Origin of the sequence: Vibrio sp. ZF 223 (assembly GCF_003050585.1) — a bacterium.
GTDB classification, from domain to species: Bacteria; Pseudomonadota; Gammaproteobacteria; order Enterobacterales; family Vibrionaceae; genus Vibrio; species Vibrio crassostreae.
In genome coordinates this window covers 115,344-173,014 of sequence record NZ_PIGB01000007.1, presented here as the reverse complement: position 1 = coordinate 173,014, position 57,671 = coordinate 115,344, and the positions used below count along the sequence as shown (strand labels likewise).

The following is a 57,671-nucleotide window of genomic DNA, read 5'->3' as shown; positions in this document are numbered from 1 at the left end:
AACTGGTGGGTATGATCACCAGAACCGATGTTTTGAGAGCAATCGGCAAGAACTTGGAAGAATGCTTCAAACATCAGGTATAGTAGCGTGTTAAGAACGATTATTTTTCTCAATACCCTCAATTGAAAAAAGGCGCACTAGCGCCTTTTTTATGTATAGCACTTTTCTTGGTCGATCCTTTCTTTGTGGATTCCTAGCCTGTTGATTAGTTGATTAGTTGATTAGTTGATTAGTTGATTAGTTGATAGGGCTTTAGCTCTTGGGTATTCCAACTTTTGGAGGTTTCATGTCAAATCAAACGGCAAAGTTTGTTGAAGGTTCAACGATGCGCCACATATTGGTGATGTCGGGGGCTGGCTCTGTCGGTTTGATGGCGTTATTTGTGGTTGATTTACTCGACATGTTGTTTATCAGTATGCTCGGGCAGGTCGAATTGGCTGCTGCGGTAGGCTTTGCAGGTACGCTGACTTTTTTCTCTACCTCTGTTTCGATTGGTACTTCCATTGCCATGGGCGCATTAGTGTCCAAAGCCATCGGCTCAAAGAATCAAGAACACGCTCGAAACCTAAGCACCAGTATCATGTTGACTGCGTTTGTTATCAGTTCCACCGTAACGGCAATCATGTTCGCTTATATTCCAGAGCTGCTAGCCGCGATAGGCGCCAAAGGCATTGCAGCCGAGCGTGCTCAAGCTTACCTACAGATTTTGTTGCCAAGTGGTCCATTTTTGGCGTTGGCGATGGCCGCGGGTGCGGGCTTGAGAGCGGCGGGCGATGCGAAACGTTCGATGTGGGCGACTTTGTCAGGCGGTATTGTTAACGCGATTCTCGATCCTCTGTTTATTTTTGGTTTTGGTTGGAACATCGAAGGGGCAGCTATAGCTTCGGTTGTTGCTCGCTTCTCGGTGCTGTTCTTCTCGCTTTATCCTCTGATTCGCAGCCATCAGCTGGTGGCTCCACCTTCGTTTGTGCAATGGCGCCTTAATATTCGACCAATATTGGCGATTGCGCTGCCTGCGATTATCACCAATACCGCAACGCCTATCGGTAATGCGATTGTGACGACAGGTATCGCACAATATGGTGAGGATTTTGTCGCGGGCTTTGCCGTGATCGGTCGTCTAACACCGGTTTGTTTTGCGGTTATCTTTGCCTTGTCTGGCGCTGTGGGACCAATCATTGGTCAGAACTTTGGTGCAGAACGCATGGACAGAGTTAAAGAAACACTCAATAACTCATTGCTGGTGACGACACTTTATACCATTGCCGTTTGTATTCTGTTGTACTTCGTTCAAGGTTATGTCGTTCAAGGCTTTAGCTTACAAGGTGATGCGGCCGTTATTGTTGCTGCGTTTTGTACTTATGTAGCGCTGACCTTCACCTTTAACGGCGCACTGTTTGTTGCCAATACCTCCTTTAATAATCTAGGTAAGCCTCTTTATTCAACGGCGTTGAACTTAGGCAAAGCGACGTTAGGTACTCTGCCGTTCGTTTATCTAGGTTCACAATGGTATGGCGCTTTGGGTGTTCTCTATGGTCAAGCCTTTGGTAATGTTCTGTTCGGGATTTTAGGTATTTTGGTACTTCGACATCATATTGCTGAGTTAATGCAGGGCTCTCAAGTTGATCCAGTGGAAGATGATGTGTCGATTGTCAGCTTGAACACTCAGCCATTCTGTTCACACGATGCGGTTCTTATTGATGATGTATCGGCGAACCGTGAAGAGTGTGCGGAGCTTAAATCTCAGTAAGCCATCGGCGCTGGCATAATATTTTTGTTTTCTTGATAACTTCTTCTTGACCTTGGAGTAGCCTCCAAGGTTTATACTTTTGATGAACTTAAGGTTCTGTTGCTCGTGAGTCAGCAACAACCTCAAGGCTTTTGAGTATTAAGGAGATACATTATGTGCGCAAAACATGCAGCGTGCCGCTCAACAAAAGTGGACGTTCAACCTCAAGCGGTGGGAGCTGGTTGCTCTAGCCCTAAAATTTCCAGCATTACGGCAGCAGGTACTTCATCTGGCTGTTGTAGTTCTTCTTCTGCGGCTCCTTCATCGTCAGGGGATGATTGTTGTAGTTCGGACAGTGGAGAAGAGGACAGTCAGTCCTTACCCTCATCTTTCGACGCTCAATTTTCGAAAAGTTGGTTGGTTGCCGGAATGGACTGCCCAGCTTGTGCAAGAAAAATAGAAAACGCGATCAGCAATATTGACGGTGTTATTCAAGCGAAGGTTCTCTTTGCTACCGAAAAGCTGGTTGTGAAATTCGATAATGAAAGCCTTGCCGACACCATTGAACAGGTCTCTATTAAAACGGGTTTCCCTCTTACGGAAGTCGGTTCAAAGAAAGAAAAACAACAACCTGAGACTTTTTGGCAAGCTCATATCCAACCTAATTTACAGATTATCGCGATTGCAGCGGCAATGCTGTTTGCTGCGCTTCTGAAAAGTACCTCTCCTCAATTAAGTGAAGGCTTGTTTACGGTAACTTGTTTGCTTGGTTTATATCCGGTGGCGAAGAAAGCGGTTCAGTTGGCACGCTCAGGTACACCGTTTGCTATTGAAACCTTAATGAGTGTTGCCGCACTGGGTGCTTTGTACCTGGGTGAAACCGCGGAAGCGGCGATGGTTCTATTATTGTTCTTGATTGGTGAGCGCTTAGAAGCGTTTGCTTCATCTAGAGCAAGAAGTGGCGTTCAAGCGTTAATGGCATTGGTACCAGAAAATGCAACTAAGATTATCAACGGTGAACGTGTTGAAGTAGCAGTCAGTGAACTGGTTCCTGGTGATGTGATTGAAGTGGCTGCGGGTTCTCGTTTACCTGCTGACGGTCAATTGATTACAGACGCGGCGAGCTTTGATGAAAGTGCGTTAACCGGTGAATCTGTTCCTGTTGAACACACCGAAGGTAACAGCATTATGGCTGGTGCCGTCGTCGTGGACAAAGTGGTTCGTATAACCATCACTTCAAAACAAGGTGAAAACGCAATCGACCGTATTCTTCACTTGATTGAAGAAGCAGAGTCTCGTAAAGCACCGCTGGAACGTTTCCTTGATAAGTTCAGTCGTTGGTACACGCCATTGATGATGGTGGTGGCTTTACTCGTTATTATCACGCCACCACTGTTGTTCGCTCAACCTTGGGAAACATGGGTATACCGTGGCCTAGCGTTATTATTGATTGCTTGTCCGTGTGCGTTAGTTATCTCGACGCCAGCAGCGATTACTTCTGGTTTAGCGGCAGCAGCGAAACGTGGTGCACTAATTAAAGGCGGTGCAGCACTGGAGCAGCTTGGTAAAATCCAAACTATCGCCTTCGATAAGACGGGCACACTGACCGAAGGTAAGCCTCAGGTTACGGATATTCAGCCTCTTTCGGGTTGGCAACAAGATGCGATGCTGCGTGTGGTTGGTGCAATTGAAGTTGGCTCTACTCACCCATTGGCGCAATCACTTGTCGCTAAAGTAAAAGATCTGAATATTGAGATTCCTGAATCACACAACAAGATCGCACTTATCGGTAGTGGTGTTGAAGGTGATGTTGATGGCGTTAAGTATCAGGTTCTGTCACCGTCTAAAATAGCGTTCGATCTTGGTGCCGATGTGGTTTCTCAGGTAGAAGCATTGGAAGGCGAGGGCAAGACGGTTGTGGTTGCTCTTGAGCTTAAAGATCAAGAAGAATCAAAAGAGCAAAATACGACAGTGATTGGTCTGATTGCTTGGCAAGATACGTTACGCAGTGACGCTAAGCTTGCGATTGAACGACTCAATGATTTGGGTATTCAATCTATCATGCTGACTGGCGATAACCCGCGCAGTGCAGCAGCGATCAGTAGCAAGATTGGTATGCAGTACAAGGCAAGCCTATTGCCAAGCGACAAGGTATCTTACGTTGAAGAGCTGTCTCAACAGTCGCACGTGGCGATGGTCGGTGATGGCATCAATGATGCGCCAGCAATGAAAACGGCGAATGTCGGCATCGCGATGGGTGGTGGTACGGATGTCGCTTTGGAAACGGCGGATTCAGCGCTGACTCATAACCGTTTAACTGAGCTGCCAGCGATGATTGAACTGTCGCAAGCGACCATGAATAACATCCGTCAAAACGTAGCCCTTGCGCTTGGTTTGAAGGGCGTATTCTTGGTGACAAGCTTGTTAGGTATTACTGGCTTATGGGTTGCAGTGTTAGCGGATAGTGGTGCAACTGCATTGGTGACATTGAACGCATTGCGTCTGCTTCGATTCAAGTCTAAGGCGGATTAAGTTCAGATCTCTGACATAGATTATGTCTTATTCAAAGCGACGAATATAGAAAGCGTCTAATCTAAAAAGCGCCTTTAGCGGTAATACGTTAAAGGCGCTTTTTGTCTCATTAGTATGCAACATAGGTATACGGATTACTTATTTTTGTGATGCCAATCGGTTTTTTGTGAAACTTGAATTCTTGTTGCGATCATTCGTGTGACATGCGTCACTTCATTTTGTAATGAGCTTGGTTAGAGTGTGTTCGTACCCCACGAATTTACTATGAGCTTAAATAAGGGTAAAAAGCCCAATAAGCCAAAAGGAGCGAACTATGTCTCAAGCTGTTTTCCACTTAGGTGTTACTGAAGCAGATCTTAACGGTGCTACTCTTGCGATCATCCCTGGTGATCCTGCTCGTGTGCAAAAAATTGCAGAAGAGATGGAGAACCCAGTATTTCTTGCTAGTCACCGTGAATACACGCTTTATCGCGCAGAGCTAGACGGCAAGCCAGTTGTTGTATGTTCAACAGGTATCGGTGGCCCATCTACTTCTATCGCTGTAGAAGAGCTTGCTCAACTTGGTGTTCGTACTTTCCTACGTGTTGGTACTACTGGTGCTATCCAACCTCACGTAAACGTGGGTGACATGATTGTTTCTACAGGTTCTGTTCGCCTAGACGGCGCTAGCCTGCACTTTGCTCCAATGGAATTCCCAGCAGTTGCTGACTTCGAAGTGGCAACAGCGATGAAAGCAGCGGTTGAAGAATCAGGCGCAGCAGTTCACATGGGCGTAACGGCTTCAAGTGACACTTTCTACCCAGGTCAAGAGCGTTACGATACGTTCTCTGGTCGTGTTGTTAAGCGTTTCCAAGGTTCTATGCAAGAATGGCAAGACATGGGCGTTCTAAACTTCGAGATGGAATCTGCAACGCTGCTAACTATGTGTGCAAGTTCTGGTCTGAAAGCAGGTTGTGTTGCGGGTGTAATCATCAACCGTACTCAAAAAGAGACGCCTGATCACGACACACTAAAAGTAACAGAAGCGCGTTCAATCAAAGTAGTTGTAGAAGCTGCTCGTAAAATGCTTTAAGTTGCAAAAAAGATTTAAGTCTTAAACTGACTGCAAATTTTGAAAATGGCCGTATCGAATGATGTGGCCATTTTTTATGTGGCAGAGAAAGTGGACAAGAAAAAGTATCAGATACAAAAAAGGCGAGTGACTTAATCGTCATTCGCCTTTTTAACAATCTGCTTAAGAGCATTTAGCTCTCATGAGTTTATTTGTTTTTAGTACTCTAGATCTTCACTACCACCCGCAGCCGTAAACCATGCCGTTAGGTGTGTTTTAAGATCTTTCAATTCGTCAGGGCCAATCAATGCAAGGCCAAGATCTTCTGCTCGTGTGATGTCGTTATGGCGAAGAGGGCGGAAGCTCACTAACATTGCACGTGCTTGTAGGCCACCCAATAGGTCTCTAAGCGATTCCAGTTTGTACAAGGTGTCATCACCATCGTCACGCATACCTTTGGTCTTACATTCGATGATGTGCAGCTTATTGTTCACCACTGAGGCAACATCAAGCTCGTTACGAACTTCTCGTTCACCCAGTTGACGGTATACCTGAACATTCAAAGAACGATCTTGAATGGTCGGCATGTCATCTTGGATTTGTTTCACTGTGCTGTGAACCAGAGTCTCCAGCCATTCACCGTTTGAGAAGCGGCGTGCGTCTTCATTAGCAAAAGTTAAAATACCATTGTCGTAAGTCGCAATCTTCGCTTCAACTAAATCGCTCAACAGCATGTTCAGTTCACGGTAACCTTGTTGCTTCTCAGAGAGACCAACATCAAGCTTCTGTTCTTTACGGCAGGTCGTTGCAAGGTAGTTTAATGTCGCAAGGCCTGGGCCCAATTCTAACGCGTTACTTGCCCAACGTTCACCCAGTTCATAAAGTTTCTGATCAAGTTGCGGAGATAGCTGAACATCGCTGAACTCGCCACGAGCCCCAAATACCGTTAGGTAGTCGTCGATAGTAATGCGGTCTTGAACTTGTGCGTCTTCTTTTCCGTTCGGGTACAACCAGCACAGCTTGTCACTGTTTGGTTCAACCACGAAGATTGGCCAGTGGTAAGTACGGAATACTTCGTACACCGAAAGTAGGCGGTGACGCAGGCCACAACTAGCGTTGAGCTTCACTTCTTGACCGCGAGCTTTGAGGTCTTCGGCAAGAGTTTGGATAGATTCTTTGATTACAGATGTGTTTACGATGGTCGGAATTTCGAAAAACTCACTGGTAATGTCGCGCTTCTGTAAAACGCTGTCTAAACGTTTGTACATACTGACTTGATTCTTGTCGCCGATAAACACGATGTGAGTGCTGACCGTTCGGTTATCAAGTAAAGGGGTGAGCAAGCGAATAGGGTCTTGATCGATAATGCCAACATGAACAGCCATATAAATTCCTTAATAGCGGCTCGCTCATAAAGGTGAAAGAAAAAACGGGAAGCAGCAAGCCTTAATAATCATATAATGACAAAGCTCATAAAAAACAAGGGCAACCCTTGATAAAAGTTGCCCTAGCTCAATTAGTTACCACTATTGGGTATGAAGTCTCAACAATCTCACTAAATATCTATCGATTCTTCATTTATCTATAGTTTGAATTGATGTACTAAATCACCTTGCTGATTTGCCAGAATCGTTAGGTTTTGGCTGGCTTCTGCAATTGATGACATCGCTTGGTAACTCTTATCTGCGATGTGGTTGATGTCTTCGATATTACGCGCGATATCGCCAGACGTTTCACTCTGCTCTGCGGCTGCTTGAGAGATATGTGTGCTCATGTGGCTAATCTCTAGAATCAAGGCTTGGATCTCTTCCATCGCACTGTTTGCACTTGAAGCTTGTTGGACTGACATGTCCATGTCGCTCATACAACTTTCAATCACGTTACTTGCTGTTTTCGAGCTTGATTGCAGGTTGCTGATCATGGTTTCGATTTCTGACGTTGATTGAGTGGTCTTTTGCGCTAGCACTCGTACTTCATCGGCAACAACTGCAAAACCACGACCTTGCTCGCCAGCACGCGCTGCTTCGATTGCCGCATTAAGTGCAAGTAGGTTGGTCTGTTCAGCAATGCCACGAATAACGTCAAGGATTGAACCAATCTGACTACTCATTTGTTGTAGCTCGCCCACAGCACCCACAGACTCAGTAAGGCGAACCTCAAGCTGATTGATAGTGCTAATGTTGGTGTTCATGATCTGACGACCAGACTCAGAAGCCGATTCTACTTGTTGAACCATGGTGAGTGAGCTTTGCGCGCTGTTTGCTACTTCTTGTACAGAATGAGACATCTCTGTCATTGCGGTCGCGACAGTTGCCGTTTGTTCACGTTGGCTGTTCAGCTGAGCTTGCGTTTCAGAAGAAGTCTTTTGGTTTACGCTTGCTGTCTTGGTTAAGTCATCTGAAGCATCATTCAGCTTCACAAGGATATTGTGCAAGTTGTCCGCCAAGGTGTTGATGTGGCGACTCACACGGCTGAATTCGTTGTCGTAGCGAATATCGATACGTTGAGTCATATCGCCTTGAGTCAGGCCTTCTAATGTCCCGAGAATGCGAGTTAATGGCTCTCTTACGCTATGTGCTATGTGGTAACCAATCGCTGCAGCGAATACGGTCACAATGATGCCAATTGCGATCGCATTGAATAGGCCTTTGTCGTAGATGCTGCTTGCGTCAGCTAACGACGAGTTCAGTTGCTCTTCAGCGGTCACGTTGAATGAATCTAGCACTGCCATTGCTTGGTCTACTTCTACGGCTAGGTTTGCAATGTTGATATACAGAGCTTCTTTCGCTTTCAAGTAGTTGTTGTGTTTGTCCAAGACACCGCCTTTCTGACCAACATCTTTGGTGAACTTTTGAACTGATTCATCAAAGACATTTTTAAGTGCTGGTAGTTGTGTTGATAGGCCACGATAAGCGTAGTTAAGGTGAGTAACGGCCTTTTTATTTTGGTTAACGGCTTTTTGAACGAAGGCTACATCAGAGCTAGCAAGTGCATCAGAGGTAATGACTTCTGCGTCTTGCAGTTTAATGAAGTAGCTTTTTGCCATTACTTTTACAGAGATGCTTTTTTGGTCGGCTACGTACTCTTTCATGCCAACGGTTAATTCTGAATGTAAGCGTTGGAAATCGCGAGACGCTTTTTGTACTTGTTCTTGTGCTTCAAACATAGCGACGTAGTTGTTCATCGCTTCGTCTGCTTCGGCGAAGTAGCGCTCTTCCATCGCTCTTAATTGGGCGATACGTTCGGTGAGCGAAACATTGTTTTGGCTTGCTGCTTCTAAGTTACCTAGCACTTCAGAAAACGAGTTTTGTGATGCAGCAAACTCTGTACGCATTGCAGACATGCGTTCAGCGTTTTGTGTGGTTAAGAAATCTTTGAATGACTTATCAGCAGAGAGCAATTGCACACTTGTTTGATTTGAAAGCGCGACAAGTGGTAATGAGGTTTCTGAGACACTCTCAAAATTGCTGTGTATCTGATTCATGCTGTTCATCATGATGGTTATCGTGACTGCGAACATGATGATGATCAGTGCGAAACCAGCGTACATACGCTTGATCACAGATCCCTTCATGGCTTTCTCCCTAAATAAAAATGCTGACCTAATGTCAGGTCAAAGTAAAACTAACAAAATTATCAGCATTCTATTGAGCTCCGCTTGCGCATTTTATGACGCACACGTCAAAAATAACCCTCAGTTATAACCAACATGCCATTCTTGAGAGCTGAGGCTCGTTTTCTTTGATTTGAACGGTGTTTTTTATTATGCTTTAAAGCAGATTTATTGTGGTTTGATGCGGCATAGCGCATACTCAAAGCATTAAAAAATAAATGTTTTATCGGAGAGAAACATGGCTGAAGAAACCATTTTTAGTAAGATCATCAATAAAGAAATCCCTGCAGATCTACTATACCAAGACGATTTAGTAACCGCATTTCGTGATATTAACCCTCGCGCGCCAAGCCATATCCTAATAATCCCTAACAAGTTGATTCCAACAACTAACGATGTTGAAGTCGAAGATGAAGCGATGATGGGCCGCATGTTTACCGTTGCTCGGAAGTTAGCAAAAGAAGAAGGCATCGCAGAAGATGGCTATCGTCTTATCGTGAACTGCAACTCTCACGGTGGCCAAGAGGTTTATCATATTCACATGCACTTGGTTGGTGGCCGTCCACTTGGTCCGCTATTAATGAGCTAATAAAAAGTTAATGAGCTAATGAAAAGCTAACGAGTTACTGAAAGTTAATGAGCTAGTTTAAACGAGATCATTAGCGGGTTAACACTAGTAGTTAGTTGGAAAATTTGTAGTTTGTATGCCAACTTTAAGTTCTATCTGTTGTCTGAATATCGGCATCGCCTAGGCAGAGGCTAAATCAGTAGGGTTTCAACTGGCTTGAGATCCTTTTTACAATACGTTTCGTTTTGATAATGAGACCACGAAAGGTCAGCAGACCCTAACAAAGTTGGCATTTTAAACATGCACGGAGACGATAAGTGAAGCAACAGTTTAGATTCGCTTCAATTGCCCTGTTATCGGCGTTGACCGTAGGTTGTGCGAGTATTTCTGCAGGAAGCCTATTTAGTCATTACAGCGCACAAAACAAAGCGATCTACCAAGCCGTTAAATCTGGAGATTATTCAGAGGCTCAGCAAGAGCTACCAGATTACGCGGCAGGCGACATCCTTGATAACTTTGAAAGAGGCAGAATTAACCTGCTGGATCAAAAATATCCTGAGAGTAAGTCTTCGTTTGAAGTGGCTGATCAGGCGGTTACTGAGCAGCAACGAAAAGCCGTAATCTCAATCTCAGACAGTGCAACCAGCGTGGGTGCGTTGGCTGTGAATGACAATATTACCGAGTATGTGCCAGCCGATTATGAGTTGGGCTTTCTTCATCTCTATCTCGGTTTAAATTACCTCAAGAAAAATGATTTAGAAGGTGCGGTGATCGAAATGCGTCGCGCCAACCAAGTGCAAGAGCAAGCGAAGAAGCAACGCGAAGCTGAGTTAGACCGGGCAGCTAACGATGCGAAGAAGCAAGGTTTGTCTGCCAATGTCGGTAGCATCCTTGCCAACTACCCAGATGCGGGTAAAAAACTGCAGTCGGTACAGAATGCATATCTGATGTTCTTGTCTGGTCTGCTTTATGAAGCTTCGAATGATCTAAACAGCGCTTATGTTGATTATCGTCGTGCTTTGGCTGTGATGCCAGATAACCAAGAAATCATCGACAGAACCATGGCGACAGCCGCTCGTTTAGGGATGCGACAAGATTTAGCGACACTAGAAAAACGTTATAAGCAGTCTTCTAAACTTAATGTAGGTGAAGGGAGAGTAATTGTTCTTCAAGAACAGAGCGCTGTGCAAGCTATGGACAGTTGGCGACTAGATTTACCTGTTTATGACAGTCGCGATCAGGGAGCGATATACTCTCTTGCGCTGCCATATTACCCGAGCCAAAACGTAGAGCGTTTTTCTGCATTGCGAATCAGTGGGCAGCCGCTACAAGAGCATTTGATTACCGATGTAAATGCAATGGCTCAAAACGATTTATCTGAGCGTATGACGAGCATTGTTATTCGCCAAGCGCTACGTGTGGTTGCGAAAGATCGCATTCGTAAAGAAGCCACCAAAGGCGATGATGTCGGTAATATTCTGTTCAACGTGTGGAACACACTGACAGAGCAACCAGACACTCGCAGTTGGCAATCTTTACCAGCAGAGATTAAGAGCAGCACGTTTGTAGCAAACAGTGGTCAATATACGTTGGAGGCTGGCGCTAAAACGTATGACTTTGATATTCGAGAGGGGCAGACCACCTTGGTGTGGATTTCTCGACAAGGAAACAACGCAACAATGTGGCATAAACAGCTAGGGAGGCTGTAATGAAAAAGTGGTTAGTGAGCTTAGCAGCGGTTATGGCTCTGTCTGGTTGTGCTGATAATACAGCTGGTGTAAGGGTCGATAGTCTGACTCAGAACGTTTTCTTTGGTGACAATGTATTGGGCAGCCGCTTACAGGTTGAAGATATCCGCACCGATTTAGTCGACGGTCATACGCGAGGAATCGTTCGTTTAAACAGTAACTATAAAGGCGATCAAAATATCCTTTATCGTTTTTACTGGTACGACGATGCCGGCCTTGAGGTCAACCTAAAGCAAGGCCCTTGGAAGCAAGCGATTGTGCGTGGCTTTGAAAGTATTTCGTTGTCGGAAGTGTCGGTAAACCCGAAAGCGACTCAGTTTAGAGTTCAGTTCCGAGAGCAGTAAGTTAGATAAAACGGATCTAATGGTTCGTAAATATAAGAATTTAAGAGTGTGGGTAACCCCACTCAGTGATAAGTTGAGGAAACAAAATGAAAAAGAGTGTCATTGCGCTATTAGGTTTAGCGGTTATTTTAGGCGGTTGTTCGAACAAGGTAAGCTACGGTGATGCACAAGCAGTAGAAACCACGACAATCGATTTCGGTTCAACTGACCTTCAAACGATTGCGGGTGAAATGGTCGATAGCATGATGGCGTCTGGTTCAGTGGCTTACATTACTCGTGAACAGCGTCCAATCGTGTTCGTTGAGCGAATCAAGAACAAAACAAGTGAGCACATCGATACTGAGTCAATCACTGACACAATCAGTACTAAAATGTTGAATTCTGGTAAGTTCCGTTTCGTTGATATGGATCGTGTTGAGTCTGTTCGTGATCAACTGAACTTCCAAAACAACGATGAGCTTGTAAACCAAAGTTCAGCGATTCAGTTTGGTAAAATGGTGGGCGCTCAGTATATGTTGTACGGCAACCTATCAAGCATCGTTAAGAAAGCGGGTAGCGATGAAGACGTATACTACAAAATGACGATGCGCCTAATGGATCTTGAGTCTGGCTTGATTGAGTGGGCTGACGAGACTGAAATCCGTAAGCAACAATCTAAGAGCCTTCTAGGTCTTTAATTTCGCTTACTTGCCAACTAAACGCAGCCAGTTTTGACAGCGTCTAGTCTTGGCTGCGCATAGTTTGGCCACACATAGCTTGATCACACATAGCTTGGTCACACGCCAATGCAGTGCATGATGTGCTGTTTATGAAGAGACACTGGCTTTTGGTCAGTGTCTTTTTTGTAGGGAAATGAAGACGTTTATAGGGAATGAGCAATGGCAATTTTTTCTTGGTCTGAGGCTAAGCTTCTTGATACCAGTCTGAGTTCGCTTGATGGTTACTTTTCTGAGCCTCCAGTTAGAGCTCAGACATTAACAGGCGGTTTGACCAATCGATGTTGGAAATTGGTTGATGTCGATGGCACTGCGTATGTTTGGCGGCCAACCACAGCTATCACTAAAGCCTTCTTCATCTCTCGTCATGAAGAGTACCAAGTGTTGTCGGCAATTGAGCGTCTCGGCATCGGGCCAAGCCCAGTGGTGGTGAATGAGCAGGGTTTATTGGTTGAGTGGATTGCAGGTGAGACACTTTACGAAGATCTAGAGCTCGATGACCTGTTGAAAACGCTGATCTCTGTGCATCTGGTCAATACTGCGCGATTACCACTGCAACCATTCAGTTTCACAGCGCGAGTCGACCACTATTGGCTGCAGCTTGATGCGATTCATAAGACCGAAGCCTGCACTAAGGTTTATCAAGAGTGGCGCGTGGCTCCGAGTGTTACCAATGTCGACCTGTCTTTGTGCCATTTTGATTTAGGTGGTTATAACCTGGTGAGAAACAGTGACGGTATTAAGATTATCGACTGGGAATACGCTGCGCTAGCAGACCCTAGGCTCGATTTAACCTTGACCATTGCGGTTACTGGAGTGCCGGCTACTGAAGCGGTTGAGAAGTACTGTCAGCTGCGAGGTATCCATGATGTTCAGCCTTGGCTAGATGGTGTAGCAGCGTGGTTACCAAGAAGCCAAATGATGGCGATGCTTTGGTATTTACTTGCTCATCAGCTTTGGGGCGATGAAAGTTATTTGCAGGAAGCAGAGGCTCTGAGTCACACTTTATGTAGCTAGGATCACGTTTAGGAAGTGAAAAATATAATTTCTCAGCTGTTACCTTTAAAACCTTGTTTTTCGTGTTAGATTGATCAAAACGTACCAATATTCAACGGGGGAGGTACAATGATTATCTATCTACATGGCTTCGACTCAACAAGCCCGGGCAATCACGAAAAAATACTGCAGTTGCAATTCATTGATGATGACGTTCGTTTCATCAACTACAGTACTTTGCATCCAAAACACGATATGCAGCATTTGCTAAAAGAAGTGCATAAAGTGATAGAGCAATCAGATGATCCGCATCCAATTATTTGTGGTGTAGGTTTAGGTGGTTTCTGGTCTGAGCGCATTGGTTTCTTGTGTGGTATTAAGCAGGTGATTTTCAATCCAAACTTGCAACCTGAAAACAACATGGTAGGTCGAATTGACCGTCCTGAAGAGTACGAAGATATTGCGACCAAGTGTGTTGAGCAGTACCGTATGAAGAACAAAGGTCGCTGTTTAGTGGTGCTTTCTCGTGAAGATGAAATTCACGACAATAGCAAAACAGCCGCTGCACTCGAAGATTACTACGACGTAATCTGGGACGAGAAAGAGAGTCACAAATTCAAAAAAATCTCTCAACATCTTCAGGCAATGAAAGCGTTTAAGAACGCTTAATTACTCCGGTTATTTTATAAAAGCAGCACTCATTTGGGTGCTGCTTTTTCACATCTGAATCTTAGATATTGGTATTGATAAAACAGTTGTATATGTTTTATCGGTCGGTTTGTGCATTTATAGATAAGTTTGCGCAAACGTTAACTAATTAGCCGCGAATCCTCATTGTGGGTAAGGATTTTTGTTGCGGTCATCTTTTTGCTATATATAATGTTCTTAAGCAAAATATTTTGACAAATATCAAAAAAAATTGAGAGCGAGTGAAAAACTTGCCCATAATTTGCGTTCTATCTCTCAGCTAGACGCCTTTTTTATCCATGTGAGCAAAGCGACAAACGAATGTTTGTTGTTTGTTATCCCTCTAACTACTCGGTTAGCTGTCGTTATTCTTTTTCGCGGTTATCCAATATGTCACAGCCTTATCAACAAGGCCGAGTAGATACATAGAATTTATCGGTTGGAGTAATCGAGCCGAACCCCATTTATTCATTTTGTAGAGGATTGTCATTGTGACAAAAATTATCGTAGTAGGCGGCGGTGCTGGTGGTTTAGAGCTAGCAACTAAGCTAGGCCGCACTTTAGGTCGTAAGAAGCGTGCCCAGATCACTCTGGTAGACCGTAAAGCAAGCCACCTATGGAAACCATTACTTCATGAAGTAGCAACTGGCTCACTGGATGAAGGTGTTGATGCATTAAGCTACCGCGCACATGCAAAAAACCATTACTTCGACTTCCAAATGGGCAGCCTGAACGACATCGATCGTGAACGTAAAGTGATTGCACTGAGCGAACTGAAAGATGAGCACGGCGAATTGCTGATGCCAAGTCGTGAACTTGAATACGACATTCTTGTTATGGCACTAGGTTCAACGTCGAACGACTTCAACACTCCAGGTGTTCGTGACAACTGTATTTTCCTTGATAGCCCAGAACAAGCGCACCGTTTCCGTACTGAAATGAATAACCAGTTCTTAAAGCTTCACGCTAAGAACGGTCAAGGTACGGTAGACATCGCGATTGTTGGCGCGGGTGCAACAGGTGTTGAGCTTTCTGCAGAGCTACATAACGCAGTAAAAGAGCTTCGTACTTACGGCTTCGGTGATCTAGATTCAAGCAAGCTGAACGTGAACCTAGTTGAAGCGGGTGAGCGTATTCTTCCGGCTCTACCTCCTCGTATTTCAAGCGCAGCACACTCTGAGCTAACGAAGCTTGGTGTGAATGTTCGTACTAATACTATGGTGACTCAGGCGGACTCTGACGGCCTAACAACCAAAGATGGCGACAAGATCCCAGCACAAATCATGGTATGGGCAGCAGGTATCAAAGCACCAGACTTCATGAAAGATATCGGTGGTCTTGAAACCAACCGTATCAACCAGTTGGTTGTGAAAAACACGCTGCAAACAACACTGGATGACAACATCTTTGCTATCGGTGACTTGGCACAATGTACCCAAGCAGATGGTTCATTTGTTCCACCACGTGCACAAGCGGCTCACCAAATGGCAAGCTGTGCATTCAGCAACATCATTGCTAAGCTGAACGGTCGTGACCTAAAAGACTACATCTACAAAGATAAAGGCTCACTGGTTTCGTTAAGCCGTTTCTCTACCGTAGGTAGCTTGATGGGTAACCTAACTAAAGGTTCGATGATGGTTGAAGGTCGTATTGCTCGTGTGGTTTACATCTCTTTGTACCGCATGCACCAAATGGCGCTTCACGGCTTAATCAAAACATCACTGATGATGCTGGTTGGTCGTATTAACCGTGTACTTCGTCCAAACCTAAAGCTTCACTAATCAGGTAAGCCTTATAAGGGCATTTCGCTGATAATAAAAAAGAGCTCTTCGGAGCTCTTTTTTGATCGTGTTGATTGAGTACTATCGCTGGTTGCAACTAATTGAAGTAGTTAAGAGTTTGGAGGTAGCACAGAATAAACCACGCCATCTTTCGGTTTACCGTTAAACAGAAATCGATTCTTGGCAATGGTTTCTCGCTCAGCGCCACACTTCTCTATCAGCTTTTGGCTTGGTAGGTTCTCGGTATCGCAGACAATCTCCAAGCGCGTTAACTTCAGTTGCGCAAAGCAAAATTCAAACAAGGCCAGCATCGCTTCTTTGGCTATTCCTCTCCTTTGAAAGTCATCACTCACCCAATAACCTAAACTCGCCATATTGAAGGTGTGATAAAGCTCATTGATCGCCACCATTCCGACCAGCTTATCGGTTTTTCGCTCAAAAATACCAAAACCAAACGCGTCGGCTTTCACCCAGTTCAGGCGAGTTGCTAGAATAAACTTCTCGGCTTCGACGATAGAAAACTCATCGTGGCACCAATCTACCCAAGGTAATAAACTCGGTGAAGATTTGATCAGCTGAGCAAACTCTTGAGCATCTGAGGCTTCAATGATTTTGAGGCTTAGATTTTGTGTATTGATCTGAAAGTCTGGGCTCATAGGACGTACCAAATAACATGTAATGGCTAATAAAACGCCCTCACAATGGAGGGCGTATTGAATGCTTAATACAACTTCAATTCTTTATATCAAGTTCCACTCTCTATAAGAATAGTTGAGCTGCTAGCTGAAGACTGATTACGTGGTTTATTGAGCGACGCGACGTACTTGAATCACCATGCCAAGAAGCGGGTGGTCTAGGTAGTGAGTCTCTGTACTGCGCATGCGACGTTTTTGGTCCATGCGGTAGCTTTTAAGGAACTCTTGCACTTCAACGGTCGGAGAGATCTCAGTAAGGTTACCCACCTGAACATTGCTCTCTGCACCACTTACTGGCGAGTCTAGCTCGATTTGCTGTTCTTGCAGCGTCACTTCACGAACGCTTGGCGCTTTTAAATCCAGAGTCGTTTCAGCATATAGATAGTGCTGTACGTAGATCTGTAGCTTGCCGTCTAATTCGTAAAGCGGTTTATCAATAGTTTCTTCTTGGAAGCCATCTGGGTTTGATGCAGTGACAGCACCTTTCTCAGAGCCGTCGGCATTAAACTGTTTAGAGAAGTCTTTACCTGCTTGAATGTGGAAAACAGGTGCTGAACTTTTACCTTGGTCACCTTGACGCCAAGCCGTATGCATCAGAACTTCAAAGCCTGCGTGTTTGCGTAGCTTGTCCTTCTGAGGCGTTAACTTGTATTCCGAGTAAGGAAGCATCTGCACGCCTTTCTTCGCTCGGTACTGGGTATCTTGAAATGAACCAACGCGCTCAAGTGAAATCTTAGGCTGTGTGTTTGGCCAAGATTCATTTACTTTTTCTGCATCAACAGCGCGCTTAAAAATGATCACTTCTATATCAAATTGTCTCTGTGCCATACTTGGCAGTGAGACGAACAATAGTAGCAGTGGGATCAGTCTTTTCATTTTTACTCCGTCTTCCAGCCGAACTATCGGCGGGATAATTTATATGTGCAGTGGGTTGGGTCTTATGCTGAAGGCAGCAAGTTTTGTCTGAATTCGCCCAATAAATCACTAACAAATTGAATTCGTTTCCGTCTGTCGACCAATGGTATCGTAAACTTGAACTTAGTTGGTCCTTCCATTGAAAACTTTTGCGGTTGAGATTGCAACAGTTTAACAAGGTAGTTCGGGTTTATGTCAGCATCCGGGTAGAATTCGATAAATCCGCCTTTATCGTGCGCTTCAATTTTCTTGGCTTTGATAGATGCCGCCGCTAATTTAAGCTCGGAAACCGATAATAAGTTCTTGGTTGCATCAGGAAGAATACCGAAGCGGTCGATAAGCTCGACTTTTAGCTCTGCAAGTTCATCCGTGTCACTCACGCTCGCAATACGCTTGTATGTTGATAAACGCGTGTTGATGTCTGGAATATAGTCGTCTGGCAATAGTGCAGGCAGACGCATCTCAATTTCAGTTTGTTCACGCAATAGATCATCAAGTGAAGGCTCTCTACCTTCTTTCAATGCTTCTACTGCTTGCTCAAGCATCTCCATGTACAAGGTGAAACCAACCGACTGGATTTGACCACTTTGCTCATCGCCTAATAGCTCACCAGCACCACGAATCTCTAAGTCATGGGTTGCTAGCGTAAAGCCTGCACCTAAGTCTTCAAGTGAAGCTATGGCGTCCAATCGTTTGACCGCGTCTTTGGTCATTGCTTTCGGGGGAGGTGTTAGCAAGTAGGCATAAGCTTGGTGGTGAGAACGGCCCACACGACCACGCAATTGGTGAAGCTGAGCTAAACCAAGGTTATCGGCTCTGTCCATCAAGATAGTATTAGCTGTTGGTACATCGATACCGGTTTCGATGATGGTTGTACACACCAACAAGTTAAAGCGCTGGTGGTAGAAGTCATTCATGATGCGTTCCAGTTCGCGCTCTCGCATCTGGCCATGAGCCACGGTAACGCGCGCTTCTGGAATCAGCTTCTGTAGTGACTCTGCTGTTTTCTCAATCGTGTCGACTTGGTTGTGCAGGAAGTAAACCTGCCCACCACGCATAATTTCACGCAGCACCGCTTCTCTGACGATCGCATCATCACTTTCGCGAACGAAGGTTTTAATTGCCAAGCGTCGTGCGGGTGGTGTTGCGATGATAGACAAATCACGCATACCACTCATTGCCATGTTCAGCGTTCGCGGGATTGGTGTAGCAGTGAGCGTTAGGATGTCGACATCCGCACGCATTGCTTTCACTTTCTCTTTCTGACGTACACCGAAGCGGTGTTCTTCATCGACAACCAGCAAGCCAAGGTCTTTAAACTTAATATCGCTAGAAAGAAGCTTGTGAGTCCCCACCAAGATGTCGACCTTACCCTCGGCGACATCTTGCATGATCAACTTCTGCTCTTTAGCTGATTTGAATCGGGATAGAACCTCGACACGAATCGGCAAGTTGGCGAAACGGTCGCGGAAATTTTCGAAGTGTTGCTGCGCAAGTAGGGTAGTAGGGACTAAAACCGCCACTTGTTTGCTGTTATCGGTACACACAAACGCTGCGCGCATCGCGACTTCGGTTTTACCAAATCCAACATCACCACACACCAAACGGTCCATGGCTTTTGCTTGGCACATGTCAGACATCACTGCATTGATGGCCATAGCTTGGTCATCGGTTTCTTCGAATGGGAAACCAGATTTGAAAGTCGCGTATTGGCCACGGTCGAGCACAAATTTGTAGCCAGGTTTCAGCTCACGCTTAGCGTAAACATCAAGTAGCTCCGCTGCAACATCACGGACTTTCTCTGCGGCACGTTTACGAGCTTTTTGCCACGCTTCGCCACCGAGTTTATGCAGTGGTGCAGAATCTTCAGCGCCACCAGAGTAACGCCCGATTAAGTTCAAAGACGCAACTGGCACGTAGAGCTTGGCATCGTTTTGATACTCAAGCGTTACGTATTCGGTTTTCATGCCGCCGGCTTCGAGTGTTTGCAAACCGATGTAACGACCAATACCGTGGTCAATGTGCACAACAGGCTGACCCGGTTTAAGCTCTGCCAAGTGGCGAATTACGGTATCGCTATTAACGCTTTTCTTATCTTTCTTACGACGCTGAACAACACGATCGCCAAGTAAGTCGCTTTCACAGATAAGGGCGATGTTGTGCTCTTCATGGATAAAACCGTGTTCAGCAGAGCCAAGGATCAGGCTGAACTTATCTTTGCCTTTAATCGCTTCGTCGAGGTTTTCAACTTCGCTTGGACGAACTTTTATTCCTCGAAGCAACTCACTCAGAGCCTCACGGCGACCTTCAGACTCAACTGAAAAAACCACTTTGCCTTCGAAGGCTTCAGTGAACTTTCTTAGGTTTGCGAGTGGCTCTTTATTCTGATGCTGAACACTGAGGTCAGGCAATGTCACGACCGGTAAGTTAGTGCGGCCTGCTTTCTCTTCAATCGAATCTAGGCTTAGGTTGACTTGTGGCTTCTGTTTGAAGTGTGCGAATAGCTCGTCTTTCTTTAGCCATAGTTGTTCAGGTGTCAGCAGTGGTCGTAATGGATCAACACCGCGCTGTTCGTATCTGTGAGCAACATCAGCAAGGAACGAATCAACAGCTGTTTCTACGTCACCAAGAACTAATAGTTGCGCTTCATCGGCAACGTAATCAAACAAGGTTTCTGTGTGATCGAAGAACAGCGGTTGCCAATACTCAATACCAGCAGGCCAAGTCCCTTTTGAAACCTGCATATAAACCGATTCTGGTTCGCGGCGGGCATCAAACTGTTGGCGCCAACGAATACGGAAATCTTCAATCGCTGTTTCCGAGGTTGGAAACTCATGAGCAGGTAGAAGGCGAATCTCGGAGATATCTTCGATAGAGCGTTGATTCTCAGGATCGAAGGTACGAATCGTATCGATTTCATCATCAAAGAAGTCTATACGATATGGGTCTTTACTGCCCATTGGGAATAGGTCGAGAATAGAACCACGGCTTGCGTATTCACCTGGGCCAAACACTTGATCAACGTAACGATAGCCTGACTTTTCAAGCTGCAAGCGCAGTTTCTCAAGCGAGTAGAGATCGCCCGTTTTCACCATTAGAGTGTGCTGCAGCAAAAAGTCGCGCGGTGACTGGCGTTGCAATAACGTGCTGATCGGAACGATCGTGATGCCGTCTTTTAATGTCGGCAAAGCATAAAGGCGTGCGATACGATCTGAGATGATCTCTTGGTGCGGCGAAAAGCTGTCGTAAGGCAGTGTTTCCCAGTCTGGGAATAATGCGACTTCATGTGCCGTAAACTGTTCAATTTCAGATTGTAGCTTAAGTGCGACTTGTGGGTCTGGCACTGCAAGTACGGTATGGCTGTTGTGTTGCTCTGCGAGTTTAGCAATGGCCAGAGCGAGAGACGAACCGACTAGGTTACCGATGTGCTTTTTGTCACCGGCACCTTTAAGTTTAGGTAGTGTAAATATGGATTTTTTGGTCATGTTAATTTACTTGTTATCTCGGTCTAGAGAGCGTTGACGCAAGAGTTTCTGTTGTTGATGAAGTGCCGCTTTAATTAGCAGGTCTTGGTCGGTATCGCGAAGATGAGCGTATTTAAATTTGATTTCGAAACCTGAGTCTTTCGCTTCGCTAGCAAATACTTCTGCGTAGCAATAAATGGCTGCAGCTGGGTGCTCTAGGAAAAGTTTGGCTTTTACCAAGCGACCTGGTTCGATGTCTGCTTTTGAAAAGCAGGAAAACTGACTCGCACCAAATGAATAGGTGTGAGTACGAAATTTCTCATCATCTTGCTGCGACAACATAAAGCTCAACAAGAGGTTTAATTTTGAGTTTTGTGCATCCAATAAACTGATGACATTCTTCAAGTCGCTGTTTATCAGTTCAGCGCGAGCACTGTCAGCTAACAGATCCAATTGGCTAAATTCACTTGCCACCACAAATGGTGCTGGGATCTCAGATTCGAATTGAATTTGAGAGGGTAAAGTGAAGCCGCTGTCCATTGGTTCAATATTAGCGGTAAGGCTATGGTGAACGGTGAAAAACTCTTGTTCTGTCATGCGTTAGTTCCTTGAAGTGATCTATTGATTATCGCTATGTGGCCGCAGTAATCAAGGTCAGTTAATTGAAAGTCTCAAATAGTTGTTTGAAATTTGGCAATTTGACAAGGTTCTGTTTTTCAAGCCTAACTAATTGAGTTAATTCACTCTATATTTTCAATTAACCCCTACACAGTAACAGCAATACCCGTTACATTAACCCGCATCCCCTTTAGATGGTTCAAAGTATGTTTCATCCTATTTCGTTGTTTGTTGGCCTACGCTATTTGAAAGGCCGTTCAGGTGATCGCTTTAGCCGTTTTGTTTCTTATATGTCGACGGCAGGTATCACCATTGGTGTGCTGTCTTTGGTTACTGTTTTATCGGTAATGAATGGATTCGAAGCGCAGTTAAAAGACCGAATTCTTGGTGTTCTTCCTCAGGCCGTGGTTTATGAGCAAGGCGGCACCACCTCTCTTTCTGCTAAAGCGCCTAATTTTGCAGAGCAAATGTCTCTTAATGGTCACGTTGAGCCGATTGTTCGCAGTGAGGCAGTAATTCAGAGTCCGGCTCAGTTATCTGCAGGGCTGTTAATCGGCATTGAGCCTAATTCAGATGACCCTCTTCAGAACCACTTAATTGCAGGTCGATTGTCTTCACTTAAAGCGGGTCAGTATCAGCTATTTCTTGGTCATACCTTGGCGAGAAATTTGAAGGTATCTATGGGTGACAAAGTTCGCCTGATGGTGACCAGCGCTAGCCAATACACACCATTAGGTCGTATTCCAAGCCAACGAAATTTCACTGTTGCTGGTATTTTTAATACTGGCTCTGATATCGATGCTCAATTGATGGTGACAGATATTAAAGATGCTGGGCGTTTGATGCGCTACAAATCAGATACCATTTCAGGCTGGAGACTATTTTTTGAAGACCCGTTTGAAGTCGCAGAGTTATCGACTCAACCATTACCTGAAGGTTGGTTGTGGAGTGATTGGCGAGACCAACGTGGCGAGCTGTTTCAAGCGGTGCGCATGGAAAAGAATATGATGGGCTTGATGCTTGGTCTTATCATCGGTGTTGCTGCATTTAATATTATTTCCGCGCTTATTATGGTGGTGATGGAGAAGCAGTCTGAAGTCGCGATTCTTAAAACACAAGGCATGACCGATGGTCAAGTCATGGGAATTTTTATGGTTCAAGGTGCAAGTAGTGGCGTGATTGGGGCGCTCTCTGGTGGAGTATTGGGCGTTGCCCTAGCAATGAACCTTAATACTATTTTAGAGGCGATGGGGGTTGCTCTATTCTCATTTGGTGGCCAACTACCAATTTTAATTAACCCAATTCAAATCGCCGTTGTTGTGGTTCTGGCTATCGCACTTAGCTTGATTGCCACTGTATTCCCTTCTTATCGTGCATCGTCTGTGAAACCTGCTGAGGCCCTTCGTTATGAGTAATTTTCTTCAATGTAATGATATCCGTAAAACGTACCGTGAAGGCTCGTTAGATACAGAGGTGCTCAAGGGAGTCAGCTTTGAAATCGCAAAGGGTGAGCTAGTAGCAATCATCGGCACCTCTGGTTCGGGCAAAAGTACCTTACTACATATCTTAGGCGCGCTTGATGATGCCTCTGCAGGCAGTGTGAGTTTTCTTGGTCAGGACTTAGCATCTTTGAGTTCAAATAAGCAAGCGAAGCTTCGCAATCAACATCTCGGTTTTGTTTATCAATTCCACCACCTTCTTTCTGATTTTTCTGCACTAGAAAACGTAGCTATGCCGTTACTTATTGGCGGCGAGAAACCTGCGAAAGCAAAACAAGAAGCTCAACTGTTACTTGATAAAGTTGGGTTAAGCCACCGTGTTGATCACCGACCTTCAGAACTTTCTGGTGGTGAAAGACAGCGTGTGGCAATTGCTCGTGCATTGGTAAACAAACCTGCTTTAGTTTTAGCTGATGAGCCGACTGGTAACCTTGACCACAATACCGCACTGTCAATTTACGACTTAATGCGTGAGCTCAACCGTGAATACGATACTGCTTTCTTGGTGGTAACCCACGATGGTGAACTTGCGGGCAAGATGGACCGTCAACTTCACATGCAAGATGGTTTGTTGGTTAACGTAGAAAAAGAGGTGAGCTAAGTGTTTTCTTCTTTATCTCTATTGATAGGCGGTCGGTTTAGCCGAGCGAAACAGCGAGACAAGATGGTGTCGTTCATCTCTTTGTCTTCGACAATCGGCATTGCGGTTGGTGTCGCCGTGATCATTATCGGCTTGTCGGCCATGAATGGTTTTGAGCGTGAGCTTGAATCACGCGTGCTTTCTGTTATTCCACACGGTGAGTTTGAGGGCGTGAACGAGCCAGTAACTCGTTGGGAACATGTGATCGAACAGTCCGAAAAAAACGACAAGGTTATGGCAGCTGCGCCTTATGTAAAAATTACAGCGCTTGCTGAAAAGGGCAAAGAGTTGAAAGCGATCGAAGTGCGCGGCGTTGACCCTAAGCGTGAGCAAGAAGTCTCGAGTTTGTCTAACTTCATCGATAAACAAGCTTGGAGTGAATTTAAGTCGGGGCAACAACAGATCATCTTGGGCTCAGGTGTAGCAGATGTGCTTGGCGCTAAAGTCGGTGATTATCTGACTTTGATGATTCCAACGGTGAATGGCTCTGTGAAGGTTCAGGCGCCAAAACGTGTTCGAGTGAAAGTGGTGGGTTTGCTGACGCTTAATGGTCAGATAGACCACAGCTTGGCTCTAATCCCTATTGGTGATGCTCAAGTCTACGCAAACTTAGGTGAAGCGGTGACTGGAGTCTCTTTAAAAGTGACCGATGTGCTGAACGCGAACTCTATTGTGCGCGAAGTGGGCAATCAGCTTGATGTGTACGTGTATCTACGAAGCTGGCAACAGAAGTTTGGCTTCTTGTATCGAGATATCCAATTGGTCCGCACCATCATGTACCTGGTGATGGTACTGGTTATTGGCGTCGCTTGTTTCAATATTGTCTCGACTTTAATGATGGCAGTGAAAGACAGAGCATCAGAGATCGCGATCTTAAGAACCATGGGTGCATCAGATGGTCTAGTAAAGCGCATCTTTGTTTGGCAGGGCGTATTCTCAGGTGTGTTAGGCAGTTTAGTGGGGAGTGCGATAGGTGTGTTGGTGGCACTTAACCTCACTACGCTTATTAAAGGGCTTGAAAAGCTTGTCGATCACCAGTTCTTGTCCGGTGACATTTACTTTGTCGACTTTTTGCCATCACAATTGGATATGACGGATGTTGTTGTTGTGTCCGGTACTGCGATTGTGTTGAGTTTGCTGGCGACTTGGTATCCAGCATCACGAGCGGCGAAGTTAAATCCGGCCTCGGTGCTTAGTTCTAAATAATTAGCAGTCAGTTCTCTAGTAGATACAAAAAAGGATCCCAATGGGATCCTTTTTATTGAATTCAATTCGTGTTCATTACGACTTTCGTTACATGCCAATCTTGCAGAGGTCAGCGGCTCATCTGATTTTAACTTGTGTGCATTTTAAGTGAAGCGCATACAAGGTTAGATTGAATGACAAGGAACGGTCGTTCAGTACCTTGCTTGTCGCTTCTTCCAACTTCTTACTACTGAGTAACGCCATAAACCGCGAATACCAAAGTAGCCAGTCATTGCTGAAACCACCCCACAAATCAGACAACCCAATAAGAACGGAGGCCCAATGGTGCTCATCTGCGCCAAGATGAAGTCCCAAGACAGCTCGAAGTGAAAGGCTTGCGGCGGAACATGCATAACAAACGCCCCGACTTTATAAGCAAAGTAGAAGAGAACGGGCATGGTGACCGGGTTACTGATCCAAACAAGTGCGACAGCCAGAGGCAGATTAACGCCACATGCGACGGCAAGGCCTGCAGACATAATCATTTGACTTGGTAGAGGGACAAACGCCATGAATAACCCAACAGCGAACGCGCCAGCCGCAGAGCGACGATTAAGGCACCATAAGTTTGGGTTGTACAAAACATTGCCAAAAACTTTCAATGCTTTCTGACGCTTGATTAACTCATGGTCAGGCATAAATCGTTTGATAAACTTTCTTGGCATAGGAGGAAGCTACTCTCTTGTTTAACACTTGGTTCTTGATTTCATTTGCTGCGACAGTTGTGTCTGCCAGCTTCTGGCCTGTGATGCCACATTGGGTTTGGGCACCATTGATGCTGTTGCTACTGCTAGCATCAACAAAGTATAGCGTTTTCCGGAGTGCAAGAGGTCCAGTAACAGCATTGATACTAGTTATCTGCCTAGGGAATGCGATTGAAATACAAACGAGTCGCTTATTCCAATCAGGGCAGAATACTACCATAAATGCTTCGGTTGTTAGCCTTTTTAGTGAAAATAGCCACGGTTTTGAAAGCGTAATAGTAGCCAGATCAATTAGCGGCGAAAAATTAATCTCTCCTCAATTGATAAAATTGCGTTTATTCACCCCTTTTAAGTTAACGCTTGGAGATGATGTCAATTTATCTGTGTCCATAAAGCCTGTATGGGGCAAACTCAATGAAGCAGGCTTTGATTTAGAAAAGTACTTGTTTAGTGCAGGCGTGGTTGCCAATGCAACTTACAGGGCCGATACCAAATATCGAATACACTCTAGCACCAACTTGCGAGCCCAATGGTTTGAAACCAGCCTTGAAAGGTTAAGTCGGCTGACAAACCAAGACCTCATTATGGCTTTAAGCTTTGGGTATCGGGAGCTCATTCATCCTCAGCGGTGGGATTTACTTAAAAGTAGTGGCTTAATTCATTTGATGGCTATCTCGGGACTCCATATCGGGATTGCCTTTGGTTTCGGTTATCAGTTAGGCAAGATATTCAGGTTACTTTCACCTTCATATCTTTGGCTTCCTACGATGTTCGGGCTCAGTTTGGCCTATTTCTATAGTTGGTTTGCTGGGTTCACGCTGCCAACTTTAAGAGCTTTAGTGATGTGCGTCATCGCCAGTTATTTTTTGTGGCGTGGGCAGAATATCAGTTTGCTTCGGTATGTCGCTTTAAGTCTGTGCGTGGTTCTGCTGATTTGGCCGTTTTCAGTCTTGTCGAGCAGTCTTTGGTTGTCCTTTGGTGCATTGGGCGCCGTTCTATATATCGCTTTAAATTGTCAGCCTTCATCTTCAGTCTCTACATTTTTCGACCGAGTATTGTTGCTCATTAAGATCCAACTGATGCTTACACTCCTGCTAACGCCGTTTTCCATGCTGTTTTTCAAAGGGGTCAGTTTAGTCTCTGTTTTCTACAATTTACTTCTTTTGCCTTGGGTATCGATGGTGACGATCCCGCTGTTGTTTCTGGCAATGTTTCTTAGCTTAATATCGGAGTCAGTGTCTAGTACGCTTGAACTCGGAGTGTTAGGTAATGGCTTTGTTAGCCAACTGTGGAAGTTGGTCGACTTGTCGCTTGAGCCTCTCGTATATAGCCTTCCTTTCTCTGAGCGATTTTGGATTCAAGTCGATAATCATACAATTGAGTTGTCTGTATTCCTTATTTTGTTTTTCGGCTTTGTTGGTCGATACTTCAGGCGAGCACTATCGATATTGCTAATTGCTCTGTTTGTGTTGTGGTGGGAATTCAGCAAACCCCAGCAAGAAAAGCTAACCATCGATATATTGGATGTTGGACACGGGTTGTCTTTACTGTTGGAAAAGAACAATCAGATTGTTGTTTATGATCTTGGCAATGCGTGGCCAGGAGGCTCGGTTGTTGAGTCATTGTTGATTCCTACTTTGAATCAGCGGGGGATTCATGAATTAGAAGGCGTGATTGTGAGTCATTTCGATTCTGACCATGCTGGTGGTTATCCAGCGTTGCTTGAAAACTACAACCCTAAGTGGATAAGAACCAGTCAGAATATTAATCAACAACCCCAATCTACCACTCCAGCTCTGCCTAATATTCAAGCATGTACTCTTGGTGAGGTTTGGAACTGGCAAGGTATTGTTTTTGAAGTGTTATGGCCTCCCAAGCAAGTGAAGAGGGCGTACAACCCACATTCGTGCGTGGTCAAGATATCAGACTCAAATACAGATTTCTCGATGTTGCTCACTGGCGATGTTGAACTAGTAAGTGAGTGGTTACTTGCCCGTGAAGGTGAACGGCTTAGGAGTAATGTCATGTTGGTTCCGCATCATGGCAGTGATTCGTCATCGATTAAGTCGTTTATTGAGGCCGTGTCACCTAAGCTGGCGATAGCTTCTCTAGCCAAAGGAAATCAGTGGGGAATGCCGAGTGCGTCTGTTGTTGAACGCTATCAGGAAGCGGGGAGTACTTGGCTAGATACTGGAGAAAGCGGACAAATAACCATCACTCTTAGCAAAGAAGGTTGGCAATATCATGCTATTAGAGAACAACAAGGCGGGCAGTGGTATAGGCAGATGCTTCGTAAGGGAGTAGAATAGATAGATTATTGTGAGAAAATTAAGCGATTCTATGTCAACACAAACAGATGAAACTACCTGGGTCACATTTAAAAGACTTTGGACTTATATTCGACTATATAAGGCCGGCCTAGGTGTTGCGGTAATTGCGCTTATTATAAATGCCGTTTCTGATACCTATATGATTTCCTTACTAAAGCCGTTACTTGATGAAGGCTTTGGTAATGCTGAATCTGACTTTTTACGTACACTTCCACTTATTATCTTTGCCATGATGTTCGTTCGTGGTGTCAGTGGTTTTGTTTCAACCTACTGTTTGAGCTGGGTCTCTGGCAATGTGGTTATGGAAATTCGTCGTAAAATATTCAGCCATTTCATGCACATGCCTGTGTCTTTCTTCGATAAAGAACAGACTGGTGCTCTGCTATCCCGAATTACTTACGATTCAGAGCAAGTGTCTGCAGCAACCAGTAAAGCGTTAGTCAGTATTGTTCGTGAAGGTGCAAGTATTATTGGCTTACTGACGCTGATGTTCTGGAACAGTTGGCAGTTGTCTTTGGTATTATTCGCTGTAGCACCTCTTGTGGCGTGGGCGATCAGTATCGTATCGAAGCGATTCAGAAAGATCTCTAAGAACATGCAAACCAGCATGGGTCATGTTGCTTCTTCAGCTGAACAAATGCTGAAAGGGCATAAAGTGGTTCTAACTTACGGTGGTCAAGATCTAGAAAAACACCGCTTTGATAAAGTTAGTAACCAAATGCGCCAACAAAGCATGAAGCTAATCACTGCTCAAGCGGCCGCTAACCCAATTATTCAAATGATCGCATCAGTTGCGATTGTTGTTGTTCTATTCCTCGCTAGTGTCGATTCTATTAAAGCCGAGCTCACTGCTGGTACGTTTACCGTTGTCTTCTCTGCAATGTTTGGTTTGTTGCGTCCACTAAAAGCGCTAACTAACGTAACATCTGAATTCCAACGCGGTATGGCAGCAAGTACGACGCTATTTGGTTTGATGGATCTAGATACAGAACAAAACAAAGGCACGTTGAAACCTGAAACTGTAACGGGTGAAGTGGCTGTTAAAGATGTGACGTTTACTTATGATGGTGCAGAGAAACCTGCTCTCGATAAGGTCAGCTTTAATATACCGAAAGGTAAGACAGTTGCGCTTGTTGGGCGGTCTGGTTCGGGTAAGAGTACCATTGCTAACCTGTTTACTCGCTTCTATGACGTCGACTCAGGTTCAATTGAACTTGATGGCCACGACATTCGTGATTATGAATTGAGAAATCTACGTGAGCACTTTGCTCTTGTTTCTCAAAATGTGCACCTGTTTAACGATACAGTCGCGAACAACATCGCTTATGCAGCAGAAGAGCAATATACTCGCGAACAGATTGAACACGCGGCTAAACTTGCTCATGCAAGCGAATTTATCGAGGGCATGGAAAATGGCATCGATACGGTTGTGGGTGAAAATGGTGCGAGCCTTTCTGGCGGTCAAAGACAGCGTATTGCGATTGCCCGAGCTCTATTGAGAGATGCACCTGTTTTGATTCTTGATGAGGCAACATCAGCACTGGATACAGAGTCAGAGAGAGCGATTCAATCCGCACTAGAAGAGCTGCAGAAAGACAAAACAGTATTAGTTATTGCACACCGACTTTCTACCATCGAGCAAGCCGATGAAATTCTAGTGGTTGATGATGGTCATATTGTAGAAAGGGGCGCACATGCTGAGCTAATCGCGCATGATGGCGCCTATGCACAATTACACCGAATTCAGTTCAGTGGATAAGATTAGGCCTTGTTGTGATCGAAAAGATTTGGTTTAACAACCACCCGTTGAAATACCTTCTCTGGCCGCTGTTGTGGCCACTGAGTCTGCTGTTCAAAATGATCAGCGGTCAACGTCGTGATGCTTATCTATCGGGGAAGAAAGAGACTTACCGTCCACCATTGCCAGTAATTGTTGTTGGTAATATTACCGCTGGTGGTAATGGTAAAACACCGGTCGTAATTTGGTTGGTTGAGATGCTCCAGGCCAATGGTTTTAAGCCTGGTGTCGTTTCTCGTGGCTACGGTGCAAAAGCACCAAGCTATCCGCTGGTTTTGGATGAGAATACGCCAGCAGAACACTCTGGTGATGAACCTCGTTTGATCCGAAAGCGAACAGGAGCTCCTGTTGCGGTCGACCCTGTGCGCGCGAATGCGGTGAAGGCTTTACTGAGCGAAGGGGTGAATGTCATCATCACTGACGACGGCCTTCAGCATTATGCACTTGAACGTGATGTTGAATTTGCGGTTATCGACGGTGCGAGACGCTTTGGTAGTGAGTGCCTAATTCCTTTAGGCCCATTAAGGGAGCCTATATCTCGTTTAGATGACGTAGACTTTTTGGTGAATAATGGCGGTAAAGCGCACGGGCGAGAGTTCTCGATGTCTTTGCTTCCAAGCCAAGCCGTTAACCTGAAGACAGGTCAGAAAAGGTCTGTGGCAGAATTACAGAAGCTGGTGGCTTTTGCAGGTATTGGCCATCCACCACGTTTTTTTAAAACATTAGACGATCTTGATGGTGATGTGGTTTTCACACAGGGCTTCGCCGACCATCAAGATTTTGATAAAGATGAACTTCATGCCTTAGCTAAGAAAGGCATGAATCTGATTATGACAGAAAAAGACGCTGTAAAATGCGAAGAATATGCTCAAGATAACTGGTGGTATCTTCCAGTTTCTGCGCAGTTTGATGAAGATTCGCAACAGCAAATTTTAAAAAGAATAAAAGAGGTTATGGAATACTATGGATCACCGTCTACTTGAGATCGTTGCTTGCCCTGTATGTAAAGGTAAACTAACTTTTGACAAGGATAAGCAAGAGCTTGTTTGTAAAATTGATCGCCTTGCTTACCCAATTAAAGAGGGTATTCCTGTTCTTTTAGAACCTGAAGCTCGCACCGTTTCAATGGATGAGGGTAAGTAATGTCTTATACGGTTGTTATACCTGCAAGATACCAATCGAGCCGTTTACCAGGTAAGCCTCTGGCTGACATTGGTGGCAAGCCGATGATTCAATGGGTATACGAACAGTCGATGAAGGCAGGTGCTGATAACGTTATTATCGCTACCGACGACGCTCGAGTTGAAAAAGCGGCTAAAGCATTTGGCGCGACCGTTTGTATGACATCACCGAATCATGAATCAGGCACTGAGCGTCTAGCTGAAGTGATTGAAGTTATGAAGATTCCAGATGATCATATTATCGTGAATGTTCAAGGTGATGAGCCACTTATCCCACCTGCGATCATTAATCAGGTTGCGAATAACCTTGCGAACAGTACAGCTCCGATGGCAACGTTAGGTGTGGAAATTACTCATGCTGATGAAGTGTTTAATCCTAACGCAGTTAAAGTTGTAACCGATAAAGACGGTTACGCGTTATATTTTAGCCGAGCAACCATCCCTTGGGATCGCGATGCTTATGCGAACAACGGTACTGCAGCGGAATCGCCTTTGCTTCGTCATATTGGTATCTATGCTTACCGAGCGGGTTTTATCAATACCTACATCAATTGGGAACCAAGTACCCTAGAACGAATTGAGTGCCTAGAGCAACTACGCGTGCTTTGGTACGGTGAAAAAATCCACGTAGATGTTGCGGCTGAAGCGCCTGCTGCTGGGGTTGACACACCTGAAGACCTAGAAGCGGTTCGAGCTATTATTGGCTAAGCTTCTTTGAGCTGATCATAAAACACAGTAGAGCCTTGCTTGTTGCGAGGCTTTTTTCTATCTATCGAAAAGTACGCTATCGATAAGCGCGTGGGTGTCTTATTGACTTACGCAAACGGATATTGAGCTGGTTGCATTTGTTTATGCATCATCAACACGGAATTATCTGAGATTTACCTCGCTCGACTTCCAATTTTTCTCTATAATATGCCGCCTATAAAGTAGTGGCGAATCGCTAGTACAGAATAAAACTTACGACAAAACGTGGAGTAAAAGATGCCTTCTCAAAGCCCAGTGATTACGGTTGATGGACCAAGTGGTGCAGGTAAAGGTACCCTGTGTATGTTACTAGCAGATAAGCTAGGCTTTCATCTTCTAGATTCAGGCGCGATCTATCGCGTATTGGCTTTAGCTGCAATTCACCATGGTGTGGATACAGAATCAGAAGATGCTTTAGTACCGCTTGCTACACACTTAGACGTGCAGTTTATTGCTGAAGGCGACTTAGTTAAGGTTATCCTAGAAGGTGAAGATGTGTCTGGTGAACTTCGTAAAGAAGAGACTGGCATGGCGGCTTCAAAAGTTGCTGCTTTACCTCGCGTTCGAGAAGCACTGCTTCGTCGTCAACGTGCATTCAGCGCTGCGCCTGGCTTGGTTGCCGATGGCCGTGACATGGGAACGGTTGTGTTTCCTGAAGCTGAAGCGAAAATATTTTTAGATGCAAGTGCTGAAGAGCGTGCGAGTCGCCGCCTTAAACAGTTGCAACAGAAGGGGTTAGATGTTAAATTTGACGACCTTTTGAGCGAGATCCAAGAGCGAGACGACCGAGATCGTAATCGCCCAGTGGCGCCACTTCGCCCTGCAGAGGATGCTCTAGTGCTTGATTCCACCTCAATGAATATTGAGCAGGTAGTAGATAAAGCACTACACTATATTGAATCGAAACTGGCTGGGTAATTTTGCCGAGCTAGTACGAACGTTGGTCGCAAGGATGATGACCGGCGAATTTATCAACCCCATGCGGTAGGATACCCATGGACGTTTAATTATTGAAGATTAAATAATGACTGAATCTTTTGCTCAACTCTTTGAAGAGTTTCTATCTGAAACTGAATTCCAACAAGGCAGCATCGTTAAAGGTACTGTAGTAGCTATCGAGAACGGTTTCGTTCTTGTAGACGCTGGTCTTAAGTCTGAATCTGCTATCCCTGCTGAACAATTCAAGAACGCTGCTGGCGAACTTGAAGTTGAAGTTGGTGCTGAAGTAGACGTAGCTCTAGACGCTGTTGAAGATGGTTTCGGTGAGACTCAACTTTCTCGTGAGAAAGCTAAGCGTCACGAAGCTTGGATCGTACTTGAGAAAGCTTGCGAAGAAGCTGAAACTGTTGTTGGTATCATCAACGGTAAAGTTAAAGGCGGTTTCACTGTTGAACTTAACGGTATCCGTGCTTTCCTTCCAGGTTCTCTAGTAGACGTACGTCCTATCCGTGACACTGCTCACCTAGAAAACAAAGAGCTAGAGTTCAAAGTAATCAAGCTAGACCAGAAGCGTAACAACGTTGTTGTTTCTCGTCGTGCTGTTATCGAATCTGAAAACAGTGTTGAGCGTGACGAACTTCTTGAAACTCTACAAGAAGGTACTGAAGTTAAAGGTATCGTTAAGAACCTTACTGACTACGGTGCATTCGTTGACCTTGGCGGTGTTGACGGTCTTCTACATATCACAGATATGGCTTGGAAGCGCGTTAAGCACCCATCAGAGATCGTTAACGTTGGTGACGAAATCCTAGTTAAAGTTCTTAAGTTCGATCGTGAGCGCACTCGTGTTTCACTAGGTCTTAAGCAACTAGGCGAAGATCCATGGGTAGCAATCGCTAAGCGTTACCCTGAAGGTCACAAGCTTTCTGGTCGTGTTACAAACCTAACTGACTACGGCTGCTTCGTTGAAATCGAAGAAGGCGTTGAAGGTCTAGTACACGTTTCTGAAATGGATTGGACTAACAAGAACATCCACCCTTCTAAAGTTGTTAATGTTGGCGACGAAGTTGAGGTTATGGTTCTTGATATCGACGAAGAACGTCGTCGTATCTCTCTAGGTCTGAAACAGTGTAAAGCTAACCCATGGCAGTCATTTGCAGAAATGCAAGCTAAGGGCGACAAAGTTACTGGTAAGATCAAGTCTATCACTGACTTTGGTATCTTCATCGGTCTAGAAGGCGGTATCGACGGTCTTGTACACCTATCTGACATTTCTTGGAACGCTGCCGGCGAAGAAGCTGTACGTGAATACAAGAAAGGCGACGAAATCTCTGCTGTTGTTCTAGCAGTAGATGCAGAGCGTGAGCGTATTTCTCTTGGCGTTAAGCAAATGGAAAACGACCCGTTCAACGCATACGTTGCTGACAACAAGAAAGGTGTTCTTGTAAACGGTACTGTTACTGCAGTTGACGCGAAAGGCGCTACTATCGAGCTAATCGAAGGCGTTGAAGGTTACATCCGCGCTTCTGAAGTTTCTCGCGACCGTATCGAAGATGCATCTCTAATCCTAAGCGTTGGCGACAGCGTTGAAGCGAAGTTCACTGGTGTAGACCGTAAGAACCGCGTAATCAACCTATCTATCAAAGCTAAAGATGAAGCTGATGAGCAAGAAGCAATGGCTTCACTGAACAAGTCTGAAGAAGGCGCGTTCGGTAACGCAATGGCAGACGCATTCAAAGCTGCTAAAGGCGAATAATAGCTTCTCGTTAAGAGAATTATAGCTATATAGCCAAGAAAGGAGCCGTAAGGCTCCTTTTTTTTTGCTTATTTTTCCGATAGGTCTATAATTTCTAAAAAGAAAACCAACGAGGGTAACTATGACTAAGTCTGAATTGATTGAAAGACTATGCGCTGAGCAAACGCATCTTTCTGCAAAAGAAATTGAAGACGCTGTAAAAGACATTTTAGAGCACATGGCTTCAACACTAGAAAGTGGTGATCGAATCGAAATTCGCGGCTTTGGCAGTTTTTCTCTGCATTACCGTGAACCTCGTGTTGGACGTAATCCTAAAACTGGTGACAAGGTAGAGTTGGAAGGCAAATACGTTCCTCACTTCAAACCAGGTAAAGAGCTACGCGAACGAGTAAACTCAGGACTGTAGCCTACTTATCGGAATTAAGAAAAGCGGCATACTATAATGTATGCCGCTTTTTTATGACCATAATATGGTGGTCTGATTAGTAATTTTCCTGCATAATCGTACAGCTAACTAACCAATGAGTGATGAACTATGAAAATTATAAAAATAGTCGCCGTTATCGCACTTTTCCTAATTGCACTGGCTTTAGGCTCTCAAAACCAAACAACTGTGAATTTCAACTATCTGCTAGCGCAAGGTGACTTCCACCTATCAAGTTTACTAGGCGTTGTATTCGTTTCAGGCTTTGCCCTTGCTTGGTTAGTCTTTGGCAATATGCACATGCGGTCTCAGCTAAAAATTCATCGCTTGAAGAAGCAACTCAATAAGCAATCAAAGCAGGTCGCTGCTGATACTAAAGCTTAAAGGCTATATTTGATGTTAGAGTTACTGTTCTTACTTTTGCCTATCGCAGCCGCTTATGGTTGGTATATGGGTAATCGTAATGCTCAGCAAGAAAAACAAAAACAATCACACCAGATCTCCCGTCAATACGTGACGGGTTTGAACCTATTACTGTCAGACCAATCTGACAAAGCGGTTGATCATTTTATTGAGCTACTTCAAGTAGACAATGAGACCATCGACACTCACTTAGCCTTGGGCAACTTGTTCCGCTCAAGAGGCGAAGTCGACCGCGCTATTCGAATTCACCAAAATCTTATCTCTCGTTCGGGGCTTACTCTCGACCAGAAAAATCTCGCACTGCAACAATTAGCTAAAGACTACATGGTCTCTGGTTTTCTTGATCGCGCCGAAAAAATCTTTGAACAGCTTGTAGAAGAACCTGACCACAAAGAGGGCGCTTTGCAGCAGTTAGTTGCTATTTATCAGCAAACTCGAGAGTGGAATAAGGCTATCCATTACGGAAATATCCTCGTTAAGCTTGGTAAGAAGAAAATGAAAATGCGTGCGACAGTAGCGCATTTTTGGTGTGAACTTGCGATGCAGGAGCAAGCTGATGGCAATCGCTCTAAAGCACTTCAGCACTTCAAGAAGGCGCTTTCTGAAGATCCTAAATGTGTTCGTGCAAGTATTGCTTTAGGTAAGTTCCACTTAGCGAATGAAGATTACCAAAAGACAATTGATTGTCTGGAGTCGGTACTCGAACAAGATATCGATTTTATCAGTGAGGTGTTGCCAACTCTTGCTGAGTGTTACCACAAACTTGGACAAGAAGCTCAACTGGTCGAGTTCCTGAAAGCGTGTATACAGAAGAAAGCCGGTGTATCTGCCGAACTGATGCTGGCGCAATTGGTTGCTCACCATGAAGATGTAGGCTCTGCGCAAGAGCTACTGACCAAGCAGCTTGTTAAAAACCCAACCATGAAAGGTTTTTATCGATTAATTGATTACCACCTAGCGGAAGCTGAAGAAGGTCGAGCGAAAGACAGCTTAACCACACTTCAGTCTATGGTTGGTGAACAACTTAAGGTTAAGCCCCATTATCGTTGTCGTCAGTGTGGTTTCTCAACACATTCAATGTATTGGCACTGCCCTTCATGTAAGGGGTGGGGAACGATCAAGCCTATTCGTGGGCTTGATGGTGAATAGATTTGTGGTCATTTTAAGACCAAATTATTAATTGCAGCTTTCGGGCTGCATTTTTATGACTGTTATTTATCACCTGCTTTGGTGATTGAAATTTTTAGAAAGTTAACTGCGTTAGGAGATGAAATGAACGACCAAAAAATCATTGTAGCTTTGGATTATGACAACCAAGCGGATGCGTTAGCCTTTGTTGATCGTATTGATCCAGCATCTTGCCGCCTAAAAGTGGGCAAAGAGATGTTTACTCTGTTTGGCCCTGAATTTGTTCGTGAATTGCATAAGCGTGGTTTCTCAGTATTTTTAGACCTTAAGTTTCACGATATCCCGAACACATGTTCAAAGGCAGTCCGCGCTGCCGCTGAACTAGGTGTATGGATGGTGAACGTACACGCAAGTGGCGGTGAGCGCATGATGACGGCTTCTCGCGAAATCTTAGAACCGTATGGTAAAGATCGCCCGTTGCTAATCGGCGTAACTGTCCTAACCAGTATGGAGCAATCTGACTTAGCGGGTATTGGCTTGGATCTTGAACCACAGCAGCAAGTGATGCGCTTAGCTTCTCTAACGAAGAACTCTGGCTTAGACGGTGTTGTATGCTCTGCACAAGAGGCTTCTTTGCTTAAAGGCGCACTTGGTCAGGAGTTCAAACTAGTGACTCCAGGTATTCGTCCTGTAGGCGCTGATGTTGGTGACCAGAAGCGTATCATGACCCCTTCTAAAGCGATTGAATCGGGGTCAGACTACCTTGTTATTGGTCGTCCTATTACTCAAGCTATTGACCCAGCTGCTGTACTTGCAGAGATCAACGGTACGCTAGCTTAAGTTTATATTTAGCTCGAGATATAAATAACAAAGGCCAGCATATTGCTGGCCTTAATTGTCTTGTCCGGATTAGTCTAAACTGGAATGAATTCTCTGCACAGAGTTTAAACTGGAGCACCACTATGGAATTTGAAGTCACTGTCTTCTGAAGTGATAAGTTCCGCTTCTACTTGCGCAAAATGAGCAATACGCTCTGAAATATCTTTACCTGCGATCTGTTCTGCTAGCTCAAGGTAATCTTGGTAGTGGCGAGCTTCTGAGCGAAGTAGAGACACGTAAAATTTCTCCATGTCTTCTTCCAAGAAAGGAGCCAATTTAGCGAATCGTTCACAAGAGCGAGCTTCAATAAACGCGCCGATGATAAGCTTATCAACCAGAGCATCAGGCTCGTAAGTCTTAACTTGTTTGATCAAGCCTTTAGCATAACGACCCGCCTCGATTGGCTGGTAAGTTACGCCTTTCTTCTCCATCAACTCCATGACTTGGTAGAAGTGATGCAGCTCTTCTTTGATCAGCAGTACCATCTTATCGATCAGATCAGCACCGTAATTACAGCCTTCTTTCGCTGTGATTTGCTTGGATACGTTGCTTTTACCACGCAGAGACTCTAAGTCTCCGATACGACGGTAAGCAAATTGCTCGTATGGCAAAATCCATTCATTCAGTTGTTTCGCACTTTCTTTATCAACTGCGTACTTGCGGATAAGGAACAAGGCACTCTGTGCTGCTTTAAGTTCACACAGCATGTGATCGCGTAGAATGATGTGCAGATTTTCAGGCTTTTTGGCTTCATCTATCCATGAATCTGGCGTTTCTGCTTTCAGAAAAGAGTGGATTGGAGCGAGTAGTTCTTGATACATGGTCAGGGAAAGTTTGTTGATAATGCGGGGATTTTATCACAGCTCAAGAGATCTCCCTATACAGAGAAAGGAAATTCAACAGCTATAAAAAAGGCCGCCTATTTAATGTAAATAAGGCGGCCTTTAATTGTTGAGTTAGACTGTTACCATTTTTTCTTTTGACCGAAGAGGGCATCCATATCGTCTTCTCGCTCTTTAGATTCGATCTGTTGTAAATCTTGAGCGTTCTTATCTTGGCGTTTTTGATCAAGCTCGTCGAGCATCTGCTGTAGCTTTTCTTTTGCTTGATTAGAGTACGAATCATTTTTGGTTGCTAGCGCATCGATACCTTTACGCAGTAACTGAATTGCTGTTCCCGGTTGCCCACGAGAAATCGAGTCGTTTGCACGTTTGATAACGTTTTCAATGTTGATACGAATTTGAATTGTCTCTAGACGAGCGTTTTCAACCACATAAGCTTGAGTCTCGAAGCGACCCTTATTGTGTTCGTTACGGACTGTATCACGTAGGCGCTTAACGAGCTTTAGCATCATGATTGCTTGCTTGTCACTACTTGGTACGCGGAAAACTGTGCTCTCACCACCTTTGTAGTTCTCTTTGAGCTGAGTGATCTGTTGTTTTACGCTTTCAATGCGTTGGGCAAGCTGCTTATTTTTTGGATCGAGTTGATACATGTTTTCTAATGCATCAAGAATCCGATTGTTTAAGCACACAAGAAGATCTTGGCTAAACGGCATGTGATGAGCGTTGCCAATCAGTTCTTCTGTACCGTCAATAATGGTTAGATAACGAGAAGCTTCCTGTTTCTTCGCTGTTTCTACCTTAACTTTATATTGAAGCATGATGTTGTAGCCTAAAACTAACACCAAAAGAACGGCTACTAAGGCGATTATTAAACCAATATTCATATGTTTGAGTCTGCTTATTATTTTCTATAGCTAACCTGAGAGGATACACGATTCCATTGTGTATCGGCACTCGTAAATTGCAATTTCTGATTATCTCTTGTTGAGCGAAATCGGCAATCAAAACTTACCCACTAATGTATGAGAATGAGGGTTGGGTTGCAAAGCGTTAGTGATGTTTTTGTTTGTTAAGCTAGAAAAACTCAATTTTTCTGTCATTTTTGTGTTTGAAGCGTTATAACTATTAATTATATTACACGAGACTATAACGCTCTCTTTGCAAATAAGTTAGCACAGAAATGAGTAAAGGATTACGAGGTTAGATATGAAGTTACAGCAACTGAAGTACATTGTTGAGGTTGTAAACCATAACCTAAATGTTTCAGCTACAGCAGAGAGTTTGTACACATCTCAGCCAGGCATTAGTAAGCAAGTTAGATTACTTGAAGACGAGCTAGGCATTCAGATTTTTGAGCGTAGTGGTAAGCATTTAACACAGGTTACCCAAGCCGGTGAGGATATCATTCGCATCTCTCAAGAGATTTTAGCTCGTGTTGAGAGTATTAAAGCTGTAGCGGGTGAACACACTCATCCAGAGATGGGTACATTGAATATTTCAACCACTCATACTCAAGCTCGTTATGCACTGCCTGATGTGATTAAAGGTTTTACTGCGCGTTATCCAAAAGTATCGCTTCACATGCACCAAGGTACACCAAGCCAGATGTCAGAAGCGGTAGCTAAGGGTACTGCGAACTTTGCGATTGCAACGGAAGCGCTGCACCTTTATCAAGATGCGATTATGCTGCCTTGTTACCACTGGAACCGCTCGATCGTTGTGACCAAAGATCACCCTCTGGCACAGAAGCGAAATATAACGATCGAAGATCTTGCGGCTTATTCTCTAGTGACCTACGTATTTGGTTTCACTGGTCGTTCTGAGCTTGATACTGCGTTCAATAAAGTTGGCCTAACACCGCGTGTTGTGTTTACCGCGACCGATGCGGACGTCATCAAAACGTATGTTCGCATGGGCATTGGTGTGGGTGTCATCGCAAGTATGGCGATTGACCACGAGCAAGATACCGATTTGGTTGCGATTGATGCGAGTCACCTATTTGGTGCTAGTACCACAAGCATTGGCTTTAGAAAAGGCACATTCCTGCGTTCTTACATGTTTGATTTTATGGAGCGTTTTGCGCCGCACCTAACTCGCCCAGTAGTTGAGCAAGCCATTTCTTTGAAGTCTAATGAAGAGATCGAAGAGATGTTTAAAGATATCGAACTACCTGTTCGTTAATCTTTTCATTTAAAGCTAGACTCTTATTCGGCCTGTATTTACAGGCCGTTTTGTTTTCGGCTTTATTGGGCGTGCGTTTTTTAGTTCTCTTTGTCTCGAACCTTTCCATTTGAAGCTCTTACCCCTACAATCCACGCACCATAGGGGGAAGCATGCATTCACGATTTACAATTCTCGACTCATTTTTGTTAGAGCACCAAGTTTATTGGCGTTCAGAGCCTTTTCACCTATGCCAAACTCAACAGCAACCATGGCAAGAGGCCAATCGTCCACTTGTTGACTGGTTAGAAGACTTAAGCATTGAAAGCATTCAAACTTTAAAAGAAAACCCTGAGCTGTTGGCCGAGGAACTGATTCGTTTCCTTCCTGATTTAGAGCTCGCGAATCAAAATATTCAGTTTGATAATACAGCTTTGGTAGGGCTCCACCTCCCTCGTGGTACTGCCGATGGTATTCCCGGTAGAAAGTTGCAACAAATCGTGTCGATGGGAGAGGCGGTACTTGATCACCACCATGGTAAAGAGTGGCTGGAGTGGTGTTCTGGCAAAGGCTTCCTTGGTCGAATCTTATCTCAACAATCGAAGCAAAAAGTGACCAGCTTCGAGTGGCAACAATCGCTGTGCGAAAGCGGCCAAAAGATTGCAGATGCACAACGTTTAGAAATGACGTTCGTTCAAGGTGATGCCTTTTCTGAGAGTGCTGATAAGGTGTTTAATTCTAATCAACATGCGGTCGCTCTTCATGCTTGTGGTGATCTCCATGTTGAGTTAGTTAAAAAGTCCGTGTCGCATGGGCTTCCTGCTGTGACTATATCCCCTTGTTGTTATCACCTTATTCGTGACGACAACTACAAAGCGATGTCATCAGTGGCACAAGCCTCGGCTTTAACATTGAGCAAGAGTGATTTACGAATTCCACTCCAAGAAACCGTTACTGGTGGCGAAAGGGTAAAGCGACATCGCCAATTGGAGATGAGTTATCGCCTAGGCTTCAGTCAGTTACTCAAGGCTGAAATGGGGATTGATGAATATATTCCCGTGCCGAGCATCAAAAAATCAGAATTGTCTGCGGGCTTTAAAGCTTTTTGTTTATGGGCTTCAGAGATTAAAGAGCTCCCAATTCGTTTGGATACCGATTTTGAGTCTTATCTTGTTCAAGGGGAGCAACTTTTCTGGGAGATGGAAAAACTAAGCCTGGTTCAGCAAGTCTTTAGACGACCATTAGAGATATGGCTAGCGTTGGATCGCGCGATTTATTTAAAAGAACAAGGCTACGAAGCCACCATCGAAGAGTTTTGTGAACGTAGTGTCACACCTCGAAATCTGTTGGTTCATGGTGTTAAGAGCGATAGATAAACGATGCGGTTATTAGAAAGCGTGCTAATCATAGCTTTCGAACGATAGTGTTATAGAGACAAAAAAGCCAGTTCGACAAAATCGGACTGGCTTTTTAATGTGTGGATTAACTGAACGCTTCAACGAGAAAATTTGACGCTCAGTTAGTTACTACATCATTAGTTAAACATTGCGATAGCTTCTGCTGGATCTACGTATTCAAGGTCAAAGCTTTCTGCAACTTCTTTACAAGTTACTTTACCGTGAATGACGTTTAGACCTTCTAGGAAGCCTTCATCAGATAGAAGTGCTTCGCGGTAGCCTTTGTTCGCTAGCTTAACAATGTAAGGAAGTGTTGCATTGTTTAGTGCGTAAGTTGAAGTACGCGCTACAGCACCTGGCATGTTTGCAACACAGTAGTGAACTACGTCATCAACGATGTAAGTTGGGTCTGCGTGAGTGGTTGCGTGAGAAGTCTCGAAACAACCGCCTTGGTCGATTGCAACGTCAACAACAGCTGAACCTGGCTTCATCTTAGCGATGTGCTCTTTTGTAACCAGTTTAGGCGCTGCTGCACCAGGGATTAGTACTGCACCAATCACTAGGTCTGCTTCTAGAACATGCTTCTCGATAGCGTCTTCAGTAGAATAAACCACTTTTGCGCGACCTTGGAATTCTTCATCAAGACGACGAAGTGTATCTACGTTACGGTCAAGGATTGTAACATCAGCGCGAAGGCCAACAGCCATACGTGCTGCGTTAGCACCTACAACGCCGCCACCAACAACAACAACTTTTGCTGGTTCAACACCTGGAACGCCACCAAGAAGAAGACCACAACCACCGTTAGATTTCTCTAATGTTTGTGCACCTGCTTGAATAGACATACGACCAGCTACTTCAGACATTGGTGCTAATAGTGGCAAGCGACCCATATTATCTGTTACAGTCTCATAGGCTACGCAGACAGCTTTGCTCTTGATAAGCTCTTCAGTTTGTGGAAAATCTGGTGCAAGGTGTAAATAGGTAAATAATATTTGCCCTTCGCGAAGCATAGCTCGCTCGACAGCTTGAGGTTCTTTAACCTTTACAATCATCTCTGCTTTCGCGAAAACGTCAGCAGCAGTAGGAAGAATGGATGCGCCTACAGCGATGTAATCATCGTCTGAAAAACCGATACCAGTACCGGCATTGGTTTCTACAAAAACTTGGTGGCCGTGTGAGATTAGTTCTCTCACGCTAGCTGGGGTCATACCAACGCGGTATTCGTGGTTCTTGATTTCCTTAGGTACGCCAATGATCATCCTGACTCCTCATTTTATTTTGGTTGTTTTATCTATGTGTAGGGTAATTCTGTCGAATTAATATCTAGTATAGATAGGTTCAGATAAAATTTGATACTGAATATTAAAAAGTTGTAGTATATTTTTTTGCAAGGAAGTAATAAGGTGGAATAAAAAATGGCAGACAATTATAAGAAGCCGTCCAAGGAACTAGATCGTATTGACCGCAACATTCTTAATGAGTTGCAAAAAGACGGTCGTATCTCAAACGTTGAACTCTCAAAACGAGTAGGACTTTCTCCAACTCCATGTCTTGAACGTGTTCGTCGTTTAGAACGTCAAGGTTACATTACTGGGTACACAGCATTGCTGAACCCACAGTACCTTGATGCTTCACTTTTAGTGTTTGTTGAAATTACGTTGAACCGTGGTGCGCCAGATGTGTTCGAACAATTCAACACCGCTGTGCAGAAACTAGATGACATCCAAGAGTGTCATTTAGTGTCGGGTGATTTTGACTATCTTCTAAAAACACGTGTATCTGATATGGGTGCTTACCGTAAGCTATTGGGTGATACGTTACTTCGTCTACCGGGCGTAAACGACACTCGAACTTACGTTGTAATGGAAGAAGTGAAACAAACTAATCAACTTGTGATTAAAACTCGTTAGTCACAATTGGTGAAATGAAAGAAAGCGGACATTTGTTCCGCTTTCTTGCTTTCTGGAATTGGGTTTTTCTGTTTGATATGGTTAAATCAACAGTAGTTTCATTGAAACGAGCGGCTTTTGCCGCTCGAGATGTTTTTATCCCGTTTAATTATTAAGTTGGTTTATGTTCAAGCAGAGCAGTAATAAAGTAGAAACAATCATTAAAACGAGTGAAGAGCCTCAGTCTCCTCGTTTGAGTGGTTCTCAACGTCTCAAAGAGTGCAGCCTGATTCTCGGTGTTCTCTTCTCTATTCTACTTGCCGTTGCGTTATTAACTTTTAGTCCAGCTGACCCATCATGGTCGCAAACGGCGTGGGGTGGTGACATTCAAAATGCGGGTGGTTATCTAGGTGCTTGGTTGGCGGATACACTTTTCTTCATATTTGGTTCTTTGGCTTACCCTTTGCCTATCTTGGTGACGGTTGCTGCGTGGGTATTATTCCGCAAACGTAATGAAGACGAGCAGATCGACTTCATGCTGTGGGGCACTCGCTTACTTGGCCTGACTATCCTAATCCTTACTAGTTGTGGTCTAGCGGATATTAACTTTGACGACATCTGGTACTTTTCATCAGGTGGAGTCGTGGGTGACGTCTTAACAAGCCTTGCACTTCCGACGTTGAATGTTCTTGGTAGTACGCTGGTTCTTCTTTTCTTATGGGGTGCTGGTTTTACTCTATTAACTGGTATTTCTTGGTTAAGCATTGTGGAATGGTTAGGTGAATGTGCCATCAAATTCTTCACGTCTGCTGTTAATAAGGCTCGTGGCCAAGATCAAGAGCTACTAGAGCCTCAGCTAAGAGAATCAGCAGACCGCGATTTAATCGAAGAACGTCATCAAGAGCCGAGTTACCGTGATGTTCCTGCTTTAGAAGATAACAAAGAATCAACAGAGCATGATCCACTAGATCCTGCAATGAGCTTTTCTGCGACCAATGATTCGTCAGATGCGGCTGCAAGTGCGCTAGAGAGCGCTGCGACACCGAAGCGCCATTACAATATTCACATGCCTGTTGAGGCGCCAGCGAAGCAAGAAGCTTCAGAACAAGAAGAACCTCAGGTTCAGCGCCAACCTCAAGTTGCACCTGAGTCGATCCCTATAGCTCCTGTTTACCAAGCGCCAGAAGAACCGTTAGAAGAAGGTATTGAGCGCTCGAAGCAGCTTAATGCCACTATCGAGCAGCTAGAAAACGCCGCTATGTATGAAGATGATCTTGCGGAGCAAGAACAGGTTGATGCGCATGAATCTCAAATCGCGTATCAGCAATACATGCAGAATGAGCAACAAGACGTTACCTCTACTGATATGGCTCTTGAAAGTGCAGAACCAGAGATCAATAGCTCGCCAGAAGTAACGAATGAATTCGATGTTGAAGATGTTCAGCCAGAATCTCTATACGCTTCACCAATGGGTGAGCCAGAAGCAACTGTGGAAGACGATTTCTCTGCACAAGCTTCACCATTTGATGTAACGGAAGAGCAGGCTGACGAACAGACTTTCGCTCCTGAAGCTCAGCAGACTGAAACCGAGCAAGCTGATGCAGAGTTAGCGGATGAGCAATTTGAACCTTTCTCTTATCAAGAAGAACATTCAGAGCCTGAACAGCCAACAGCACAAAGCCAAGAGCCAGCTGTTGATCTTCCTTGGGAAGAAGTTACGGAAGAAGAGTCTTCGCATCAAGATCAGGATGTCGCCGCATTCCAAAGCATTATTTCTGAAGCCCAAGCGAATATGGCAGCGGCGCAGAACCCGTTCTTGGTTCAACAAGATGTTAATTTACCGAAGCCTGCTGAGCCATTACCAACACTTGAATTGTTATTCCACCCTGAAAAGCGTGAAACCTTTATTGACCGTGACGCACTAGAGGCAATTGCTCGTCTTGTGGAATCTAAGCTAGCGGACTACAAGATCAAAGCCGATGTGGTTGATATTTTCCCTGGTCCAGTAATCACTCGATTCGAACTTGATCTGGCTCCGGGTGTGAAAGTAAGCCGTATTTCTGGTCTTTCTATGGACTTAGCGCGTTCGCTTTCTGCATTGGCAGTACGTGTCGTAGAGGTGATTCCGGGTAAACCTTATGTTGGCTTAGAACTGCCAAACATGAGTCGCCAAACAGTATTCTTCTCAGATGTGGTTGCTAGCCCTCAGTTCCAAGAAGCGAAATCTCCAACGACAGTGGTTCTCGGACAAGACATCGCTGGTGAAGCCGTCATTGCTGATCTATCGAAAATGCCTCACGTTCTGGTTGCTGGTACAACCGGTTCTGGTAAGTCGGTAGGTGTGAACGTAATGATTCTGAGTATGCTTTACAAAGCATCACCGGAAGATGTTCGATTCATCATGATCGACCCGAAAATGCTTGAGCTATCGGTTTATGAGGGTATTCCTCATCTATTGTCTGAAGTGGTAACCGACATGAAAGATGCGTCGAACGCCCTTCGTTGGTGTGTTGGCGAGATGGAACGCCGTTATAAGCTGATGTCAGCGTTAGGCGTTCGTAACATTAAAGGTTACAACGATAAGCTTAAGATGGCTGCGGAAGCGGGTCACCCAATTCACGATCCACTGTGGAAGCCGGGCGACAGCATGGACCCTGAAGCCCCATTGCTTGAGAAGCTGCCTTACATTGTGGTTATCGTTGATGAATTTGCCGACCTAATCATGGTGGTCGGTAAGAAGGTTGAAGAACTGATCGCACGTTTGGCACAAAAAGCACGTGCGGCGGGTGTTCACTTGATCCTAGCGACGCAACGTCCTTCGGTGGATGTTATTACCGGCCTTATCAAAGCGAACATTCCAACCCGTGTGGCCTTTACGGTATCAACCAAAACGGATTCAAGAACTATCCTTGACCAAGGTGGTGCGGAATCACTATTGGGCATGGGTGATATGCTTTACTTGCCACCGGGCTCTAGTCATACAACTCGTGTTCACGGTGCCTTTGCATCTGATGATGATGTACACGCAGTTGTGAATAACTGGAAAGCGCGTGGTAAGCCAAACTATATTGATGAGATCACTAACGGCGAACAAACCCCAGAAACCTTGCTTCCGGGTGAGAAGATGGAAGGTGATGAAGAGGTCGATCCTCTGTTTGATCAAGTGGTAGAACACGTTGTTCATTCACGTCGTGGTTCAGTTTCAGGCGTACAGCGTCGATTCAAGATTGGTTACAACCGTGCTGCACGCATTGTCGAGCAACTTGAAGCTCAAGGTATCGTAAGTGCTCCAGGCCATAACGGTAACCGAGAAGTCTTGGCACCAGCGCCACCAAAAGATTAGTTCCACTAGGAACTCATACCCATTAAGTCGGTCAAATCGAAAATATGACCGACTTATGTTCTAACAGGATTATTGATGAAAAAAGTATTCGCACTTTTATTTATGAGCTTCTCAGTGTTTGCTTCTCCGAAAGAAGAGTTGAGTAGCCGTTTGGCATTGAACGCAGGCTTTAGTGCTGACTTTAAACAAGTCGTGACCAGCCCTGATGGTGATGTTGTCATGGAAGGCGAGGGCACGGTAGAGATTGCTCGCCCTAGCTTATTCCGCTGGGAAACCACTTTCCCTGATGAAAACCTATTGGTATCTGATGGCCAAAGCTTGTGGTACTACAGCCCGTTCATTGAGCAAGTGAGTATTTATTGGCAAGAGCAAGCGACATCGCAAACACCTTTTGTCTTGCTTACACGTAACCAAGAAAGCGATTGGGATAACTACAACGTCGCGCAAACAGGTAACCAATTTACACTAACACCAACGGCAGCGGACTCTAATCAGGGTGACTTCCAGATTAATATCACCGAGAAAGGCATTGTTCAGGGCTTTAATGTGATTGAACAAGACGGTCAAAAAGGTGAGTTTACCTTTAGCAATGTTGACTTGGGTAAACCTGCAGCAGACCGTTTTACTTTTGTGGCGCCGGAAGGTGTCGAGGTCGACGACCAAAGAAACTGATCTAAAGAAGCAGATCGTTTGGTAGTACGTCGATAGGCATTAATGCCATCAACGAATCAAGAGATTGCAATTGAGTAATTACAGCTTAGATTTTGCGGGGGACGAAGATTTTCGTCCCCTTGCTGCTCGTATGAGACCGGAAACTGTCGAACAGTATATCGGTCAGCAGCATATATTAGGCCCAGGTAAACCACTTCGCAGAGCATTGGAAGCGGGTCATATCCACTCGATGATTTTGTGGGGGCCTCCGGGCACCGGTAAAACGACGTTAGCCGAAGTAGCGGCAAACTATGCGAATGCAGAAGTTGAACGCGTATCGGCGGTAACTTCGGGCGTAAAAGACATTCGTATTGCGATTGAAAAAGCGCGTGAGAACAAGCAAGCAGGGCGCAGAACCATCCTGTTTGTGGACGAAGTCCATCGCTTTAACAAAAGTCAGCAGGATGCTTTTCTGCCTCATATCGAAGATGGTACCGTGACCTTTATTGGTGCGACGACAGAAAACCCTTCTTTTGAGTTGAACAACGCTTTGTTGTCACGTGCGCGTGTCTACAAACTGACTTCTCTCAATACCGAGGATATTTCCCTCGTCATCCGCCAAGCGATTGAAGATAAGCAACGTGGGTTAGGTGATGTGCCTGCTGATTTTGCTGATAATGTTTTAGATCGCCTTGCAGAACTGGTTAACGGCGACGCGCGTATGTCGCTTAATTATCTTGAACTGCTGTATGACATGGCAGAAGACAACGATAAAGGTGAGAAATCGATAACCTTGCAGCTGTTGGCTGAAGTGGCCGGTGAGAAAGTCGCTCGTTTTGATAATAAAGGCGATATTTGGTATGACCTAATATCTGCAGTTCATAAGTCAATTCGTGGTTCAAACCCGGATGCGGCTTTATATTGGTCGGCACGCATGATTGCGGCAGGTTGCGATCCTCTGTATATCGTTAGACGCTTGCTGGCGATTGCTTCTGAAGATATTGGCAATGCTGACCCTCGCGCAATGCAAGTCGCGATGTCGGCTTGGGATTGTTTTACACGTATTGGCCCTGCTGAAGGGGAGCGTGCGATTGCACAGGCGGTTGTTTATCTCGCGTGTGCACCAAAGAGTAACGCCGTTTATACAGCTTGGAAGCAAGCGTTAACAGACGCGCACAATCTGCCTGAATATGAAGTCCCTCATCATTTACGGAATGCACCCACAACTTTGATGAAGGACATGGGCTACGGGCAAGAATACCGTTATGCTCATGACGAACCTGGAGCCTACGCCGCTGGTGAAAAGTATCTACCTCCTGAAATGGGAGAGAAGCAATACTATTTCCCAACAAAACGAGGCTTAGAGACCAAAATTGGCGAGAAGCTAGATTATCTGGCGGATTTGGACGCAAAAAGCCCACAAAAACGCTATGAAAAGTAGTCTTTTTTGGATATCGTTACCTAGTCATAAAATTTCAATTAAATCGTTATAAATTGGTCGAAATAGCACCAATTTTAGGGGTTTAGCAGTGATTCAGTAGCAGACTACTGAATATTCAAATAACTAAAGCATAGGATTAGCAATGCTGGATTCTAAATTACTTCGAGCTGAGCTGGATGAAACAGCGGCAAAATTAGCACGTCGAGGCTTCCCCCTTGATGTAGAGACAATTCGTGAACTTGAAGAAAAACGTAAGTCCCTTCAGATGAAAACTGAAGAGCTACAAGCGTTACGTAACTCTCGATCGAAGTCCATTGGTCAAGCGAAAGCAAAAGGCGACCATGAAGAAGCTGAGCGTATCCTTGCAGAAGTAGGCAACTTAGGCGCAGAACTAGATCAAGCTAAAGTAGCATTGGCTGATCTTCAATCTGAGCTAGAAACGATCACAATGTCTATTCCTAACCTACCTGATGCAGAAGTGCCAGATGGTAAAGATGAAGACGACAACGTAGAAGTTTCTCGTTGGGGTCAACCTAAGGCTTACGACTTTGAAGTGAAAGATCATGTAGATCTTGGCGAAATGTCTGGCGGTCTTGATTTTGCTAGCGCAGTTAAAATCTCTGGTTCTCGTTTCATCGTGATGAAAGGCAAATTCGCACGCCTACACCGTGCTATTGCTCAGTTCATGCTGGACCTTCACACTGATGAGCACGGCTACACAGAAATGTACGTACCGTACCTAGTGAACCACGATAGCCTTTACGGTACTGGTCAACTTCCGAAGTTCGGCGAAGACTTGTTCCATACAAGCCCGCTAACTGAGCAAGTAAGTGACGTACCTCTTAAGACTCTATCGCTTATCCCTACTGCGGAAGTACCGGTAACGAACATGGTTCGTGACACTATTACTGATGAAGCTGAACTGCCACTTAAGATGACAGCTCACACGCCATGTTTCCGTTCTGAAGCGGGTTCTTACGGTCGTGACACTCGTGGTCTTATCCGTATGCACCAATTCGACAAAGTTGAATTAGTACAAATCACTAAGCCAGAAGACTCAATGGCAGCGCTTGAAGAGCTAACTGGTCATGCTGAAAAAGTACTTCAACTTCTAGAGCTTCCTTACCGTAAAGTAATTCTATGTACGGGTGATATGGGCTTCGGTTCTGCGAAAACTTACGACTTAGAAGTATGGGTTCCAGCACAAGAGACTTACCGTGAGATTTCTTCTTGTTCAAACATGTGGGATTTCCAAGCGCGTCGTATGCAAGCTCGTTTCCGTCGTAAAGGCGAGAAGAAACCTGAACTTGTACACACACTAAACGGTTCTGGTCTTGCTGTTGGTCGTACTATGGTTGCTATTCTTGAGAACAACCAAGAAGCTGACGGTCGTATTGCTATCCCAGCTGTACTTCAGCCATACATGGGCGGTGTAACGCACATCGGTTAATCGTTCGACGATTTAGTGAGTTCATAAATTATTGAAAACCCAGCCTATTGGCTGGGTTTTTTATTATCTGAAAAATATATTGGTGCGTTCTTTGACTACTTTCACCTAAATATTATTACGAAAAAGTAATAGTGTTTTGTTATTTTTGCATATTATTACTTAATTGTAATGTGGCTATAATGTCCTCTTACCGCGGTAGGTAAAGATTTTCTCGTTTATGTACAGAGGAGGGCTTATGGCCGTAGGATGGGCTGGAGACGATAGTGTCAGCCAGCAAATACAAAATACCATTGATGATGAGATCTCTCGTGTCAGAGGAAACCTTCGAGGTGGTGAGAGTTTGCGTTATTGTGATGAGTGTGGTGATGAGATACCGGAACAAAGACGACTCGCGATCAAAGGCGTTCGTTTGTGTATCGAATGTCAGTCAATATTAGAGCATGACGCACATCGACATTCATTGTTTAACCGTCGAGCAAGTAAAGATAGCCAATTACGTTAAACTGACGGTTACCTTCAAAACAGTTAAGGCCTTACTTTTATGTAAGGCCTTTAAGTTTAATTAAGTGATTTATTATTGAAGATATATAGAAATAATCATCGCTCTTGTTCAGAACAATAAACGCATTATTTAATTACTATTTAAAGCAATGAGCATTTTGTAATGCAGTGTCGATAGCTGCGACCAATTGCTCAATATGTTGTGGTTCGCTAATAAACGGAGGCATCATATAAATTAACCTTCCGAACGGACGAATCCAAACACCTTGCTCAACAAAATGAGCTTGAATGGTTTCCATATCGACAGGTGTGTGTGTTTCAACAACGCCAATCGCTCCTAGCCAGCGTACGTCTTTTACAAGATCATGCTCTCGTAAAGGTGGCAGTAATTCAGAGAAGAGCTGTTCGATCTGTTGAGTCTGATTTTGCCAATCGCCTCGCTCTATGATCGACAAGCTTGCCGCACCGACTGCACAAGCTAATGGGTTCCCCATAAAGGTTGGCCCGTGCATAAAGCAGCCCGCTTCACCGCCACATACCGTATCAGCGACTTCTTTGCTCGCCAGTGTTGCTGAAAGGGTCATGTAGCCACCAGTCAGCGCTTTGCCAACACATAAAATATCAGGTTGAACATCGGCATGTTCACAAGCGAACAGTTTGCCTGTGCGGCCAAACCCGGTAGCAATCTCATCCAAGATCAGCAATACGTTGAATTCATCACACAGCAATCGAACCTGTTTTAGTAACTCAGGGTGGTAGATGCGCATACCGCCAGCACCTTGGACAATTGGCTCCAAGATCACGGCTGCGACTTCTTGATGATGTGTTGCTAGCTTTTCACGGAAGCTGTTTATGTCGTTAGCGTCCCATTGTTCCCAAAAACCTGTTTTCGGTGAATCTGCAAAAATATGTTCAGGCAAAAAGCCTTTGTAGAGGCTGTGCATCGAGTTGTCAGGGTCGGTCACTGACATCGCTGCAAAGGTATCACCGTGGTAGCCATCTCTGAGTGTGAGGAACTTCGAGCGAGGTTGTCCTTTGGCATGCCAGTATTGAAGCGCCATTTTAAGACTCACTTCTACGGCAACTGAGCCTGAATCGGCCAAGAATACATGTTCAAGATTACTTGGTGCTAGGTTGAGAAGCTTCTTACATAAATCGATGGCAGGCTGGTGGGTGATACCACCAAACATAACGTGTGAAACCTTATCTATTTGGCTATGAGCAGCGGCATTTAGCTCTGGATGATTGTAGCCGTGGATAGTTGACCACCAAGACGACATACCATCAATAATTCGTTTTCCGCCTTCTAATTCTAAGTAAACACCGTCTGCATTGGTGACTGGGTAGCAGGTCAGAGGTGTTAACGTTGATGTGTAGGGATGCCAGATATGCTGGCGATCAAAGGCGAGATCCATAGTAACTTCCATTCTTGGTGTGATTAAAAAATAATCAGATGTAAACTTTTGATATTATCAATGTGTTGACAGTCTAAAGCTTGTCGGTAGACTAGCCAAGCATAAATGCAAACTCTAGACGCAGAGTTGTAAAATCAAAAAAATAAAAAAAAGGATCGACACGTGGAAGTTCGTCATGACTGGACAGTTGCTGAAGTAACAGCGCTGCTTGAAAAACCGTTTATGGATTTAATGTTTGAAGCTCAAGTCGTTCATAGACAGTACCAAGAGCACAACCACGTGCAGGTGAGTACGCTTTTGTCGATAAAGACAGGTGCTTGTCCTGAAGATTGTAAGTACTGCCCTCAAAGTGCTCACTACCGAACGGATGTCGACAAAGAACGCTTAATGGAAGTTGAGCGTGTTTTGGATGCAGCGCAAAAAGCCAAGAATGCGGGCTCAACTCGTTTTTGTATGGGCGCTGCATGGAAAAACCCGAAAGAACGCGATATGCCTCACCTAACTGACATGATCAAAGGTGTGAAAGGCATGGGTCTAGAAACCTGTATGACCCTGGGCATGTTAACGCCGGATCAAGCAGGTGAGCTAGCCGACGCAGGTTTGGACTACTACAACCATAACCTTGATACGTCTCCAGAGTTTTACGGCAGCATTATTACCACTCGTACTTACCAAGATCGTTTAGATACGCTATCTCACGTGCGTGATGCCGGAATGAAGATCTGTTCTGGTGGCATCATCGGTATGGGCGAAAGCACCAATGACCGCGCAGGCCTTCTTGTAGAACTGGCGAACCTTCCAGTACACCCTGAAAGTGTACCAATCAACATGCTTGTAAAAGTGAAAGGCACACCGATGGAAAACGTCGATGATGTCGAGTCTTTCGACTTCATCAAGCTGATTGCAATTGCACGTATTATGATGCCTATGTCTGCGGTTCGCTTATCTGCAGGCCGTGAGAACATGAACGAACAGATGCAAGCGATGTGTTTCATGGCGGGTGCGAACTCTATCTTCTACGGTTGTAAGCTACTGACGACGCCAAACCCTGATGAAGACACGGATATGCAGTTGTTTAAGAAGCTGGGTATCAACAGCCAAGAAGTGGCTCAAAAGCCAGACGAAATTCAAGAAAACGAACTGTTAGATCAAGTGGTGGAGCGCGTTGCGGCTCGTCCAACTAAAGATGACATGTTCTACGATGCCACTGTTTAAAGCTCGCATTAAAGAAGCCCTTGTTCATCGCCATGAGCAAGGGTTGACTCGCCAACTCAAGGTGCTCGAAAACAGCAATGGACCTTTGCTGAATAGCGAAGGTTCTAGTTTCATCAATTTTTCGAGTAATGATTATTTAGGCTTGGCGAACGATCCTGAACTGGTGGATGCATGGCAAACGGGTCTTTCACAATATGGAGCTGGAAGTGCGGCGTCGCCATTGGTTACAGGCTTTAGTCCTGCTCATCGAAATTTAGAGGCTCAACTGTGTGAATGGTTGGGCTTTGAACGTGCCATTCTCTTTAGCTCTGGTTTCAGCGCCAATCAAGCCTTGTTGTTCTCTCTTCTTGAGAAAGACGACTCACTGTTGCAAGACAAACTTAACCACGCTTCTTTGATGGAGGCGGGGATGCTTTCTCCTGCAACAATGAAACGTTTTAAGCATAACGATACGCAACATCTAGAGTCGCTACTGAGCCGTTCTCCACAATCCTTAGTTGTGACGGAAGGCGTGTTCAGCATGGACGGCGACCAAGCTCCTCTCAATCAAATATCTCGCCTGACCAATCAATACGACAGTTGGCTAGCGGTTGATGATGCCCACGGTATTGGCGTACTAGGTGATAAAGGGGCGGGGAGCTGTAACGCGGCACAAATAACGCCTGATATCTTAATTGTGACTTTTGGTAAAGCCTTTGGTCTTTCTGGAGCTGCGATTCTTTGTTCATCAGAAGTGGGTGATTACTTAACTCAGTTCGCTCGTCATCATGTGTATTCGACGGCAATGCCACCTTCACAAGCAGTGGCTTTGTCTCATGCGTGTCAGATGATTCAAACACAAGAGTGGCGTCGCGAGAAGCTAACCGAGTTAGAGGCTCTTTATGCAGAGCAGCTGAATGGCGTGAAAGGCTTTGTTGATACTCAGACTCCAATTAAGCCATTTGTGATAGGTGAAGCTCAGGCTGCATTATCTATAGCTGAAGAGTTAAAGCAAAACCAAGTTTGGGTGACCGCAATAAGGCCGCCAACCGTTCCAGCCGGAACCGCTCGATTACGAATCACGCTAACGGCTAACCACAGTCAGAAACAGATTCTTCAGTTAACCAGCTCGTTGCTTAAAGCAATAGAGCTAAATAATGAGGCTCAGTAAATGTCACAAGAAGCAGTAGTGCATGATTACATAGGCCAAGATAAAAGTGCGATTGCCGAAGCTTTCGGTAAAGCAGCAACAACCTATGATAAACACGCTGAGTTTCAGCGCGATGTTGGTCACCGGCTATTGGATAAGTTACCGAGCGACCTCTCAGGGTTAAAGGTGCTCGATTTAGGTTGTGGGACTGGCTATTTCTCCGAACAGATGGTGAAACGCGGTGCTGAAGTGGTATGCGCTGATCTTTCTGATGGAATGCTGCAAAAAGCAGAACAGCGCTGTGGCGCAAGTGTTTGTCTATATCAACAAGCTGATGCCGAACAATTACCGTTTGAAGATGGGTCTTTTGACATCGTTTTTTCAAGCCTTGCGTTGCAATGGTGTGACGATTTATCGTCGCCTTTGAGAGAAATGAAGCGTGTTGCTGCCGCTGGTGGGCGTGTTATTTTCTCAACTTTGCTTGATGGGTCACTGTTTGAGTTGAAAAAGTCGTGGTCTAAAATTGACTCACATCAACACGTTAACCATTTTATTACAATCAATCAGGTAAAAATTGCGTTAGCGCAATCTAGCTGTACAGCTCATCAACTAGACTTGCCCACCATCACCGTTTGGTACGACACTGCGTTTGAACTGATGCGCGACCTTAAAGGTATTGGCGCTAATCACGTAAGTGGTCGCTCACAAGGTTTAACAAGTCGTCGCATGTTGCAGCTTGTTGAACGGGAATATCGAGAGTTTAAAAACCATCAAGGTTTCTTGCCAGCAACATATCAAGTTTGTTTAGGGGTTATTCAATTATGATTGATGCATTATTTATTGCAGGTACGGATACCGAAGTGGGAAAAACTGTGGTTTCAAAAGCGATTCTTCAAGCTTTGGCCGCACAAGATCTATCAACAATTGGTTACAAGCCAGTTGCAGCAGGGAGTGAGAAATCCCCTGAAGGTTTACGTAATAGTGATGCTCTGCATCTTCAAGAAGCAGCGACGCAAGATATTGCTTACGAAGACGTCAACCCGTATGCGCTATTGTTACCGTCATCGCCTCACATCGCTGCTAAACATGACGGTGTTGTAATTGATGAAGCGGTATTATCAGCGAAGCTAGAACAGCATAAGCAAAATTCTGACATAGTTCTAGTTGAAGGTGCTGGTGGCTGGCGTGTACCGGTTTCAGATGATGAATATTTGTCTAGCTGGGTTAAAAAAGAGCAGTTGCCAGTAGTACTTACTGTGGGTATTAAGCTTGGTTGTTTGAGCCACGCTCTATTAACGGCAGAAGCGATTCGTGCTGATGGCCTAAACCTAGTAGGTTGGGTCGCAAACCGTATCAATCCGGGTACTGAGCACTACGCAGATATTATTGCGATGCTTGAAGATAAGCTAGGTGCGCCAAAGTTAGGTGAAATCCCTTACGTACCAAAAGCGAAGTCTAAGAACATTGGTAAGTACATTGATGTGCAGCCTTTGCTTGCGCTTTAATTATCACCTTATGTACTAAATAAGAAAAGGGCTGCGATTGCAGCCCTTTTGCTATTTTAAGCCTTTAGATCTTAAGTTGATAAACAACCGGTCTTTTAATAGAAAGCTTGGGATTAATGTTCTTTTGTCAGTCCCATTAAAGCTTGCTGTGTTTCTGTGATCTTTGTCTGTGCAGTTTGCGGTGTTAGGATTCCGATCTGCTTTTTCGCTTCTTCTTCAGTAATCCCTAGGTGACAGCACAGTAAATCGATAGCCATTTGAGTGTTAGTACCTTCAACCATGATTCTTCCCTTTTTGTACATGGACTAGCCAATAAATCATCTGAAGTCACTGTAAACGGATTGTTATATCGACACCATACGACTTAGGTCTAATAGACTAGATTTAATTCGGATATGGTCTCGTAATCAAATGTTGCAATTTAATGCTTAACCTTGTTTTCTTAATCTAAGACTATATGTATAAGTAAGTATAAGTCTTCAAGGTTGGAATCTATTGCTGTCTACCTTGTCTATAACAATAAGTTTTATAAAAACAGCTTTCATGCGGAGATAAGTAATGAAGCGAGTAATGTTGTTCCTTGCAACCAACCTAGCGGTTGTATTGGTTCTAAGTGTTGTTCTTAATATTGTATACGCAGTCACAGGTATGCAACCCGGTAGCCTCTCAGGCTTATTGGTGATGGCTGCGGTATTTGGTTTTGGCGGCTCATTCATTTCATTAATGATGTCAAAGAAAATGGCGCTACGCTCTGTAGGCGGCATGGTCATTGAAAGCCCGCGCAACGAAACAGAACATTGGTTGATGGAGACGGTAAGCCGTCAATCTCAACAGGTTGGTATTGGTATGCCAACAGTGGCGATCTACGACTCGCCAGACATCAACGCATTCGCGACAGGCGCTAAGCGTGACGATTCATTGGTCGCAGTATCAACAGGCCTGCTGCACAACATGACGCGTGATGAAGCTGAAGCGGTATTGGCTCATGAAGTTAGCCATATCGCGAACGGCGACATGGTGACAATGACTCTAATGCAGGGTGTTGTGAACACGTTCGTTATCTTCCTATCTCGTTTCATCGCCAACATTGTTGCGTCGAATGACAACGAAGAAGAGGGTGGCAGCAACATGATGGTGTACTTCGGTGTGTCTATGGTGCTGGAATTGGTATTTGGTTTCCTAGCGAGCTTCATTACGATGTGGTACAGCCGCCATCGTGAGTTCCATGCTGATGCAGGTGCTGCGCACTTGGTAGGTAAAGATAAGATGATTGCAGCGCTAGAGCGTCTAAAAGTGAGCCACGAGCCGCAATTAGAAGGTTCTATGATGGCGTTTGGTATTAACGGTAAGAAGTCTCTTACTGAGCTATTAATGAGCCATCCGCCACTAGATAAGCGTATTGCGTCTCTACGTAACATGTAATTTCTAATATGATTAGCCATCGCTAGTCGACAAGAAAAATCTAAAGGCTTCCTTCGGGAGGCCTTTTTTGATCTTGGCGCTTAAGATAACAAGTGTTGAGACATGAAGTATGAGATACGAGGTGTAGTTGTCGCTAGGTGATTAAATTGAATAAG

50 protein-coding genes (1 of these 50 only partly in view) are annotated in these 57,671 nt (G+C 44.7%); 38 read left to right on the top strand and 12 right to left on the bottom strand.

The annotated features are described in order from the left end of the window. The 4 genes from CWO13_RS14940 to udp all read left to right on the top strand — a co-directional run. Positions 1–83: the 3' end of a CBS domain-containing protein gene (locus CWO13_RS14940; protein WP_048658272.1), read on the top strand. It extends 334 nt beyond the left edge of the window; 83 of the gene's 417 nt are visible here — the last part of the coding sequence; the start codon falls outside the window, past its left edge; the stop codon is at positions 81–83. 203 nt (positions 84–286) lie between these two features. After that, positions 287–1,750, top strand: coding sequence for an MATE family efflux transporter (locus CWO13_RS14935; RefSeq protein WP_107898754.1), 1,464 nt, complete (start codon positions 287–289; stop codon positions 1,748–1,750). A 153-nt stretch (positions 1,751–1,903) separates the two neighbouring features. After that, the gene (locus tag CWO13_RS14930; protein ID WP_107898755.1) at positions 1,904–4,261 is read left to right on the top strand and encodes a zinc/cadmium/mercury/lead-transporting ATPase; all 2,358 of its coding nucleotides are present in this window, start codon (positions 1,904–1,906) and stop codon (positions 4,259–4,261) included. Positions 4,262–4,574: 313 nt separating this feature from the next. Further along, entirely contained in the window at positions 4,575–5,333 is a 759-nt protein-coding gene (udp, locus tag CWO13_RS14925; RefSeq protein WP_017632176.1) for a uridine phosphorylase, read from the top strand. 197 nt (positions 5,334–5,530) lie between these two features. On the opposite strand, the gene CWO13_RS14920 is transcribed toward udp, so the two are convergent. Together CWO13_RS14920 and CWO13_RS14915 are read right to left on the bottom strand one after the other, a co-directional pair. Further along, positions 5,531–6,697 (bottom strand): DUF1887 family protein, encoded by a 1,167-nt coding sequence (locus CWO13_RS14920; RefSeq protein WP_048609362.1) that lies wholly within the window; start codon positions 6,695–6,697, stop codon positions 5,531–5,533. Positions 6,698–6,894: 197 nt separating this feature from the next. Further along, complete coding sequence (locus CWO13_RS14915; RefSeq protein WP_048658275.1) at positions 6,895–8,886, bottom strand: methyl-accepting chemotaxis protein; 1,992 nt, start codon at positions 8,884–8,886, stop codon at positions 6,895–6,897. Between the two features lie 277 nt (positions 8,887–9,163). Here CWO13_RS14915 and hinT point away from each other — a divergent pair, with 277 nt between their 5' ends. The 7 genes from hinT to CWO13_RS14880 all read left to right on the top strand — a co-directional run bounded on the left by hinT (position 9,164) and on the right by CWO13_RS14880 (position 15,765). Then, positions 9,164–9,514 carry a purine nucleoside phosphoramidase gene (gene hinT / locus CWO13_RS14910; RefSeq protein WP_004736268.1) on the top strand — a complete coding sequence of 117 codons (351 nt, stop codon included), beginning with the start codon at positions 9,164–9,166 and terminating at the stop codon, positions 9,512–9,514. 296 nt (positions 9,515–9,810) lie between these two features. Further along, positions 9,811–11,202, top strand: a complete 1,392-nt coding sequence (locus tag CWO13_RS14905; protein ID WP_102478373.1) for a COG3014 family protein — start codon at positions 9,811–9,813, stop codon at positions 11,200–11,202. Continuing rightward, positions 11,202–11,585, top strand: a complete 384-nt coding sequence (locus tag CWO13_RS14900; protein ID WP_108083131.1) for a YcfL family protein — start codon at positions 11,202–11,204, stop codon at positions 11,583–11,585. Before CWO13_RS14905 ends, CWO13_RS14900 begins: the two co-directional genes overlap by 1 nt. Before the next feature lie 86 nt (positions 11,586–11,671). Then, entirely contained in the window at positions 11,672–12,262 is a 591-nt protein-coding gene (lpoB, locus tag CWO13_RS14895; protein ID WP_048658277.1) for a penicillin-binding protein activator LpoB, read from the top strand. 201 nt (positions 12,263–12,463) lie between these two features. Further along, complete coding sequence (locus tag CWO13_RS14890) at positions 12,464–13,318, top strand: phosphotransferase (RefSeq protein WP_102432606.1); 855 nt, start codon at positions 12,464–12,466, stop codon at positions 13,316–13,318. Between the two features lie 108 nt (positions 13,319–13,426). After that, positions 13,427–13,966 (top strand): alpha/beta hydrolase YcfP, encoded by a 540-nt coding sequence (ycfP, locus tag CWO13_RS14885; RefSeq protein WP_048658279.1) that lies wholly within the window; start codon positions 13,427–13,429, stop codon positions 13,964–13,966. A 509-nt stretch (positions 13,967–14,475) separates the two neighbouring features. Beyond that, positions 14,476–15,765, top strand: coding sequence for an NAD(P)/FAD-dependent oxidoreductase (locus CWO13_RS14880; protein ID WP_048658280.1), 1,290 nt, complete (start codon positions 14,476–14,478; stop codon positions 15,763–15,765). 110 nt (positions 15,766–15,875) lie between these two features. Here the strand turns inward: CWO13_RS14880 and CWO13_RS14875 are convergent, their stop codons facing one another. From CWO13_RS14875 to CWO13_RS14860, 4 genes are all read right to left on the bottom strand, one after another. Further along, positions 15,876–16,421 (bottom strand): GNAT family N-acetyltransferase, encoded by a 546-nt coding sequence (locus CWO13_RS14875; RefSeq protein ID WP_108083130.1) that lies wholly within the window; start codon positions 16,419–16,421, stop codon positions 15,876–15,878. A gap of 147 nt (positions 16,422–16,568) precedes the next feature. Further along, entirely contained in the window at positions 16,569–17,336 is a 768-nt protein-coding gene (locus tag CWO13_RS14870) for a peptidoglycan binding protein CsiV (RefSeq protein WP_108083129.1), read from the bottom strand. A gap of 62 nt (positions 17,337–17,398) precedes the next feature. Continuing rightward, the gene (mfd, locus tag CWO13_RS14865; RefSeq protein WP_107898757.1) at positions 17,399–20,860 is read right to left on the bottom strand and encodes a transcription-repair coupling factor; all 3,462 of its coding nucleotides are present in this window, start codon (positions 20,858–20,860) and stop codon (positions 17,399–17,401) included. 6 nt (positions 20,861–20,866) lie between these two features. After that, positions 20,867–21,436: a PilZ domain-containing protein gene (locus CWO13_RS14860; protein ID WP_108083128.1), complete on the bottom strand. Its 570-nt coding sequence runs from the start codon at positions 21,434–21,436 to the stop codon at positions 20,867–20,869. A gap of 227 nt (positions 21,437–21,663) precedes the next feature. On the opposite strand from CWO13_RS14860, the gene lolC reads away from it, so the two are divergent. The 3 genes from lolC to lolE are packed head-to-tail and all read left to right on the top strand — an operon-like array spanning position 21,664 to position 24,802. Then, positions 21,664–22,872: a lipoprotein-releasing ABC transporter permease subunit LolC gene (gene lolC / locus CWO13_RS14855; RefSeq protein WP_102478377.1), complete on the top strand. Its 1,209-nt coding sequence runs from the start codon at positions 21,664–21,666 to the stop codon at positions 22,870–22,872. After that, positions 22,865–23,557 (top strand): lipoprotein-releasing ABC transporter ATP-binding protein LolD, encoded by a 693-nt coding sequence (lolD, locus tag CWO13_RS14850; RefSeq protein WP_108083127.1) that lies wholly within the window; start codon positions 22,865–22,867, stop codon positions 23,555–23,557. Before lolC ends, lolD begins: the two co-directional genes overlap by 8 nt. Beyond that, positions 23,558–24,802, top strand: a complete 1,245-nt coding sequence (gene lolE / locus CWO13_RS14845; RefSeq protein WP_048658287.1) for a lipoprotein-releasing ABC transporter permease subunit LolE — start codon at positions 23,558–23,560, stop codon at positions 24,800–24,802. Between the two features lie 191 nt (positions 24,803–24,993). Here the strand turns inward: lolE and CWO13_RS14840 are convergent, their stop codons facing one another. After that, complete coding sequence (locus CWO13_RS14840; protein WP_048658288.1) at positions 24,994–25,506, bottom strand: DUF2062 domain-containing protein; 513 nt, start codon at positions 25,504–25,506, stop codon at positions 24,994–24,996. A gap of 17 nt (positions 25,507–25,523) precedes the next feature. On the opposite strand from CWO13_RS14840, the gene CWO13_RS14835 reads away from it, so the two are divergent. The 11 genes from CWO13_RS14835 to pyrF all read left to right on the top strand — a co-directional run bounded on the left by CWO13_RS14835 (position 25,524) and on the right by pyrF (position 37,111). Then, entirely contained in the window at positions 25,524–27,854 is a 2,331-nt protein-coding gene (locus tag CWO13_RS14835) for a DNA internalization-related competence protein ComEC/Rec2 (RefSeq protein WP_108083126.1), read from the top strand. Between the two features lie 31 nt (positions 27,855–27,885). After that, complete coding sequence (gene msbA / locus CWO13_RS14830; RefSeq protein WP_052879862.1) at positions 27,886–29,634, top strand: lipid A ABC transporter ATP-binding protein/permease MsbA; 1,749 nt, start codon at positions 27,886–27,888, stop codon at positions 29,632–29,634. A gap of 14 nt (positions 29,635–29,648) precedes the next feature. Beyond that, on the top strand, positions 29,649–30,656 hold the full coding sequence (lpxK, locus tag CWO13_RS14825) for a tetraacyldisaccharide 4'-kinase (RefSeq protein WP_108083125.1): 1,008 nt from the start codon (positions 29,649–29,651) through the stop codon (positions 30,654–30,656). Continuing rightward, positions 30,637–30,816 carry a Trm112 family protein gene (locus CWO13_RS14820; RefSeq protein ID WP_004736429.1) on the top strand — a complete coding sequence of 60 codons (180 nt, stop codon included), beginning with the start codon at positions 30,637–30,639 and terminating at the stop codon, positions 30,814–30,816. The genes lpxK and CWO13_RS14820 overlap by 20 nt, the downstream gene beginning before the upstream one ends. Continuing rightward, entirely contained in the window at positions 30,816–31,562 is a 747-nt protein-coding gene (kdsB, locus tag CWO13_RS14815; protein WP_009847141.1) for a 3-deoxy-manno-octulosonate cytidylyltransferase, read from the top strand. Before CWO13_RS14820 ends, kdsB begins: the two co-directional genes overlap by 1 nt. Before the next feature lie 276 nt (positions 31,563–31,838). Next, positions 31,839–32,519, top strand: coding sequence for a (d)CMP kinase (cmk, locus tag CWO13_RS14810; RefSeq protein WP_108083124.1), 681 nt, complete (start codon positions 31,839–31,841; stop codon positions 32,517–32,519). A 106-nt stretch (positions 32,520–32,625) separates the two neighbouring features. Then, positions 32,626–34,296, top strand: a complete 1,671-nt coding sequence (gene rpsA / locus CWO13_RS14805) for a 30S ribosomal protein S1 (protein ID WP_010439921.1) — start codon at positions 32,626–32,628, stop codon at positions 34,294–34,296. A gap of 121 nt (positions 34,297–34,417) precedes the next feature. Then, complete coding sequence (ihfB, locus tag CWO13_RS14800; protein WP_010439923.1) at positions 34,418–34,702, top strand: integration host factor subunit beta; 285 nt, start codon at positions 34,418–34,420, stop codon at positions 34,700–34,702. 129 nt (positions 34,703–34,831) lie between these two features. Further along, positions 34,832–35,104, top strand: a complete 273-nt coding sequence (locus tag CWO13_RS14795; protein WP_017066774.1) for a LapA family protein — start codon at positions 34,832–34,834, stop codon at positions 35,102–35,104. A gap of 12 nt (positions 35,105–35,116) precedes the next feature. Beyond that, complete coding sequence (gene lapB, locus CWO13_RS14790) at positions 35,117–36,292, top strand: lipopolysaccharide assembly protein LapB (protein WP_016769333.1); 1,176 nt, start codon at positions 35,117–35,119, stop codon at positions 36,290–36,292. Between the two features lie 123 nt (positions 36,293–36,415). Further along, complete coding sequence (pyrF, locus tag CWO13_RS14785; RefSeq protein ID WP_017078954.1) at positions 36,416–37,111, top strand: orotidine-5'-phosphate decarboxylase; 696 nt, start codon at positions 36,416–36,418, stop codon at positions 37,109–37,111. 104 nt (positions 37,112–37,215) lie between these two features. Here the strand turns inward: pyrF and miaE are convergent, their stop codons facing one another. Continuing rightward, positions 37,216–37,971 (bottom strand): tRNA isopentenyl-2-thiomethyl-A-37 hydroxylase MiaE, encoded by a 756-nt coding sequence (gene miaE / locus CWO13_RS14780; RefSeq protein WP_048658293.1) that lies wholly within the window; start codon positions 37,969–37,971, stop codon positions 37,216–37,218. A gap of 143 nt (positions 37,972–38,114) precedes the next feature. After that, complete coding sequence (locus CWO13_RS14775) at positions 38,115–38,879, bottom strand: hypothetical protein (protein ID WP_048658294.1); 765 nt, start codon at positions 38,877–38,879, stop codon at positions 38,115–38,117. A gap of 322 nt (positions 38,880–39,201) precedes the next feature. Between CWO13_RS14775 and cysB the strand changes: the two genes are divergently transcribed. Both cysB and CWO13_RS14765 read left to right on the top strand, forming a co-directional pair. Beyond that, positions 39,202–40,176 carry an HTH-type transcriptional regulator CysB gene (gene cysB / locus CWO13_RS14770; protein WP_017060244.1) on the top strand — a complete coding sequence of 325 codons (975 nt, stop codon included), beginning with the start codon at positions 39,202–39,204 and terminating at the stop codon, positions 40,174–40,176. 152 nt (positions 40,177–40,328) lie between these two features. Further along, on the top strand, positions 40,329–41,531 hold the full coding sequence (locus CWO13_RS14765) for a methyltransferase (RefSeq protein WP_108083123.1): 1,203 nt from the start codon (positions 40,329–40,331) through the stop codon (positions 41,529–41,531). Between the two features lie 158 nt (positions 41,532–41,689). On the opposite strand, the gene ald is transcribed toward CWO13_RS14765, so the two are convergent. After that, positions 41,690–42,814 (bottom strand): alanine dehydrogenase, encoded by a 1,125-nt coding sequence (ald, locus tag CWO13_RS14760; protein WP_017060246.1) that lies wholly within the window; start codon positions 42,812–42,814, stop codon positions 41,690–41,692. A 156-nt stretch (positions 42,815–42,970) separates the two neighbouring features. Between ald and lrp the strand changes: the two genes are divergently transcribed. From lrp to CWO13_RS14730, 6 genes are all read left to right on the top strand, one after another. Beyond that, the gene (gene lrp, locus CWO13_RS14755) at positions 42,971–43,465 is read left to right on the top strand and encodes a leucine-responsive transcriptional regulator Lrp (RefSeq protein WP_004734558.1); all 495 of its coding nucleotides are present in this window, start codon (positions 42,971–42,973) and stop codon (positions 43,463–43,465) included. 163 nt (positions 43,466–43,628) lie between these two features. Further along, on the top strand, positions 43,629–46,787 hold the full coding sequence (locus CWO13_RS14750; protein WP_107898762.1) for a DNA translocase FtsK 4TM domain-containing protein: 3,159 nt from the start codon (positions 43,629–43,631) through the stop codon (positions 46,785–46,787). 75 nt (positions 46,788–46,862) lie between these two features. Then, positions 46,863–47,459 carry an outer membrane lipoprotein chaperone LolA gene (gene lolA, locus CWO13_RS14745; protein WP_048668726.1) on the top strand — a complete coding sequence of 199 codons (597 nt, stop codon included), beginning with the start codon at positions 46,863–46,865 and terminating at the stop codon, positions 47,457–47,459. Between the two features lie 64 nt (positions 47,460–47,523). Then, positions 47,524–48,879 (top strand): replication-associated recombination protein A, encoded by a 1,356-nt coding sequence (locus tag CWO13_RS14740; protein ID WP_276605534.1) that lies wholly within the window; start codon positions 47,524–47,526, stop codon positions 48,877–48,879. A gap of 142 nt (positions 48,880–49,021) precedes the next feature. Beyond that, positions 49,022–50,329: a serine--tRNA ligase gene (gene serS, locus CWO13_RS14735; protein ID WP_108083122.1), complete on the top strand. Its 1,308-nt coding sequence runs from the start codon at positions 49,022–49,024 to the stop codon at positions 50,327–50,329. Positions 50,330–50,564: 235 nt separating this feature from the next. Further along, positions 50,565–50,831, top strand: a complete 267-nt coding sequence (locus CWO13_RS14730) for a DksA/TraR family C4-type zinc finger protein (protein ID WP_048658302.1) — start codon at positions 50,565–50,567, stop codon at positions 50,829–50,831. A 136-nt stretch (positions 50,832–50,967) separates the two neighbouring features. On the opposite strand, the gene bioA is transcribed toward CWO13_RS14730, so the two are convergent. Further along, a complete protein-coding gene (gene bioA, locus CWO13_RS14725; RefSeq protein WP_102431575.1) occupies positions 50,968–52,245 on the bottom strand; it encodes an adenosylmethionine--8-amino-7-oxononanoate transaminase in 1,278 nt (425 codons plus the stop codon). Positions 52,246–52,407: 162 nt separating this feature from the next. Here bioA and bioB point away from each other — a divergent pair, with 162 nt between their 5' ends. From bioB to bioD, 4 genes are read left to right on the top strand one after another with little or no spacing between them, the layout of a single operon-like run. After that, complete coding sequence (bioB, locus tag CWO13_RS14720; protein ID WP_048609384.1) at positions 52,408–53,460, top strand: biotin synthase BioB; 1,053 nt, start codon at positions 52,408–52,410, stop codon at positions 53,458–53,460. Continuing rightward, positions 53,447–54,610: an 8-amino-7-oxononanoate synthase gene (bioF, locus tag CWO13_RS14715; protein WP_108083121.1), complete on the top strand. Its 1,164-nt coding sequence runs from the start codon at positions 53,447–53,449 to the stop codon at positions 54,608–54,610. The genes bioB and bioF overlap by 14 nt, the downstream gene beginning before the upstream one ends. Continuing rightward, entirely contained in the window at positions 54,611–55,414 is an 804-nt protein-coding gene (bioC, locus tag CWO13_RS14710) for a malonyl-ACP O-methyltransferase BioC (RefSeq protein ID WP_102431573.1), read from the top strand. Next, complete coding sequence (gene bioD, locus CWO13_RS14705) at positions 55,411–56,094, top strand: dethiobiotin synthase (protein WP_048658306.1); 684 nt, start codon at positions 55,411–55,413, stop codon at positions 56,092–56,094. Before bioC ends, bioD begins: the two co-directional genes overlap by 4 nt. Positions 56,095–56,207: 113 nt before the next feature. On the opposite strand, the gene CWO13_RS23485 is transcribed toward bioD, so the two are convergent. After that, positions 56,208–56,375, bottom strand: coding sequence for a hypothetical protein (locus CWO13_RS23485; RefSeq protein ID WP_017078977.1), 168 nt, complete (start codon positions 56,373–56,375; stop codon positions 56,208–56,210). 277 nt (positions 56,376–56,652) lie between these two features. Here CWO13_RS23485 and htpX point away from each other — a divergent pair, with 277 nt between their 5' ends. Next, positions 56,653–57,516, top strand: coding sequence for a protease HtpX (gene htpX, locus CWO13_RS14700; RefSeq protein WP_048658307.1), 864 nt, complete (start codon positions 56,653–56,655; stop codon positions 57,514–57,516). Positions 57,517–57,671 lie beyond the last annotated feature (155 nt).

Bases quoted from the DNA above. Each gene is read 5' to 3' on its own strand.
- CWO13_RS14935 (WP_107898754.1), top strand. From the start codon at position 287: ATGTCAAATCAAACGGCAAAGTTTGTTGAAGGTTCAACGATGCGCCAC.
- CWO13_RS14930 (WP_107898755.1), top strand. From the start codon at position 1,904: ATGTGCGCAAAACATGCAGCGTGCCGCTCAACAAAAGTGGACGTTCAA.
- udp (WP_017632176.1), top strand. From the start codon at position 4,575: ATGTCTCAAGCTGTTTTCCACTTAGGTGTTACTGAAGCAGATCTTAAC.
- CWO13_RS14920 (WP_048609362.1), bottom strand. From the start codon at position 6,697: ATGGCTGTTCATGTTGGCATTATCGATCAAGACCCTATTCGCTTGCTC.
- CWO13_RS14915 (WP_048658275.1), bottom strand. From the start codon at position 8,886: ATGAAGGGATCTGTGATCAAGCGTATGTACGCTGGTTTCGCACTGATC.
- hinT (WP_004736268.1), top strand. From the start codon at position 9,164: ATGGCTGAAGAAACCATTTTTAGTAAGATCATCAATAAAGAAATCCCT.
- CWO13_RS14900 (WP_108083131.1), top strand. From the start codon at position 11,202: ATGAAAAAGTGGTTAGTGAGCTTAGCAGCGGTTATGGCTCTGTCTGGT.
- lpoB (WP_048658277.1), top strand. From the start codon at position 11,672: ATGAAAAAGAGTGTCATTGCGCTATTAGGTTTAGCGGTTATTTTAGGC.
- CWO13_RS14890 (WP_102432606.1), top strand. From the start codon at position 12,464: ATGGCAATTTTTTCTTGGTCTGAGGCTAAGCTTCTTGATACCAGTCTG.
- ycfP (WP_048658279.1), top strand. From the start codon at position 13,427: ATGATTATCTATCTACATGGCTTCGACTCAACAAGCCCGGGCAATCAC.
- CWO13_RS14875 (WP_108083130.1), bottom strand. From the start codon at position 16,421: ATGAGCCCAGACTTTCAGATCAATACACAAAATCTAAGCCTCAAAATC.
- CWO13_RS14870 (WP_108083129.1), bottom strand. From the start codon at position 17,336: ATGAAAAGACTGATCCCACTGCTACTATTGTTCGTCTCACTGCCAAGT.
- mfd (WP_107898757.1), bottom strand. From the start codon at position 20,860: ATGACCAAAAAATCCATATTTACACTACCTAAACTTAAAGGTGCCGGT.
- CWO13_RS14860 (WP_108083128.1), bottom strand. From the start codon at position 21,436: ATGACAGAACAAGAGTTTTTCACCGTTCACCATAGCCTTACCGCTAAT.
- lolC (WP_102478377.1), top strand. From the start codon at position 21,664: ATGTTTCATCCTATTTCGTTGTTTGTTGGCCTACGCTATTTGAAAGGC.
- lolD (WP_108083127.1), top strand. From the start codon at position 22,865: ATGAGTAATTTTCTTCAATGTAATGATATCCGTAAAACGTACCGTGAA.
- CWO13_RS14840 (WP_048658288.1), bottom strand. From the start codon at position 25,506: ATGCCAAGAAAGTTTATCAAACGATTTATGCCTGACCATGAGTTAATC.
- msbA (WP_052879862.1), top strand. From the start codon at position 27,886: ATGTCAACACAAACAGATGAAACTACCTGGGTCACATTTAAAAGACTT.
- CWO13_RS14820 (WP_004736429.1), top strand. From the start codon at position 30,637: ATGGATCACCGTCTACTTGAGATCGTTGCTTGCCCTGTATGTAAAGGT.
- kdsB (WP_009847141.1), top strand. From the start codon at position 30,816: ATGTCTTATACGGTTGTTATACCTGCAAGATACCAATCGAGCCGTTTA.
- cmk (WP_108083124.1), top strand. From the start codon at position 31,839: ATGCCTTCTCAAAGCCCAGTGATTACGGTTGATGGACCAAGTGGTGCA.
- rpsA (WP_010439921.1), top strand. From the start codon at position 32,626: ATGACTGAATCTTTTGCTCAACTCTTTGAAGAGTTTCTATCTGAAACT.
- ihfB (WP_010439923.1), top strand. From the start codon at position 34,418: ATGACTAAGTCTGAATTGATTGAAAGACTATGCGCTGAGCAAACGCAT.
- CWO13_RS14795 (WP_017066774.1), top strand. From the start codon at position 34,832: ATGAAAATTATAAAAATAGTCGCCGTTATCGCACTTTTCCTAATTGCA.
- lapB (WP_016769333.1), top strand. From the start codon at position 35,117: ATGTTAGAGTTACTGTTCTTACTTTTGCCTATCGCAGCCGCTTATGGT.
- pyrF (WP_017078954.1), top strand. From the start codon at position 36,416: ATGAACGACCAAAAAATCATTGTAGCTTTGGATTATGACAACCAAGCG.
- miaE (WP_048658293.1), bottom strand. From the start codon at position 37,971: ATGTATCAAGAACTACTCGCTCCAATCCACTCTTTTCTGAAAGCAGAA.
- CWO13_RS14775 (WP_048658294.1), bottom strand. From the start codon at position 38,879: ATGAATATTGGTTTAATAATCGCCTTAGTAGCCGTTCTTTTGGTGTTA.
- cysB (WP_017060244.1), top strand. From the start codon at position 39,202: ATGAAGTTACAGCAACTGAAGTACATTGTTGAGGTTGTAAACCATAAC.
- CWO13_RS14765 (WP_108083123.1), top strand. From the start codon at position 40,329: ATGCATTCACGATTTACAATTCTCGACTCATTTTTGTTAGAGCACCAA.
- ald (WP_017060246.1), bottom strand. From the start codon at position 42,814: ATGATCATTGGCGTACCTAAGGAAATCAAGAACCACGAATACCGCGTT.
- lrp (WP_004734558.1), top strand. From the start codon at position 42,971: ATGGCAGACAATTATAAGAAGCCGTCCAAGGAACTAGATCGTATTGAC.
- CWO13_RS14750 (WP_107898762.1), top strand. From the start codon at position 43,629: ATGTTCAAGCAGAGCAGTAATAAAGTAGAAACAATCATTAAAACGAGT.
- lolA (WP_048668726.1), top strand. From the start codon at position 46,863: ATGAAAAAAGTATTCGCACTTTTATTTATGAGCTTCTCAGTGTTTGCT.
- serS (WP_108083122.1), top strand. From the start codon at position 49,022: ATGCTGGATTCTAAATTACTTCGAGCTGAGCTGGATGAAACAGCGGCA.
- CWO13_RS14730 (WP_048658302.1), top strand. From the start codon at position 50,565: ATGGCCGTAGGATGGGCTGGAGACGATAGTGTCAGCCAGCAAATACAA.
- bioA (WP_102431575.1), bottom strand. From the start codon at position 52,245: ATGGATCTCGCCTTTGATCGCCAGCATATCTGGCATCCCTACACATCA.
- bioF (WP_108083121.1), top strand. From the start codon at position 53,447: ATGCCACTGTTTAAAGCTCGCATTAAAGAAGCCCTTGTTCATCGCCAT.
- bioC (WP_102431573.1), top strand. From the start codon at position 54,611: ATGTCACAAGAAGCAGTAGTGCATGATTACATAGGCCAAGATAAAAGT.
- bioD (WP_048658306.1), top strand. From the start codon at position 55,411: ATGATTGATGCATTATTTATTGCAGGTACGGATACCGAAGTGGGAAAA.
- CWO13_RS23485 (WP_017078977.1), bottom strand. From the start codon at position 56,375: ATGGTTGAAGGTACTAACACTCAAATGGCTATCGATTTACTGTGCTGT.
- htpX (WP_048658307.1), top strand. From the start codon at position 56,653: ATGAAGCGAGTAATGTTGTTCCTTGCAACCAACCTAGCGGTTGTATTG.